Here is a 56896-nt window from a genome sequence, read left to right as displayed (position 1 = left end):
AGCGGTACTCACGACAGCATAAACTCCACCGCGTCCGCCGCGTGAATCGCGGCCGTATCAAACACCGGCAGCGGGCTGCTCTCTTCCGGCACCAGCAGGCCGATTTCGGTACAGCCGAAAATCACCCCTTCCGCCCCCTGCTCCGCCAGGAGCTCGATGACCTGAAGATAGTAGTCGCGTGAATGCTCGCTAAAGACGCCGAGGCACAGTTCATCAAAAATGATCTGGTTAATCCGCTCACGATCTTCAGCCTCCGGGATCAGCGTGTCGATAGCGAACTGCTGCTGCAGGCGCCCGCGATAAAAATCCTGCTCCATGGTATAGCGGGTCCCTAATAGCGCAACGCGGTTCTGCCCTTTCGCGGTAATCGCCCGTCCGGTCGCGTCGGCAATATGCAAAAACGGCACATCGCAGCGCGTTTCAATCGCCTGCGCGACTTTATGCATAGTGTTGGTACGCAGGACAATCCCCTCGGCGCCCGCCTGCTGCAGGCCGGCCGCCGCCTGGGCGAGGATCTCGCCCGCGCGCTGCCAGTCGCCGCTTGACTGGCAGGCTTCAATTTCGTGGAAATCCACGCTGTGCAGCAGCAGGCTGGCGGAGTGCAGGCCGCCGAGGCGCGCTTTAATACCTTCGTTAATCAGCCGGTAGTAAGGAATAGTCGATTCCCAGCTCATGCCGCCTAACAGACCAATCGTTTTCATCATCCCTCCTTGTGTGAGGTTTTCAGTAAAACAAAGTTGTGATCGACTTTCCACTTCTCCCGACGATCGTTTCCTTTTAGAAGATTATGCGATAGATTAAATGAAACATTGTTTCATTTAATTACAGGACCAGCGGATGTTTATTTTTCATAAAGAGACCACCCTTGAAGATCTGGGCAATGGCGTCACCCGCCGCATCCTTGCGCACGATGGCAAGATGATGGCGGTTGAAGTGAACTTCGAAGCGGGCGCTATCGGGCCGATGCATAATCACCCGCACGAGCAGCTCACCTATGTGCTCTCCGGCGAGTTTGAGTTCACCATCGGTGATGAAAAGCACGTGGTCAGCGCCGGCGATACGCTCTATAAGAAGCCGGAAATTATGCACGGCTGCGTCTGCCTCAAGCCGGGCACGCTTCTTGATACCTTTACTCCCGTTCGTCAGGATTTTCTGCAAAAGTAATCTCTCCTGCCCCAGGGCATGCCAGGCGTGCCCACCATTTTCTGAACTTTTCCGCTACTAATAATTGTCATAAAGTATGTCGTAGCATAATGATTAGCAGAGCAATTAATCCCGCCTGAATAGCCTCACTGCGCCTGCCGCTCATCCTTTTCTATGACCTGGCTTCCTGCAAAATGCGCGCGCCAGCACCTTTTTGAAACATCGTTTCGACTTTGATCACATTTCCGCGATCAACCGAATGACTCCGTAATAAATAGCAATAAAATAAAATTAAAACGGCGTTTTACAAAATCAGGACGCCGGGTAAGACAAAATCAAAAAACAGATGTTCTCCAGGGACGACAAGCGCGCAAAAGCGCTCAACACACGCACCGTTAACAAGGAATGATTTACCGCTGACATACCAGGAACGCATTAACTTTCCGGCGGCACGGGCCGCGGGAAAGGCAGTAACCCCGAATCCGTATTACAAACTCGTAAGCCAGGTAGGTATGTATGAATGAAAACAGAATGCTGGGATTGGCATGGATATCCCCCTATATCATAGGGTTGATAGTCTTTACCGCCTTTCCCTTTGTTTCATCTTTCTTCCTCAGTTTCACTGAGTACGATTTGATGAGTCCACCGGTGTTTAACGGCATCGAAAACTATCGCTACATGCTGACCGAAGATGGCCTCTTCTGGAAATCAATGGGCGTGACGTTTGCGTATGTCTTTTTAACCATCCCGTTAAAGCTGGCTTTCGCGCTGGGGATCGCTTTTGTCCTCAACTTTAAGCTGCGCGGCATCGGTTTTTTCCGTACCGCCTACTATATCCCGTCCATTCTCGGTAGCTCGGTGGCGATCGCCGTTCTGTGGCGCGCGCTGTTTGCTATCGACGGCCTGCTGAACAGCTTTATCGGCGTACTTGGCTTCGACCCGGTCAACTGGCTCGGCGAGCCCTCGCTGGCCCTGATGTCCGTCACCCTGCTGCGCGTCTGGCAGTTCGGTTCGGCGATGGTCATCTTCCTTGCGGCGCTGCAGAACGTTCCGCAATCACAATATGAAGCGGCGATGATCGATGGCGCGTCAAAATGGCAGATGTTTATGAAGGTCACGGTGCCGCTGATCACGCCGGTGATTTTCTTCAACTTCATCATGCAGACCACTCAGGCGTTCCAGGAGTTTACCGGCCCGTACGTCATCACCGGCGGCGGCCCAACCTACTCCACCTATCTGTTCTCGCTCTATATCTACGACACCGCCTTTAAGTACTTCGATATGGGCTACGGCGCGGCGCTGGCGTGGGTACTGTTCCTGGTGGTCGCGGTCTTTGCCGCCATTGCGTTTAAGTCTTCAAAATATTGGGTGTTCTACTCCGCCGATAAGGGAGGCAAAAATGGCTGATATCCAACAAATCTCTGAAGCAAGGGACATCGCCGAACGTGAAGTCGCGCGGACGCTGCGTCGTGAAAAAGTCAGCCGCTCAATTCGCTACGTGATCCTGCTGTTCGTCGGCCTGCTGATGCTCTACCCGCTGGTATGGATGTTCTCGGCGTCGTTCAAACCGAACCACGAGATCTTCACCACCCTGAGCCTGTGGCCTGCCCACGCGACATGGGATGGCTTTATCAACGGCTGGAAAACCGGCACCGAGTACAACTTCGGTCACTACATGCTGAACACCTTCAAGTATGTGATCCCGAAAGTGCTGCTGACCATTATCTCCTCCACCATCGTGGCCTACGGCTTTGCCCGCTTCGAGATCCCGTGGAAGAAATTCTGGTTCGCCACGCTGATCACCACCATGCTCCTGCCGAGCACCGTACTGCTGATCCCGCAGTACCTGATGTTCCGTGAAATGGGCATGCTGAACAGCTATCTGCCGCTGTATCTGCCGCTGGCCTTCGCCACTCAGGGGTTCTTCGTCTTCATGCTGATTCAGTTCCTGCGCGGCGTTCCGCGCGACATGGAAGAAGCGGCGCAGATTGACGGCTGCAACTCCATTCAGGTGCTGTGGTACGTGGTGGTGCCGATTCTGAAACCGGCGATTATCTCGGTGGCGCTGTTCCAGTTCATGTGGTCCATGAACGACTTTATCGGTCCGCTGATTTACGTCTACAGCGTGGATAAATACCCCATCGCGCTGGCGCTGAAAATGTCCATCGACGTCACGGAAGGCGCTCCGTGGAACGAAATTCTGGCAATGGCGAGCATCTCCATTCTGCCGTCCATCATCGTGTTCTTCCTGGCACAACGCTACTTCGTACAGGGCGTTACCAGCAGCGGAATTAAAGGTTAAGAGGGAAATATCATGGCTGAAGTTATTTTCAACAAACTGGAAAAGGTCTACTCCAACGGCTTCAAGGCGGTACATGGTATCGATCTGAAAATCGCGGACGGCGAGTTTATGGTTATCGTTGGGCCGTCCGGCTGCGCCAAATCCACTACCTTGCGCATGCTGGCCGGCCTGGAAACCATCAGCGGCGGCGAAGTGCGGATTGGCGAGAAAATTGTGAATAACCTCGCGCCAAAAGCGCGCGGTATCGCGATGGTCTTCCAGAACTACGCGCTCTATCCGCATATGACGGTGCGCGAAAACCTTGCCTTCGGCCTGAAGCTGAGCAAGCTGCCGAAAGACCAGATTGAGGCCCAGGTTAACGAAGCGGCGAAAATCCTTGAGCTGGAAGAGCTGCTGGATCGTCTGCCGCGCCAGCTCTCCGGCGGCCAGGCACAGCGCGTGGCGGTTGGCCGCGCGATTGTGAAGAAACCGGATGTGTTCCTGTTCGATGAACCGCTCTCTAACCTTGACGCCAAACTGCGCGCCTCGATGCGCATCCGTATTTCCGACCTGCATAAGCAGCTGAAGAAATCCGGTAAACCGGCGACCACCGTGTACGTTACCCACGATCAGACCGAGGCGATGACCATGGGCGACCGCATCTGCGTGATGAAGCTGGGCCATATCATGCAGGTGGATACCCCGGACAACCTCTATCACAAGCCGAAAAACATGTTTGTGGCCGGGTTTATCGGCGCGCCGGAGATGAATATTCGTCCCAGCAAGCTGGTTGAGCAAGCGGGTCGCCTGCATCTGACCGTTGGCGACGGGCTGCTGCCGCTAAACGACAGATTGCAGAGTAAGGTCGAGACCCATAAGAACCAGCAGGTGTTCTTTGGCGTCCGCCCGGAGTTCGTCTCCATCTCCGATGAACCGTTTGCTGAAGGCTCCTGCGCCGGTGAAATGGTGCGGGTGGAAAACATGGGCCATGAATTCTTCGTCTACCTGAAGGTTGCCGATTATGAACTGACCGCCCGCGTGCCGTCCGATGAAGCGAAGCCAATGATTGAGAAAGGGCTTCATCGCACGGTGCATTTCAAGTTCGATCTCAACAAGTGTCATATCTTTGACGCCAAAACTGAACAGAACATCTCTCTGTGAACCCTGGAGTATTAAAATGAAAAAAGTGCTTTTAAGCGCCGCAATCTCCGCAACTTTGGGCCTTACCGCGTTACCTTCCATGGCGAAGGATGTCGACCTGCGTATGTCATGGTGGGGCGGCAACGGCCGCCACCAGGTAACCCTGAAGGCGCTGGAAGAGTTTCATAAACAAAACCCGGATATTAATGTTAAAGCGGAATATACCGGCTGGGATGGCCATCTTTCGCGCCTGACCACGCAAATCGCCGGCGGCACGGAGCCGGACGTGATGCAAACTAACTGGAACTGGCTGCCGATCTTCTCGAAAAACGGCGAAGGCTTCTACGATCTGAATAAGATGAAGGACGTAATCGACCTGAGCCAGTTTGATGCCAAAGAGCTGCAAACCACCACGGTGGACGGCAAGCTTAACGGTATCCCTATTTCCGTCACCGCGCGCGTGTTCTACTTCAACGACGAGACCTGGAAAAAAGCCGGCGTCGAGTACCCGAAAACCTGGGACGAGCTGATGGCGGCGGGTAAAACCTTTGAGAGCAAGCTGGGTAAACAGTATTACCCGGTGGTGCTGGAGCACCAGGACACCCTGGCGCTGCTCAATTCATATATGATTCAGAAGTACAACCAGCCGGCTATCGACGAAAAAACCAAGAAATTCTCCTACAGCAAAGAGCAGTGGGTCGAATTCTTCCAGATGTATAAAAAGCTTATCGACAGCCACGTCATGCCGGACACCAAGTACTATGCCTCGTTCGGTAAGAGCAATATGTATGAAATGAAGCCGTGGATTCAGGGCGAGTGGGCGGGGACCTATATGTGGAACTCCACCATTAACAAATACTCCGACAACCTGAAGCCGCCGGCGAAGCTGGAGCTGGGCAGCTATCCGATGCTGCCGGGCGCTACCGACGCGGGTCTGTTCTTTAAACCTGCGCAGATGCTCTCCATTGGTAAATCCACCAAAAATCCGGAAGCGGCGGCGAAGGTGATCAACTTCCTGCTAAACAGCAAAGAAGGCGTTGAGACGCTGGGACTTGAGCGCGGCGTGCCGCTGAGCAAAGTCGCGGTGCAATACCTGACCGAAAACGGCGCGATCAAAGAGGACGATCCGGCGGTATCAGGTCTGCGCCTGGCGCAGTCCCTACCGGCCAAACTCTCGGTGTCGCCATACTTTGATGACCCGCAGATCGTCGCCCAGTTTGGCACCTCTCTGCAGTACATCGACTACGGGCAGAAAACCGTAGAAGAGACGGCAATTGACTTCCAGCGTCAGTCTGACCGTATCCTGCGCCGCGCGATGCGCTAACAACCCGTTATCGGTCCCTACCCCGCAGCTCCGGCTGCGGGGTATTTTTTTAGCAAGGAGTGAATGAATCATGAAAGGCAAAATCATCCCGCTGAGCTTTCTGCATACGCAGGACAGCGAAACCGGTCACCAGGTGATCCGGATGACGCCACCGCATGTTATCTGCCACCGCAACTACTTCTATCAAAAATGCTTTACCCGGGACGGCAGCAAGCTGATTTTCGGCGGCGCGTTTGAAGGCCACTGGAACTACTATTTACTCGATATCGCCGGCCAACAGGCCACCCAGCTCACCGACGGGCCGGGCGATAACACCTTTGGCGGTTTCCTTTCCGCCGACGACCGGTCGCTGTGGTACGTGAAAAACAACCAGCAGCTGCGCCGCGTGGATCTGGCCTCGCTGGAGGAGCAGGTGGTGTATCAGGTGGATGACCAATGGGTGGCCTACGGGACCTGGGTCGCCAATAGCGATTGCAGTCAGATGGTGGGTATCGAAATCAAAAAAAGCGACTGGCAGCCGCTGACCGACTGGGGCAAGTTCCGCGCATTCTACTTCACCGAGCCGGAGTGCCGGCTGATTAATATCGACCTGCGCAGCGGCGAACAGCGCGTGGTATTGCAGGAAAAACGCTGGCTCGGCCACCCGATTTACCGCCCGTTTGATGACGGCACCATCGCCTTCTGCCACGAAGGCCCGCGCGATGCTATCGATGCCCGAATGTGGCTTATCAACGCTGACGGTAGCCATATGCGCAAGGTTCGCCAGCACCGGTCGGGAGAGAGCTTTACCCACGAATTCTGGGTGCCGGATGGTTCCGCGCTTTACTATGTCGCGCATCAGGAAAACGATCCGCACCGCTATCTGTATCGCGCCGACCCGGCAACGCTGGAAAATCGCCAGCTGATGGCCATTCCTCCCTGCTCACATCTGATGAGCAATCACGATGGCACCCTGGTAGTCGGCGACGGCGCGCCGCACAGCACCGGCGATATACAGCTTAACGATCCGTTTATCTGGGTGTTTGATATTGCCGCCGATAAGCAGACTGCGGTGTGCCGCCACGACTCCACCTGGAAAGTGATTGAAGGCGAGCGCCAGGCGACGCATCCGCATCCGACATTTTCACCGGATAACCGCTGGGTGCTGTTTACCTCCGATAAAGAGGGTATGCCGGCGCTGTATCTGGCGGAGGTGTAGTGATTCGGCAACGTCCCGGCTCGCGCGGTGCTTAGCCGGGCTACATGTTCACAGCCGTCTGCGATCCAGTAGCCCGGGTAAGGCATTTACGCCGCGACCCGGGAAGACCGTCAGAAGAAATATTTAAACCGCACCCGCGCGCCGTAGCGTTCATCGGTATTGCCGCTTTTCGCTGCCGATGAATCGAGCCATGACGCATAGGCCCCGAGATAAATATTAAAGTTCGGCATATCCATAATATTCGGCAGATGCCATGAGGTATGAATGGTGTGAATGTCGTAGCGCCCCGGCGCCAGAATCGCGCAGTCGCTATCGCACTCCGCGTTGACGCCGGACATATTAAACTGGTCGATTTTGTTATGCGCATAGATATAGCCCAGCTCCACGCGATGCCATAACGCATTGATACCGGCGCTGAAATCCTTTTCGTCCGCCGCGTCCAGATACGCGGTGCTTAAGTTCACCACCGCCCCGTCCTCGGCATCGGTTTTCAGCGTGTTCCAGCTCATCGTCATGCCGTAGCCGGTGCGGCTGGACTGATCGACCCAACGTCCATTCTGATTCTCATAACCGTAAGCATTATTAACGAGGTTACTCTCCATCGCCGCCGCCACCGACCAGGCGCCGGATTGCCAGGCCGCGACCGGACGCACGTAAACCACATTTTTACGGTTATCCAGCGCGTTGCCGTGATAATTCTGGTCCACGAACAGCGAGCTGCCGTCCTCCACCAGCGTATTCACCTCAAAATACCAGTTATCGAGATTTTTACTCAGCAGGAAGTTGCCGCCGCTGCTGCTGCGTCCGCGCCCCTCTTTCATCATATAAATATAGCCGTAGCCGTCGCTATACAGATCGTTCGCCGTGTTGCCGGAATATTCAACAAACGTATCCTGATTAAGCGGGAACATATCGTAGGCTTCGAAGCGACCGATTTTAATTTTCCAGTCGTCCTGCTGACCGAAGAAAAAGGCTGCATCATCAAGATTCATTTTACCGTTCATATCCGCCAGCGGCTGCACGCTGAATCCGGCATATTTACCGTTAGCCCCTTTGCGTAATCCATCAAAGCCCAGAAGAATACGGCCGTTAATATCCCAGCGCTCTTTATCACCCGGCGCCCAGTTTTTATTGGCGCTGGTTTTCACCGACGTCAGGCTACCGGTGCGGCTGGCGCCGTCCATATTAAACTCAACGTCGCCATAGAATTTTAATTCACCATAATCATTAAGTTGTAAAGCGGGTTTAGCCGGTGCGGCGCTGGCTACCGTCGTCGCTTGTGCCTCCTGTTTTTTTAGCGCGCGGATTTCCGCCTCCGCGCTGGCCGCCCGCTGCTCTGTCGCCTTTAGCCGTTGTTCCATTTGCGCCAGCCGCTCCTCAAGGGATAACGGCGCCTGAGCATTAGCCAGAGGGGTAAATAAAGACGTCAGAACACACCCGACCCAGATTTTATTCATCGGAATAACCCTTTATTATTTAGTTAAATAGTATTTTTTATTTATGGGTAAAGCTCGACGACAGTGACAATAATAACCCGCCCATCGTCGAAGACGGGTTATTAACAACTATTCAGTAAAGCTTATTCCAGCTGCCAGGCGCCGGCTTCAGTTAAATACGCCGAACCGTTCCAGGCAAATAAAGCCAATTCGCGACGATCGGCATCCGGATATATACGACTGCTAAGACAGGCCTCGCCATCATTAACAAACACTTCGACGGAAGAGCTATCGAAGAATATCCTTAGCTTCAAATCGGCGCCTTCATTCAACGGGACGCTGCGGGTGCCGCACAGGCCATGCTGCGGATAGTGCCGCTCGAGCACCAGGCGCTGCATCTGCGCATCCACGTAAACGCGCAAACCTTCGCCGAAGCTGAGGCCATACTGCTCGGCGCTGCTGTTCAGGCCATCCCAGTGCAGGATCACCTCCATCGCTTCGCAGTTCTCCACCATCGTGGTCTGCTGGTTTTTCAGGGTCGTCACCGGCCACGGGAAGCTGGCGCCGCGCATGCTCTCGACCTCTTTCGCCGGACGCATCTGCAGTCGATTATCCGCGCTCAGGCTCAGTTCACGCGGCAGCGACAGCATGCCTGCCCAGCCGTCCTGCTGCTCCGGCAGCGGCGACTCCCACATATCCAGCCAGCCGATGACAATGCGGCGGCCGTCGGGAGTGAGGAAGCTTTGCGGGGCATAAAAGTCGTGGCCGTGATCCATTTCCACAAACTCGCCCTCACGCACAAACGCCTGCCCCGGCCGCCATTCACCGAGCAGATAGCCGCTCTGGAACAGGTTGCGGTTTTGATAGCCTTTAGCCGCCAGCCCCTGCGGAGAGAACATCAGAATATGCTTGCCGTTGAGGGCGAAGAAGTCCGGGCATTCCCACATGTAGCCCATCTCTTTTTCCGCCTCATCGAGGACGCCAGCATCCTGCCACTGGCGCAGATCGGCTGAACGATACAGCCGCACCTGGCCGGTGTCGCCATCGCGAGCGCCAACGATCATGTACCAGCTGTCCCCTTCTCGCCACACTTTCGGGTCGCGGAAATGGTGCATGCCCGGCGGAGTGTCGACCACGATCCCCTGGCGCTCGAAGTGAATGCCGTCGCGGCTGGTAGCCAGACATTGCACCTGATAAAGGTTGGCTTCATCGCTGGGATCGCCATGAAATTTATGCCCGGTATAAATCAATGCCAGCGTATCGCCATCCACCACCGCGGAGCCGGAGAAGCAGCCGTCTTTATCCTCCGGGCCTTCCGGGGCCAGCGCCACCGGCAGATGCTCCCAGTGCACCAGATCTTTACTGCGCGCGTGGCCCCAGTGCATCGGCCCCCATTTGGTGGAGTACGGATGGTGCTGGTAAAACGCGTGGTACCAGCCGTCAAACCAGACCAGGCCATTGGGATCGTTGATCCAGCCCGCACGGGCGGCCAGGTGATAGCGCGGATACCAGCGCAGGTTCAGCTGTTCATGTTTAGCCTGCAGTTCTTGCTCAGCCCGGGAAATTGAATACGTCATATTCATTACTCTTTTGATTCAGATAGCGGAAGTTTGCGGCATTAGCGGGTCCGAAGAGGACTTACTGGAGCGCAACAAGAAGATGGAGATAAAGGTGGTGCAGAACACCAGCAGTCCCATAATCAGATAGGACTGGGCGAAGCCGTATTTCTCATAGCTATAGCCAGCGAGCGGCGACAGAACCGTCGCGATAACCGAGCTGGTGCAGGCAAAGCCGACCAGATACAGCGTGGATGAAAGACGCTTGTCGAAGTTTAAGCTGTTGTATTTAAAGATAGATACCAGCAGTACCGGCAGTTCGACGGCGTGGAGCAGCTTGGTGATGGAGATCAGCAGCGGCCCCTCCACCAGCCCGGAAGCCACCATACGCATGGCCATCACCATTCCGGCGAAGATCAGGCCGTTTTTCGCGCCGACGCGGTTAACCAGCCACGGTGCGCAGAACATACCGGCGGCTTCCAGGAACACCTGGAACGAGTTCAGGTAGCCGTACATCGCGTTGCCTTCCTGCAGGGTCGGGAACTGGGAAGAGAAGTAGACCGGGAACTGCTGGTCATAAACGCCGTAGATACAGGTGCCGATGACGAAGAAGACCAGCGCCCAAAAGCGCGGCAGGGTCAGCAGACGCAGGGCGTCTTCCAGCGTGACTTTACCGCCGGATACCGCCTCCTGCATGGCATGCGGCGCGGAAGAGACCCGCAGTCGCGCCAGTAGGAAAAAAAAGACCAGTCCGGAGCAGCTGGCCACCGCGAAGTTTAAGTGCGGGTTAATGTTGAACAACAAACCGGCGAAGAAGGTCGCCACCGCCCAGCCCAGCGAGCCCCACATCCGCGCCTTGCCGAATTCAAACTGGCTCTGGCGCGCGACGCGCTCGGTGTAGGATTCCAGCACGCCGATACCGCCGTTAAAGGTCAGTCCGATATAAATCCCGCCGAAGATGCTGCCGAGTAAGACGTTAATTTTGAGGAGGTAGCCAAACGCCATATAGGCCGGGCCGGAGAGGATCAGCAGTACGGTGATGTACCAGAGCAAATTTTTACGCAGGCCGAGTTTGTCCTGAATAAAGCCGTAGCACACCTGGGCGAAAAGCGCGGAGACGGAAAGCACTGAGAAGATAATTCCCGTATCCCCCGGCTTAAGTCCCACTTCCTGATGTAGCCAGATAGAGAGCAGCGAACCTGAAGAGGACCAGGTCACGAAAAAGAAAAAGAGTAACGCACTGAGTAACGGATAGCTGTGAGAGTGATGCGCTTTCATCATGACATTCTCATGTTGGAGTAATGCTATTATGGTAACGTTAACAAAAAGCGAAACTCACTTCGTTTTGTTGCGATTCATGATGTTAATCACAAAAGTTAACGTTAACATAAAGGAGATGAGATCTCGATCAAATATTCACCTTCTTCGCTCGCGCTACGTGTACGATAGAATATTGTATGATCCTTTTACATCAGTAACTTAGTTGACCCCGCTGCTGGCGGCAAGGGTGGAGCACTTAATATGGCATCTCTGAAGGATGTAGCAAAGCTGGCGAATGTCTCGCTAATGACGGTCTCCCGGGCGCTTAATAGCCCGGAAAGGCTCAAGCCGGAGACCCTGGCTCGGGTCCAGGCGGCTATCGAAGAGACCAACTACGTCCCCGACCTGTCGGCGAAGAAAATCCGCGGCGCTCACGCGACGCCAAACACCATCGGTGTACTGGCGCTGGATACCGTCACCACGCCGTTTTCGGTGGAGATTACGCTCTCCATCGAAGAGACCGCGCGAGCGCACGGCTGGAACAGCTTCGTGGTCAACATGTTCTCTGACGATAGCCCGGACGCTATCGTCGACCTGCTGCTCTCCCATCGTCCGGACGGCATTATCTACACCACGATGGGTCTGCGTCAGGTACCGCTACCGGCCAAGCTGTTAACCCTCCCCTGCGTGCTGGCCAACTGCGAAAGCCTGCACGACCCGGTGGCCAGCTATATCCCAGACGACGAACAGGGTCAGTATACGGCGGTGCAGGCTCTACTGGCCGCGGGCTATCGCCGGCCGCTGTGCCTGCATCTGCCGGCGAATCATCTGGCGACCGTCCGCCGCCGTCAGGGGCTGGAACGCGCCTGCCGGGAAGCGGGTATTGACCCGGATACGCTCGCTCACTGCTATATGGCCTACGGCGATGAGCACTATCGCGATATTCCCGCTGTCGTGCTGGCCCATATTCAACAGCGCAAGCCGCAGTTCGACTCGGTGATTTGCGGCAACGACCGCATCGCGTTTATGGTCTATCAGACGCTGCTGGCGCGCGGGCTGCGTATTCCGCAGGATGTGGCGGTGGTGGGTTATGACAATATGGTGGGGATTGGCGATCTGTTTTTCCCGTCGCTCTCAACGGTGCAGCTACCGCACTATGATATCGGGCGCCTGAGCGCCCAGCACATTATTAACGGCGACAGCCATCGGGAGACGGTAAAAGTAGCCAGCCCGTGGCTGCCGCGCGAGTCGTTGTAATTAATTGCCGATATTGCGCAGCTTCTCGCCGGACATCAGCCTGCGTTCAATATGCTCCAGGGTGACGTTTTTGGTTTCCGGGATCAGCCAGAACGTCACGCCGATAAAGGCGACGTTCAGCGCGGTGTAAAGCCAGAAGGTTCCTGCTGCGCCGATCGCGTCCAGCAGCGTCAGGAAGGTCGCGCCGATAATCATGTTCGACACCCAGTTGGTGGTGGTTGAGCAGGTGATGCCGAAATCGCGGCACTTCAGCGGCTGAATTTCCGAACACAGGATCCACACCACCGGCGCGGCGCTCATCGCATAGCCGGCAATACACATCATGGTCATCCCCACCGACAGCCAGGAGAGACCGCTGGAGGCGGTGCCGTTATCAAACTGCATCAGACAGTAGCCCAGCACCAGCGTGCCGATGGCCATCACGCTAAAACCGATTTTCAGCGCCGGCTTACGTCCGGCCTTATCGACGGTAAAGACGGCGATAAAGGTAGCGAACATAAAGGTCAGGCCAACCACCAGGGTCGCGACCATCTGCTGTTCGGTGGTGGTGAAGCCCGCCATTTTAAAGATGCGCGGCGCGTAGTACATGATGATATTCATACCGGTAAACTGCTGCATCGCCTGCAACAGCATGCCGAGGAATACCGCCCGCCGCACGTTGCGGTTGACCTTAAACAGCGCCCAGCCGCCCTGCTTCAGCTTCAGGCTTTCGCGGATCTCGTTGAGCTCGTCACGGGCTTTTTCTGACGTGTCGCGCAGCATCCGCAGCACCTCTTCCGCTTCCACGTGACGCCCTTTTTCCGCCAGCCAGCGCGGGCTGTTCGGCAGGAAGATCACCAGAATAATCAGCACCACCGCCGGCAGCGCCAGTACGCCAAGCATCGCTCGCCAGTTGCCGCTGTAGCTGAACGCGGTGTCGGAGAGAAACGCCATCACGATACCCAGCGTCACCATCAGCTGATACATGCTGATCATCTTGCCGCGCACGTTTTCGCTCGCCATTTCCGACAGGTACAGCGGTGCGGTATAAGAGGCGATCCCCACGGCGACCCCGAGAACGATCCTTGCCACCAGCAGCATTTCGACGCTGGTCGCAAACGCGGAGCCCACGGAGCCGGCAACGAACAGCACCGCCCCCACCATCAGGCTGTATTTGCGCCCGAGGCGGAAAGAGAGCCAGCCGTTAAATAACGCGCCGATGGCGGCTCCCAGCATCATGCTGCTCACCACCCACTCCTGCAGGCGGCTGGATAAAACAAAATGATCGGTAATAAAGGGCAGCGCCCCGGCAATCACCCCGATATCGAGGCCAAACAGCAACCCTGCCACCGCGGCGGCAATGGAGACAAACTGATTCATGCGCCGGGTATCGCGCTGCGTACGCGGCATGGTTGTAGAGTCGTGACTGAGAGTGGTCATTTTTTTCCTGCCAGACGAAGTAAGACATACGATGAAACTACGGGATCGGCGGCGTAAGGTGTCAGGCAGGACACGCCAAAGATATGGATTAAGTTGCTACAGACAATGGTTTTGTGATGGACATTCAACTTTCAGAAGAGCAGAAAATAAACATTTCATCTTCAACAACCCCTGTTACATATAGATACTTACCTCAAAAACAAATAAACCATATGGACTATTTCAGTTTCATCATATGGACAATTGTTATTCAGATATAAAAAAACCCTGCCGAAGCAGGGTTCCATTTTGCGCTGATAACGCGGCAAATATTAGCGCGCCAGCCAGCCGCCATCCACCGCGACGGTGTAGCCATTGATGTAGTCAGAAGCGCTGGAGGCCAGGAAGACCACCGGCCCCATCAGGTCGCTCGGCAGACCCCAGCGTCCCGCCGGGATACGGTCGAGGATCTCGCTGCTGCGCTGTTCGTCGGCGCGCAGCTGCTGGGTATTGTTGGTCGCCATATAGCCCGGCGCCAGCGCGTTGACGTTGATGCCGTGCTTCGCCCACTCGTTCGCCAGCAGACGAGTCACGCCCATCACCGCGCTTTTTGACGCCGTGTAGGAAGGTACGCGGATCCCGCCCTGGAAAGAGAGCATCGAGGCAATATTGATAATCTTGCCGCCGGTCCCCTGGGCAATAAAGTGCTTCGCCGCCGCCTGAGACATAAAGAACACGCTCTTAATGTTCAGGTTCATCACGTCGTCCCAGTTTTTCTCGCTGAATTCGATCGCGTCTTCGCGACGGATCAGGCCGGCGTTGTTAACCAGGATGTCGATATGGCCGAACTCCGCCACCGCGCGCTCCAGCAGCTGCGGGATACCGTCAATCTGGCGCAGATCGGCGGTCAGGCTGAGGAAACGACGGCCCAGCGCCGTGACGCGCTCAATAGTTTCCGTCGGTTCAACAATATTGATACCCACGATATCGCAACCGGCTTCCGCCAGGCCCACCGCCATGCCCTGGCCCAGACCCGTATCACAGCCGCTCACCACGGCTACTTTGCCCTGCAGGGAGAATGCGTCGAGAATCATACTTGGTTCCTTAATCTTTCAGAGCCTGTGTAGGTACAGGCAAGGTTCTGATAGTCCAGCCTGCGGCTTGTGCAGACCCTTATGGTTTGAAGAACTCGCAGGGATTGCCCCTTCTAAAAATAAAACAGAGTTCCGTTTTACAGTGAGCACATCTTAGCCCCGGCTAAAGTCATTTTCAATTATTATTAAAACATCGTTTCAATTTTAAGACTGTTAAATGTTAAAAATGCAAAACAGATCACGAAGCGGTGATTGATAAACCGTGAAAATCCTATTTAATTCAATAAAATACAATGAGTTATTCAAACTTTAAAAAAAGACGGCGGATCGAAAAAAAACGGCAGGAAAACAAAGAGCGCGGGGATGCTGGCCGTACTGTCAGCAAAAAAAGGCGATCTATAGCAAGAAGTTGTTGCGAATTGCGTCCGCCATCACAAATAATGAAACGATGTTTTGATAAATTAACACCCATCTTTTAAATCTACTTCCACTGGCCGGTCAACGCAGGCGGGCGACATCTCAGGAAGGAAAAGGAGTACATCATGGCTAAAGGCATGCGGGTTAAACTGAATTATGACGTCAGCCGCGATCCGGACACCGGCGCGGAGATCACCCGCTTAACCCCACCGGAAGTAACCTGTCATCGTAACTATTTCTATCAGAAGTGTTTTTTTAACGATGGCAGCCACCTGCTGTTTGCCGGCGAATTCGACGGCAACTGGAACTACTATCTGCTGGACCTCGCAAAGGCCGAGGCGGTGCAGCTAACGGAAGGCGCCGGTGATAACACGTTTGGTGGTTTCCTTTCTCCGGATGATAAATCCCTTTATTACGTGAAGAACGACCGTACGCTGCTGGAGGTTAACCTCACCACGCTGCAAGAGCGTGAAGTGTATCGCGTCGCCGATGACTGGGTGGGCTACGGTACCTGGGTGGCCAACAGCGATTGCACCAAACTGGTTGGCATCGAGATTGCCAAAAGCGACTGGACGCCGCTCAACGACTGGCAGATCTTCCATGATTTCTTCCACAAAGGTCCCCACTGCCGCCTGCTGCGCGTCGACCTGCAAACCGGCGAAAGCAGCGTGATCCACGAAGAGAGGAAATGGCTGGGCCATCCGATTTATCGTCCGTTCGATGACCATACCGTCGCCTTCTGCCATGAAGGGCCGCATGACCTGGTCGATGCGCGGATGTGGATGGTAAATGAAGACGGTAGCAACGTGCGTAAAGTCAAAGCGCATGCGGAAGGCGAAAGCTGCACCCACGAATTCTGGGTACCGAACGGCTCCGCGCTGGTGTACGTCTCTTATCTGAAGGGCCAGCAGGGCCGGACGATCTACAGCTTCAACCCGGATACCGGCGTTAATGAAGCGGTGATGCAGATGCCGGCCTGTTCGCATCTGATGAGTAACTTTGACGGCACGATGCTGGTTGGCGATGGTTCCGGTACCCCGGTGGACGTCAAAGACACCAGCGGCTACACCATTGATAACGACCCGTATCTGTACGCTTTCGATGTCGCGAAGCAGGCCTATTTCCGCGTTGCGCGTCACGATACCTCGTGGGCAACCGTGGCCAATAGTCGCCAGGTTACCCACCCGCACCCGTCCTTTACGCCGGACGATAGCGCCATTTTGTTCAGCTCCGATAAAGACGGCAAACCTGCCGTGTATATCGCGAAGCTGCCGCCCCAGCCTGAGATGCTGAAGGCATAGCGTTAGCCACTGTTTGAGTTAGTGTTTCTGTAACTGGCCTTGCCCTCCTTTCGGAGGGCTTTTTTATGCCCGGCGTTTTCCCCGGATCGCGCTGCGCTTATCCGGGCTACATTCCGTGCCGATGGGGCGCATTGCGCCGCTCCGGGAAGAGGGATTCATACCAACGGAAAACCCCGGCTGACCGCTCCGGGGTAAACGATGAGGACATTTTTTAAGTTAGAACGAGTAGGCAACACCTACGCGGAAACGGGTCTGGCGGTCGCTGCGATCGTTGACGCCAACGTTGCCGAGCTCGCCATACGGCGCCCAGTTTTTATCCAGCTTGTAGGCAACCTTGAGATTGTACTCCTGCGAGTACGGTTTGTTGTCGTTGCGCTTAACCCCTTCGGTACTGCGCGCATAAACGTAGTTCAGCTCCGTACGCCAGTCGCCGAAGACGTAACCGGCCCACGCATCGCCGCGGTTAACTTTGTCATCATCTTTCCCTGCATTCGCCGGGTAGCGGGTATAGTCGTAACGATAGCGGGCTGCGACGTAGAAGCCATTATCGAAGCTGTACTGCACGCGCAGGTTTGGCTTGTAGATCGAGCGGCTATCGTTACTTTCAATATTGAACCCCGGCGTGACCGAGAAGTTTTTATTCGCCTTCCACTGCCAGGTAATGCTCTCTTCATGACCATTACCGACGAAATCTGAATAAGGCTGGCTGGTGTTATCGCCGCCCGACTTCCACTTCGCCTCAACGGAGAAGCCAAAGCCGTTAGCGAAACGATGGGAGACGGAGACGCGGTCGGCGTTGCTCTTATCCGATTTGCCGCCGTCAATGAATTCGTGACGTAAATCTACCGTGACGGCTGAAGCCGCGAAAGACATGCCACAGAGTGCAGCAAGGGCCAGAGATCTTGCGAACATAAATTACCCCTCATAATTAAAATATCGTTTCGTTTTTATAAAACCGTATTTTATTTTTTAGGCAATAATGTTTTAGTGATCGCGATCGTAAATATTTGTTTCAAAAAAGGTGGCACAGAAAGACGTGACAACGCTCAACAAAATAGCGCGTCAGAAAGGAATTTTTGACAGGGTAACGGCTGGCGGGAAGCAAAAAAAAGCCTCCACAGGGAGGCTCAGTTAACGCATATATCAGAAGGGGCTTATTCGCGTTCAACTGCCAGCGCCACGCCCTGGCCGCCGCCGATGCATAGCGTGGCCAGCCCTTTGCGGGCATCGCGTTTAATCATCTCGTGCACCAGGGAAACCAGAATGCGGCAGCCGGAAGCGCCAATCGGGTGGCCCAGCGCAATGGCGCCGCCGTTCACGTTCACCCGCCGCTCGTCCCATTCCAGTACCCTGCCCACCGAAATGGCCTGAGCGGCAAAGGCTTCGTTGGCTTCGATAAGATCGACTTCATCCAGCTTCCAGCCCGCGCGTTCAAGGCAGCGACGGGTGGCATGGACCGGCGCGATCCCCATCAGCGCCGGATCGACCCCCACGCTGGCAAAAGCGCGGATCCGCGCCAGAATCGGCAGCCCCAGCTCCTCGGCTTTAGCTTCGCTCATCATCATCACCGCCGCCGCGCCATCGTTAATGCTTGAGGCATTGCCGGCGGTGACCGAGCCCTGCTGGTCAAAGGTCGGCAGCAGACTGGCCAGCGCTTCTGCGCTGGGGTCGACGCGCGGCTGCTCATCGGTATCCACCAGGCGCGGAATACCGTTGAGTTCGCTGGTCACCGGCACGATTTCATCGCGAAAGCGTCCGGAATCAATCGCCCGCCGCGCTTTGTGCTGCGAGCTAAGCGCCCACGCATCCTGCAGTTCACGGCTGATGCCATACTCGCGCGCCAGGTTCTCCGCCGTCACGCCCATATGGTAGTCGTTAAACGCATCCCACAGGCCATCGTGGACAAGGCTGTCGATAAGCTGGCTATTGCCCAACTGGGCGCCGGTACGGCTGTCGGTCAGCACGTGCGGGGCGCGGCTCATATTCTCCTGCCCGCCGGCGATCACTACGTCCGCTTCGCCGCACTGAATCGCCTGGGTCGCCAGGTGCAGCGCCTTCAGTCCGGAACCGCAGACGTCGTTGATGGTAATAGCAGAAACGGTATTAGGCAGCCCGCCGCGGATCGCCGACTGACGCGCCGGATTCTGTCCGGTTCCTGCCGTCAGCACCTGGCCGAGGATCACCTCATCAATACTTTGCGGATCGACGCCGCTGCGCTCAACAAGCGCCTTCACCACCACGCTGCCCAGCTCCACCGCCGAATGACGCGACAGCGCGCCCTGAAAACAGCCGATTGGCGTTCGCAACGCGCCGACGATTACGACATCTTTCATCCTCTACCTCTGCTCCGCCTCTGCGCAAAGAAACAGCATCATAGTAGTGAATTGTTATCAAAAATTTTCGCAATTGTTTAAAAAAAGTGAGGGGAATCACAAAGATCGTCGGCGATGGCAAAAATGGCCCCTATTCGCGCCCGTGCCCCTGCAGATGCTGACGCAGCCAGCTTCCCGCTTCTCCCGGCGGCGCCTTTTTATTCCACAGCAAATCGGTGGAGATCATCCGCGGCCAGCCGGCAATATCCAGCGCCACCAGGCTTCCGCTCCCGGCGAACTCCTCCACCAGCGCGCTGGGCAAAATACACCATCCCAACCCCTGCGCCGCCATGCTGAACAGCAGCAGATAGTTAGGCGCCGACCATACCAGACCGCGCGCCGGTTCCGCCGTATTTTCCAGATAGGTGCTCAGGCGCAGCTCGCGCCAGCTGAACAGCTCGTCGCGGGTGACGCTGCCCTGGGCCGCCAGCGGGTGCCGGGGCGCCACGAAGATAGCCATTTCGGTTTGCATCGGCAGCCGGATACTGCCTATTTCTGTCGGATAGCTGTCCCTGGCCTCAATCAGCCCCACCTGCGCCCGCTCCTTTTGCAGCAGATCGATAACGTCGTCGTCTTCGCCAATCAGGCACTCAAATTCGGTGTGCGGAAAACGACGATCGAACTGCGCCAGCAGATCTTCCAGCACATCGGGATGCAGCGTATCGGAGAGCACAAAGGTCAGACGCGCTTCGGTGTTGCCAGACAGCGAAATGGCCAGCTCATCCAGCCTGTCGCTGGCCGCCAGAATCGCCTTCACGTAGCTCAACACCTGTTCGCCCTGCGGCGTGAGCGTCGGCTGTCTGGAGGTGCGATCGAACAACGTCACGCCAAGATCGGCTTCCAGGTTGGCGATTGCGGTGCTGATGGTGGACTGGCTTTTGCGCAGCCGCCGCGCCGCGGCAGAGAATGAACCGCAGGCCACGGATTCGACAAACGCGGTTAAAGCTTCGGGAGAATAGCGCATGAACTATCTACTTTATCGATGGATACTATCTTTTGTTTATCATATTTATCCATAAAATGCCGGGTAATTTCATATAAAGACCGGAGGCAACAAGCCATGCAACAAGTCAACGCCCAGCGCAAAACGCTGACGGAACGGGTAATCCACGCGATAAGCTTTGAAGGTCTGGCGACGCTGATCCTCGCCCCAACCGCCGCATGGCTCATGCAGCGTTCGGTCGTTGAAATGGGCGGGCTCAGTATCCTGCTCGCGACGCTGGCGATGGTCTGGAACATTATCTATAACGCCCTCTTCGACCGGCTGTGGCCGGTAACCCGGGTCGTCCGTACCCTGCGGGTCCGCGCGCTGCACGCGATCGGCTTCGAGTCAGGCTTTATTATTATCGGCGTCACGATGGTCGCGCTGGTGCTGGGCGTTTCGCTGATGCAGGCGTTTATGCTGGAAATCGGCTTTATGCTGTTCTTCCTGCCCTACACCATGGCCTTTAACTGGGTCTGGGATATGCTGCGCGAGCGGGTCATTAAGGTTCGCCAGCAGCGGATCGCCGCCCGCGAGTAATCTTTAGCAAAGCGCCCGGCCGGCAACGGGCGCTCCGCCGCTTCATTTCTGCGCCAGAAACTATCGCCACAGCTCATCCATAAATGTGATAAATTGCACTCCTTTTTGTTCGTTTTCTGGTTGATAAAGTCGCATAATGTCTAAAATTTGGTCTAAAGAAGAAACTCTCTGGAGTTTCGCCTTATATGGCACTGCTGTAGGCGCTGGCACGTTATTCTTGCCGATCCAACTGGGATCCGCGGGCGCTATCGTTCTGTTCATCACCGCGCTGGTCGCCTGGCCGTTAACCTACTGGCCGCATAAAGCGCTGAGCCAGTTTATTCTCTCCGCCAACATCGCCCCGGGCGCGGGGATCACCGGCGCCGTTAATCACTATTACGGTAAAAAGATCGGTAGCCTGATTACCGGCCTCTATTTCCTCGCCTTTTTCGTGGTGGTGCTGATCTACGCCGTCGCCATTACGAACTCGCTCGCGGAGCAGCTCTCCAGGCATGTGCCCATCACTTCTCAGGTCAGGGCGCTGCTCAGCCTGGGCGTGGTGCTGGTGCTGAATCTGATCTTTTTAATGGGCCGCCACGTCACGATTAAAGTCATGGGCTTTTTAGTCTTCCCGCTGATCGCCTGTTTCCTGTTCCTCTCCATCTATTTAATGGGGAGCTGGCAGCCGGCTTATCTGACCAGCCAGATGCAGCTGACCCCGCACACGTTCCACCAAATCTGGATCTCGATTCCCGTGATGGTTTTCGCTTTTAGCCATACGCCGATCATATCGACTTTTGCTATCGATCAGCAGGAGAAATACGGCGAGCAGGCCATGGGTAAATGCAAAAAAATCATGAAGGTGGCCTACACCCTCATCTGCGCCAGCGTGCTGTTTTTCGTCTTCAGCTGCCTGCTGTCGATACCGGCGGGCTATATTGAAACCGCCCGCCATCAAGGGGTCACGATTCTTTCCGCCCTGTCGATGATGCCGGGGTCGCCGGCGTGGCTGGCGATCACCGGGATTATTGTGGCGGTGGTGGCGATGTCGAAATCGTTCCTTGGCACCTATTTTGGCGTGATTGAAGGGGCCAGTGAAATCGTCAAAACGTCCCTCGCCCAGGCGGGGATTCGTAAAAGCCGCGCGTTTAACCGGGCGATGTCGATCCTGCTGGTTTCGACGCTGACCTTCGTGGTGTGCTTTATCAATCCCAACGCTATCTCAATGATTTACGCCGTCAGCGGCCCGCTTATCGCGATGATCCTGTTCATCATGCCAACCCTCTCCACGTATCTTATTCCGGCGCTGAAGCCCTACCGCTCGGTAGGTAGCTTTATTACCCTGGTTGTCGGTTTGCTCTGCGTGTCGGTGATGTTTTTTAGCTAATCCTCTTCGTGCGGCGAGTCTTTTCCTCGCCGCACGTTCTGCCAACATTCTCCCCCCACCAATCTCCCTGACGGACATACACTTATCCCTTGCACACCTAGAAAGCAGGGGTTTATATGTCCAGCGTAAAATTATCCGGTACTGCGACGTTAGGCGATCGTCAGGTTTATCGTCTGGGATACGGGGCGATGCAGCTTGCGGGGCCCGGCGTCTTCGGCCCGCCAAAAGATCCGCAAACCGCTATCCGCGTACTGCAGGAAGCGGTCGAGTCGGGCGTCAATCATATTGATACCTCCGATTTTTACGGTCCACACGTGACTAATCAGCTCATTCGCCAGGCGCTGCATCCCTATTCCGCCGATCTGTGCATCGTCACCAAAGTCAGCGCTCGCCGCGACGATAAAGGCAACTGGCTGCCCGCGATGTCGCCCGCGGAGCTCACTGCGGCGGTGGAAGACAATCTGCGCAATCTGGGCCTCGACGTGCTTGAGGTGGTGAACCTGCGCAGTATGCTCGGCACGCATGGCCCGGTTGAAGGTTCGCTGGAGGGGCCCTTAACCACCCTTCTGGAGCTGAAAGAACGCGGGTTGATTCGCCATATCGGGCTGAGTAACGTCACCGCCAGACAGGTGAGCGATGCGCAAAAACTGACGCCAATCGTCTGCGTTCAGAACCAATATAACGTGGCAAACCGTCAGGATGATCCGCTGATCGACGAGCTGGCGGCGCAAAATATCGCCTGGGTGCCCTTTTTCCCCCTCGGCGGTTTTACCCCGCTTCAGGCCCGGGAGCTTAACGAAGTCGCCGCTTCGCTTGACGCCACGCCGATGCAGGTGGCGCTGGCCTGGCTGCTCCAGCGCTCGCCGAATATCCTGCTCATTCCGGGTACCTCCTCGCTACAGCATCTGCACGAGAATCTTGCCGCCGCGCAATTAACGCTCCCACCAGAAGCGTTAGCCATTCTGGATAATCTCCAGCCCCACTCCTGATTTCAGGCTTCTGCGGATCGATATTCGCAGAAGCCTTCTCCTCAATATTTGCCTGGAATTACCTTAACGCCACTGGCACTATACATCCTACAAATTAGGCGTTATCCGCTTTATTCTCTTACGGATAACCCTATGCAAAGCATAGATTTAAACTTTCTCGACTGGCCTCCTAATTGGAGGCTTCTGTCGTTTTTGTCTCGCCAAAATTTTCGAACTCTTGATTACAGGAAAAACAATATCTCATTCAAAGTTTATACAAATCAATTTAGCTGCAAAGATAGCTAACAACATCAAATGCTCATAAAAACATCTGGTTAACACAATCAGAATGTTTGTATTGCTATATAAAAAATCGACCACACACAATAACAATTTACAAGGATTTCACATGACAGAGGGAACGATAAAGACGAGTAAGTATGAAATTATTGCTATTTTCAGGGAAGAGCTCCGAAAGCAGGCGGAGATAGAAGTTTTTGTTAATAACAAAAGCACTATTACCCAGCTAACGCGGGTAGATTTTGCCGAGTTTCATATCTCCACCACCAGCAAAATCCCCGCGGGGCATAAAGTTAAATTTATTCTGCATAGCGATTCAGGGAAAATCGAGTTTTGCTCTACGCTAAAGAAAAGCTATGCCGGCGGTGAAGGGAAATGCAGGAAGGTCGCATTTACCTTACCGGAATGTATCCAGGTGGTTCAACGCCGGCGCGATCCCCGATTCCGCCTGCGCCACGAGCACGAATTCTTCTGTCACGGCCGACACAAAAACGGAGAAAACTATCTATTCGAAATCAAAGACATTTCGGACGGCGGTTGCGCGCTGATGACCAGGAGCCCCAATCTGAAATTCCTCAGCCATAACGCCATCCTCAAGAACGCTATCCTCGCCCTCGCTGAATATGGCGAAATCACCGTAGATTTAGTTATAAAAAATGTTGTTATGGTGACTTTAGATGATAACGAGAAGTCAGATAGCTACTACCAGATTTCTTGTCAGTTTAAATTTCGCCATCTTGATAACAAGAAGCGAATAGAGAAAGTGCTGCTCGACTTGATTATGGAAGCCAAGAGAAAAAAGAGAGTCTGAACCATTGGACAGTATATTACTTTACACTGATGACAATATCATCGGGCAATCAATCCATGATTATATGATTGATCGCGCCAGGGATATCACCACCCTGAAATTTCAGGATATTGTGAAAGGGGTCGGCGCCTCCCCGGCAGCCACCGTTATTATCAATATCATCCACAAAGATATCTCTGCGGCCACAACGGTCGCATTACTGAACACTTTGCGCAAGCGCCTGACGCATTGCGCGCTGCTGGTGCTGATCGTCAAAAGCGAGCTGTCCAGCCTGTTCCGGGAGCTGCTTGATCTAGAAAACCTGTTGATTCTGACCGAAAAATCCTCGCTGGCAGATTACTCAGCTATCATCAGCAGGCCCTCAACCGCCGAAGGCTGCCAGGGGCTATGCACCCGCCGCAAGCTGACCGCCAGGGAACTTCAGGTGCTGGAGTTAATTATTGCCTGCAATAACAGTAAAAGGATTGCGGTGCTTCTCGACATTGATCATAAAACGGTCCACAGCCATAAGGTACATATTATGAAGAAACTCGGGATGAATAACTCGCGAATAATGAACAAAAGCATAGTCAATATGTATCAGTGCTAAAACCAAAAATATGTGGGTGACCAATCAAAACCCGATAATTTATTGGCGATAAGCCATTAATAATCATTCCCATCGGTAGAAAGGTCACCTATAATATTCTCCTCTCTTTACCTCTGACCTGATTTTTGACGAGAGATAATGAACGCAACTCTTTTTTCCAGGCATAATTTATCACGTAGCGATATATCCGTTCGTTATGTCTTTCAAAAAATGTTTTCCCCAAAAGGTACGCTCGTCGCCGTTGAGTGCCTGAGCCGCTTTGACCACCTCTCTATATCGCCGGAAAACTTCTTTCGCTACGCCAATACGGGACTACGCGAAAGCATTTTTATGGAACAGCTGGCGCTTATTGAAAAACATAAACAGTGGTTTAAGCAAAATGCTATCTCGGCGACGATTAATGTTGATGACCATATACTTAACGTATTGCAACGCCCGGAGATTAAAGCGCTCGTCGACCAAATCGGCTGCGTCCATTTTGAAGTGACCGAGAATTCCCATAATCTTTTGAATAATGCTCTCGCAACCTGGAATAACCCGCAAAGCACTACGCTCTGGCTCGATGATTTTGGCTCTGGCAACGCCGGTATTCACGCTATTCGCGACTATCATTTCGATTATGTCAAAATCGATAAAGACTTCTTCTGGCTTTTAATGCAAAAAGATTCCGGTCGTCCGTTAATGGATGCCCTCGTCACTTTCCTTTCCCGCAACCACCATAATGTGATTATTGAAGGTGTAGAAAGCGAAGCGCATAAGGCCTGGTTGCAGGGCATGGAATGGTTTGCTATTCAGGGGCACTACTGGAAGGAAGTGAGCATTGAACAATTGGTCCAGGAAGATATCACCGCATAAATAAATGCCGGATAACTCCGGCATCAAAAGTCATACTCGCGCAATACCCTCTCCCCTTCAATTATAAACGAGCTCCCATGTTGCCCAACTGGTCAACGGGCCGCTGGTTGCTTTTTCCGGCGCGGGGGTCACGTAGCCGATGTAATAGGTAAATACGCCGCCATCGACCGCTTTTTCGACCAGCGGCACCCGGTTTTGCAAGGGGTCGGCCGGGACGATTTTATTACTTTTATCGAGGGTATTATTATCATTGGTCGACAGCGCGAGGAAAATATGGCTGGCGCCGTCCGCCCGCGTATTCCTCAGGTAGCCGGCATTTTCATTGCCCACCGCATTGACCGTAAAGCCGTCAACCCAGCGGACGTTAACCAGGCGGATCTCGTCTTTATCCGCCGCGCCGCCGTCGTGACGCAGCTGGCAGTTCGAGAGTTCCAGCGTAAAGGGCTGCGGCTTCATAAATGCCCCGGCGCCGCGATCGTGTACTTCGGCCAGGCTGACCGGCGCCAGCCAGACGCTGCCGCTCCCCGTGTTGTTGCCGCCGTTCAGCGCCACGCTACAGGAGATATCCGTCACCCGTCCGGCAAAATCCACCCGCCCTCGATCGTAGTTGGTCTCAAAACCCGACGCCGGGGAGGCCATCAGCATCCCGCCGATCAGAGCCAGCTGAATGAGTCGTTTGCTATTTTTATATTGTGCTGAATCACGCATACCCGCCTCCCGAATTAATCGTACGTCAGGTTAAAGATCATGTGCGACTCTACCTCACCGGTACTGGTGGTCGGCGCATATTGATAGAAACGCGCATGCAGAGGCAGGGTGATGTATCGGGTTTCTTGCGTGCGCAGCGTACCGACGCTGTATTTCTTGTTGAATTCCAGCGGTACGCCCTCTTTCAGAACCTGGATACCAATTCCTTTCGCCAACGAGGAGCCGGATTTTTCGTTCAGCAGCGCGCCTCGGCTCACCGTGGTGCCGGTGGCCAGCGTGCCGGAGAAAGAGGTCTGGATATTGGCGTATCCCGACTCGCTTAACCCGCCGCTGCACTGCAGCTCAATATTAAAATCCTTCCCGCCCGCGGTGGTGCCGACGCCGTTGAGATCGCTGCGCTTGATGGTACCGACATCGACGTTCATATTTTTGCCGCTCAGGATGGTACATGAGGGCGATACCACGGTGATGGCGTTGGCGCTCAGGCGGGTTTCGAGGATCGGGTTATTGCCGTTCTCCCAGTCGTAAGAGGTGTACTTACCTGCCGCCAGGGTTCCGCTGCCGGTCACGCTCGCGGTTTTAATCACCTCCAGCGTAAAGCGGGAGCCTTCCAGCGAGTAATTCGTGGTCCGGCTGACGTAGCTGGAGAACGTGTCAGGGTAGATAATATTGACCGTCGCCCCGCCGCGGCTGAACCGCAGGCCGATCCCGGGCACGTTGGTGGAATAAATTTTATTTCCCAGATCGGTCGCCCCGGGGGCGACGATTTTGGCCACAAAGCGGTTAGTGCCGCTGCTGCAGCTATAGCTGGCCCCGCCCGGCGCCGACATGGTCCAGTCCCGGGACACGATCACCGATCCTACCGGCAGATCCGGCGGAACCACCACCCGGCCCACAACCATGTCGAGGCTAACCGTCGGCTGCGACAGGCGCGTACAGTACGCCCATGCCGACGTGGTCCCCATCGCCATTAAGCCAATAAAAAGCGTCAGTTTTTTCATTAGCGACATAGCGTTTCCTTTGTTTTTTCCTGACTTAATTCCACCGAGCACTGTCCGCCGCTCCACTTAACCGTGGCCTTCGGCGCGCTGGCGTCGCTGATAAACATCATGCTGCCCTGGCCCACCACGCCGATCTCTTTCCCGGAGGGGTTGTAAATCGTGGCGGCGAACGGTAGCGGCAGACCGTTTGCCTGACGCGCCTGCAGAGTGATGTTGTTCTGCAGCGTGGTATCGAAGGAGACCTTGACCACGCTCCCTTCCCACGGCACCACCTGCGCCACGGTACTGCCGAAGGCGACATCGTCGTTGCTACCTTTCGGGTCAATTTCAACGGAATTTATCCGGTAAGGCCGCAGATACGGCAGAATGGCGTAGCCGTTGCTGTCGATGCGGGTACCCGGCGAGCCGGGCAACATCGCGCCCGCGGCGTCTTTCGCTTCGATCAGCGCCATGGTGGTGCCGCTTTCCGGCGAGAATACGACGCCGTGCTGATGCGCGATCAGCGTCCCGCTGGCGCCTACGCCGCTCTGGCGATAGCCTTCGCCCTGGCTATAGCTGCCGTTCAGCGTGGTCCACGGGGTACGGTAGCTGCCGTTCAGCGCCACATCGTGCTGGCCGCCGGTAGAGGTCGTGGTCGACACGCCGTAGTTGAGGTTGTTTTCACTATCCAGCGAACCGTTGACGCCAATCTGCGAACTGGCGAAGCGTGAGTTATTAAACGCGGTATTCGACGTCAGGTTAGCCGTACGGTTTTCACCGAACCACAGCGGGTAGCTAAAGTTGAGCGACACGCGATCGTCGCGACGGTGGCCGGAGCTATCCGGGGTATAGACGCGCTGGGCGCTGACCGACCACGAGAGTCGACCGTACATGTTGTTGTAACTAAACTGGTACTGCTTCTCCGTTCCCGAACGGTTCCAGTAATCCGCCACCCGGCCGCTCAGATAAAAACCGCCCCAGCCGTCCGGCAGGTTCTGGTTGACGGTAAAGGTCATCCCGTTTTTCTGGCGCCACACGGTGTAGTTGCTGTTGTAGTTCTTCTCCTGATCGACGGCGTAGAGGGCGTCGTTCAGGTTGTAGTAGCCTTTGGTGGAGTAGCGATACGCCGCCAGCACGATGCTGGTCTGGGTTTCGGTAAACATGCGGTTAAAGGTGGCGCGATAGCTTTGACCGTGCTCGTCAAGGGTATCGCTCTTCAGCCGCGAGTGAGTCACGTCGAAGGAGAGCGCGCCGATGCCGGTATTCATCCCGGTCCCCAGCAGGAACGCCTGATAGTCATCAAATCCGGTGACGCCGGTATAGCCAGTAAACAGGTTATTTAAACCATGCTGCCAGGTTCCCTGGTAGAGCATCGGTTTATTACGCAGCGAACTATCGTCGACTTTACCGGCGGAGAGCGCGTAGCGGGTCATCCCCGGACGCAGCAGCTGCGCTACCGAGGCGTAAGGTACGCTGAATACCTCGACCGAACCATCGGCCTCTTTAACCGACACTTCAAGGTCGCTACCGTAGCCGGAAGGATAGACATCCTGCAGGGTAAACGGCCCCGGCGGCACCGTGGTCTGATAGATAATATTGCTGCCCTGGCGCACCGTCACCAGGGCGTTGCTTTGCGCCACGCCGCGAATTTCAGGGGCGTAGGAGCGCATTCCGTCGGGGAACATATTGTCATCGGTCGCCAGGTTAACCCCGCGCAGGCCGATGGTGTCAAAGAACTCGCCGTTGGTAAAAATCTGCCCGCCGCTGACTATCGAGTTCATCTGCGGAATCGGCCGCTGCAGATAGGTCTGGTTGCTGTTCCAGTGCGCTTTCCCCTGCTGCTGCTGCCAGTTCAGGTTACCGATATGCTTGAGCAGCCAGCCGTCCCACGACAGGCCCGCGTTAACGCCAAGATACGCGCTGCTGTTATCGGAACCGTTGGCCGAGGAGATATGGCTATTCCAGGCGTTGGCCATCCAGCCTAAATTCAGCGCCGCAACGCCTTTATCCCAGAACTGCGGGCTGACAAAGTTTTTCAGGCGCTGATCTTCGTAGATTTGCGGTACGGCAATATCCAGTCTCAGGGAGGACTGAATCAGCGTGTCTTTGACGTTATCTTCGTGACGCCACTCCTGCAGGCGTCCGCAGAAGCCCTCTTTTTCGCTGAGCTGCGGATTTAATTTTTCCGGCGAAATCCCATACTGCATCAGCATCGCTTTGGTATAGCAGACGCCCATTTTGCCGTCTTTACCGGCGGTGATTTTCAGGTCGTAGCGCCCTTTCCATTCGCCGTTGGTATAGACATCAAGGGAGTAGACGCCCTCGCTGATAGCGCTGGTCGAGAAGCGCGACAGGTCGACCTTTTCGCGACTGCCGACGATAAAACCATCGTTAAATTGATAGATCGTTCCCGGGTTTTCCTGTCCGCTGGAAAATGGCGGAAAGCAGCACAGCGCAACCGCGATAGCCGTGCTTAATCTTCCCGGGCAGATTGACCTCTGCTTCATGATCGTTTCCCTTATTTGACGGTAACTTTCACTGCGACATCTGCACCATAATCATTAATGTTGTTAACGGTCAGGGTCTCGCCTTTGCTCACCGCTGAAGAGAGGGCGATGGTCTGGCTGGACTGCGGGGCAAACATGACCGTTTTGCTGTTGAGCGCTTTGCCGCCGTTACGGGAGATACGGCTTACGGTGATATAAAAGGGCGTTGGGTTACTGACGGACAGGCTGCTGCCGTTAGCGGAGAGCGCCAGTTTTTCTGCCGCAGCGTCGCGATTGCCTAGCCCGGCAGGGCGATAAATAAACTTAAAGCGCGAACGAATCGCCAGCTGCAGAATATTTTGCCCTTCGTTTTTCTGGCTGGCCTCAACCGGCGGTATTTCCAGAAGGTTCAGCCACCACAGCGTCTCTTTATCTTTAGCCAGCCCTGCATTACTGCCGAGCTTAATACGCAGGGTTTGACCGCTTTTCGCATCAACGCGGGAAATAGGCGGCGTGATAATAAAGGGGGTAGTAATGGTATCCGGCGTCGCGTCGGCATTACCGTTATCCAGCCAGGCTTGCGCCAGCGCCGGACGGTCGGCGGTGTTAGAGAGCTGCACCGTTATTTCTTTTTCATTTCCTGGATAAATAAAGCGGGTACCGTTAACAATAATATTATTGGCATGGGCCGCAAAACTAAAAATGAAACAGAAAAAAAGGGCAATACGCTTCATGCTGACCTCAGAATAAAAAAATAAGCGGCAGCAGTGGCCGCTTTATTATTGTTGTATACCCTGAATAATTCGAATTGCAGAAAGGCGGCCAGAGAGTGACTGGGGTGAGCAAACGTCGCCAACGCCTGTGCCATTCGAAGTATGACGGGTATAGACCGCCCCGGCGCGAGGCGGCTTTATCTCTCAGTCGATATTACTGATAAGTAATTTCGTAAGTCGCGTAGCTGTTAACCACACCGGTGGTAACCGTGGTCGGGGTGCTGGTAGCGTAGCCGACGTAGTAAGTGAAGCGCGCGCCATCCTGAACGGCAGAGGCATCACCGGCCGCTTTAGGCTGGGTGCTGTCGCCCGGGATGATTTTGTTGGTCAGCGCGGTGGCGTTATCGGTGGAGAGAACCAGCTGGATATTCTGCGCGCCGGCGGCTTCGGTGTTAGCCAGGTAGCCCTGCTGTTTAGCGGTTGCGCCCGCCAGCAGGTTACCGCCGGTCCAGTTCACGCCCAGTTTGCTCACATCATCCTGTTTGGTGCCATCAGCCGCCTGGCAGTCAGAAACATCGATGGTGAAAGATTTCGGTTTCAGATAGGTATCCGCCGCGGCAGCTTTAACTTCCGTTAAAGTCACTGGTGACAGATAAACGTTCGCATCGCTGCCCTGGCCGTTTACGGAAACAGTACAAGATACGTCGGTAACTTTACCGAAGAAATTAACCTGACCGCCGCCTACATTGGTATCAGCAGCATTTGCCGCAGCCATACCAAAAAACGCAGTTGCCATTGCAGCAGAGAGAAGAACCTTTTTCATTGCCATTTCCTTGTCAGAGTGAATTAAGTATCAATGAGCAAACAGTTAATACGCACAAAAGTCAGAAGCGATTTGCGATGCTCACTTTTGCAACTGTTAATAGAAACTTCGACTGACCGGAAGCCGCAATATTTAAGGCGTCAGGAACGAACTCGATAAAAGAATTCGTCAAGGCTGTCGGCGTCAAAGAATGCTATTTTTCGCTGACAAATATACATATGTTCACGAGCTGTTAATCAATGTAACAGATAGCTCACAACTATTAATTACTGGGGATTGATAGCAAGAAACAAAGCTATTGTTATTTACACCGAAGGGGAAAAGACGATATGGAATATAACAATATACCCTAAATAATTCGAGTTGCTTAAAGGCGGCAAGGGAGTGACAAATTCGTCGGGAACGAATTTGACCAGCCGAAGGCTGGCCTCCGGTGAGAGGCAGGAGCCTCTCATTAGTCCCCGGGAGCATAGATAACTATGTGACTGGGGTGAGCGACAAATCTGCCAGGAGCAGATTTGAACGTCGCTTGCGACGGCCCGTGAGGGCGAGGCCCATGGATGGGCCGAGTAATCCGCAGCCAACACATAAGCAACTCGAAGTATGAAGGGTATAGTGGCATAAAAGGTTATTTCTCTACAGAAAGAACAATCCTAATCCGTCAGCAGTCTCCCTTTTTCGTCAGTTGAAAATGCAGATACAACGCGCGCCACCCTGCCGGCGTAATCGTCACTTCGCGAAATCCCGCGGTAGTGCTAAACCAGCCGTTCTCCAGACCGTGCTGCAGCAGCGCCGCGCCCGCCGCGCCCCCAAGATGAAAGCGTCGTTCGCTCCAGTCCAGACAGCCGCAGCTGGCTTTGCGCCGGGAGCCGCGCTTCACCACCACTCCCAGCCGGGCAAAGTGCGCTTCCCCGGCGGGCGTCAGCGCCGTTCCGTCAGGCGTTATCCACGCTTCACGCTGCAGAAAATCATACAGCGATACCGCCACTTCTCCGGCCAGATGATCGTAACAGGTGCGCGCCAGGCGCAAATTGACCGGCGTGCTGGTTGCGAGCGCTACCGCGCGCTTGCCGGCCATGGTCATCATATTCTCCAGCAAACCGGCGACATCGCTACCGGCGAGGCGGTAGTAGCGATGTCGGCCCTGGGCAAGGCAGATTAATAAACCGCTGTTGACCAGGCGGCTAAGATGCGCGCTGGCGGTCGAAGGGGAAATATCGGCGACGGCGGAAAGCTCGGTCGCCGTCCACGCCCGGCCGTCCATTAAGGCGCACAGTATCTTCAGGCGCGAGGCATCCGCCATCGCCGACGCCACTGCCGCCATCGCTTCGGCCAGGGACTCATCGTCTTCAATTAGCTCAACAGGTTTTAACATAGGGCCTCGCTTATTTTCCCTAACCACAAACAGCAGCCAGAGTACCGGGGATGGGCAGGTTAAGCACGGTATTCGCGCAGCACCTGAGCCACCCGAATGTGATAACAGGCGAAAATGCTCTCCCGCCCCTCTTTCTGCGCAGCCTGATGGCAAAGGTTGCGTTTCCACGCCTGCACCGCTTCCTCATCCCGCCACCAGGAGAGCGACAAAATTTTCCCCGGTGTGGTCAGGCTTTGGAAACGCTCAATGGCAATAAAACCGTCAATATTGTTCAGCAGCGGCTTCAGCTCCGCCGCCAGCGCTAAGTAACGTTCCTGACTCGCCGGAGTGACCTCGGCTTCAAAGAGTACGGCAATCATCCCATTGTCCTCACGCAATCTGTGTGAGGGTCACTGTATCTTTTCACCCTGGCTCAATGCTTCGTTGACGGGCGAAATATCGCCGCTTTATTTGCTCAAAAAACAGCCAATGCATTCACATTAAAAATAATTAATCACGCGAGGCGAGAAAACTGCGCGGCTGTTGAGATCGTTTTCCACGGCGAAAGAGACGCTGCAGAATAAATCATCTGTTTGTTTTTATTGGAAATAAAAAATTAAAATTTAGGCATTCATCATCATTCCGTCACAAAAGTGTGATCTAAATCGCACTTTTTGCAACGCGCGTTATAGTTAGCAGACTTATTATAAGTCCATCGAAAGCAACAACGCTTTCCACCATAAAAGTTAAAAGGACAAACACCATGAAAAACGTAAAATTACTTGCCGCTGCCGGTATGCTGTCTCTGGTCTCTTTCGCTAGCTTCGCTCAGCCTGTTAGCGTAACCGCTGATACGCTGGACAACGCCGAAGCCAAAATCGCCGCCATTGCTAAAGACCAGGGCCAGTCTTACCACATTACCGAAGCGTATACCGGTAACCAGGTTCATATGACCGCCGAGCTGTCTAAATAACCGAATGGTTGCAGAGGGAGCTGCCGGACAGGTCGCCTGACGGCGGCTGGTCTGGCTCCCGCCACATAATAAGCACACAGCAATGTCGAGCCCCTTGATGGGGCTTTTTTTGTTGCTGGCGAACAGTGCCCCCACAGCCTGGTTTGTGGGTTCACTGCCGTCTGCGGTGCCGTAGCCCGGACAGATGCGCAGCATCGCCTCCGGGAAATTCAGCCACTCTGCGCGCTGCTCCCGGGGGCGGCGCCTGACGCGCCTTGCCCGGGCTACAGGTTCATTGCCGTCTGCGGGCCGGTAGCCCGGACAGATGCGCAGCATCGCCTCCGGGAAATTCAGCCACTCTGCGCGCTGCTCCCGGGGGCGGCGCCTAACGCGCCTTGCCCGGGCTACAGGTTCACCGCCGTCTGCGGTCCGGTAGCCCGGACAGATGCGCAGCATCGCCTCCGGGATTTACCGACCTGCTACAGCTCTCTTATTCGATAACGCACGCTGAATCGACAGCACGCTGAACAGCACAATCACCAGCCCCACCAGCGCCAGCCCCTCGATCTTTTGCCCGAGGAAAACCCAGCCTAATAGCACCGCCGTCACCGGACTCAGCAGGCTCATCGCCGACACCGCCACCGGGGAAAGTCGGCTGATACCGCGAAACCACAGGCCGTATGCCAGCATAGCCCCGGCAACGCACAGCCACAGATAGCCCGCCGCCTGAGTCAGCGTCACCTGATGCAGCGGCGGATCGACCAGTAACGCAATTGGTGCCAGTACGATACCGCCAATCAGCAGCTGCCAGCCGGTCAGTGCGATAACCGGCAAAGCGATCGCCCAGCGACGCGACAGCCAGGTTCCCAGCGCCATGCTCATCGCCCCCAGAAACGCCGCGGCGATCCCCAGCGGTTCGAGCGTGGTTTGCGGCGACAGCAGCAGCATCGCCATTCCCGCGATCCCCATCAATGCCGAGAGCACCGCCAGCCAGGGCGATCGCTGACGATCGACGCACCAGGCTAACAGCATCACCAGCAGCGGCTGGATCGCCCCTATCACCGCCGCCAGGCCGCCCGGCAGCCGATAAGCGGCAATAAACAGCAGCGCCTGAAACGCGCCGATATTCAGGATCCCGGTAACGATCAGCTTCCACCACTCGGCGCGCAGCGGGAAACGGCGGCTCCAGATCAGCAGAGCGATCCCGGCCGGCAGCACCCGCAGCAGCGCGGCGATAAACGGCCGATCCGGCGGCAGAAACTGCGAGGTCACAATATAGGTGCTGCCCCAGATGGCGGGGGCCAGCGCGGTTAAAAACAGATCAACCATCAAATTGCGCGAAACAAAGGCCATGATTTTATCTTCACATCAAGGTAAATTGTGGCCTAAGTATGTATCGATATTTATCTTGATATCAAGACAAGTGAGCATTAATGGACAAATCACCGCAGACCGACGCCGTGGATCGCATTCTTGAACAGTGGAAACGGGAACGTCCCGATCTCGATTGCAGTCCGATGGGGCCGTTTGGCCGCCTGAAACGCTGCGCGCTGCTACTGGAGCCGCGCATTGAAGCGGCTTTTCTTCGTCATGATTTAGTGCGCTGGGAGTTTGATATGCTGGCGACGTTGCGGCGGGCGGGCGAACCGTTCGTGCTGTCGCCCACCCAGCTCTTTTCAACGTTAATGATCACCTCCGGCACCATGACCCATCGTCTGAAAGCGCTGGAAAAACGGGGGTTTATTCGCCGTCTGCCAAACCCGGACGATGCGCGCAGCATGCTGGTCGCGCTGACGCCAGAGGGGCGAGAGTTAATCGACAGGGCGGTGGAAAGTCACGTGGAGAATGAGCGGGAGCTGCTAAGTGGACTCTCAGCGGCGCAGCGCCATCAGCTTGATGAAGCGCTGACGATTTTTATGCGCCTGCTGGAAAAAGAGTAATACCCACCCGCTTTGAATAAGGCGCTTACCTTGTTGCCGGATGGCGGTTGATGAAGCACCACCGTTATTTCCCGGAGGCGATGCTGCGCATCTGTCCGGGCTACCGGCCCGCAGACGGCGGTGAACCCGTAGCCCCGGTAAGGCGTTAGCCGCGACCGGGGAGCAGAGCGCAGAGTAGCTGAATTTCCCGGAGGCGATGCTGCGCATCTGTCCGGGCTACCGGCCCGCGGACGGCGGTGAACCCGTAGCCCCGGTAAGGCGTTAGCCGCGACCGGGGAGCAGAGCGCAGAGTAGCTGAATTTCCCGGAGGCGATGCTTACGCATCTGTCCGGGTTACCGGCCCGCGGACGGCTGTTAACCTGTAGCCCGGGCAGGCGCTTTGCGCCGCCCCCGGGAGCTGATCGCAGAGTGGCATAATCACCCCTTACCGAGCGGAAACGGGCGATCCTGCACAACCGTTTTCATCACCAGCGTCGACCGCAGGTGCTGCACGCCGGGCATTGCCGAGAGTTTGTCATCATACAGTTTCTGGAACGCCGGGAGATCGCGGGTTACCACGTGCATCAGGTAGTCCGGATCGCCAAACAGGCGCTGCGCCAGCACGATTTGCGGTATCTCTTCCACAGCCTCCTCAAACGCGCTTACCGCTTTCTTATCGCCCTCTTTTAGCGTCGCGAAGACGATCGCCAAAAAGTTAAAGCCCATTTTGGCCGGATCCAGATTAGCCCGATAGCCGGTAATCACGCCTTCTTGCTCCAGCGTCCGCAGCCGTCGATGACAGGGCGAAAGGCTGAGATTCACCCGCTCGGCCAGCTCGGTTATCGACAGCCGTCCGTCAGCCTGTAGCTCAGCAAGAATTTTTCGATCGATGCTATCCATTTGGAAGATTTTCCCTCAGAAGAACGCCTTAAAGCATAACATTGAAAGCTCATTGCGCAATAAACTCGATATTCTTTCCCTCAAATAACCGCCGCTTAACGAGGGAAAATGATGAGAAATTGCCGTCAGCACGCAGAGGTGAGCCGTCCATGGAAATGAGCTTTATCGCCAGCTTTTGGCTGGTCTCCTTTCTGCTGATCATCACGCCGGGCGCTGACTGGGCCTATACCATCAGCGCGGGGATCAACGGACGGCGCGTGATACCCGCCGTCGCCGGACTCATGTCTGGCCACCTGCTGGCCACGCTGATCGTCATCGCCGGAATCGGCGTGTTAATCGCCAATCATCCGCTGGCGCTATCGACGCTCACGCTGCTGGGCGCGGGCTATCTGATGTGGCTGGGGATCGCTATTTTGCGCCATCCGCCGATGCCTGATACCCAGCAGCACAGCGCGGGCAGCTGGAATCGCTGGGCGATTAAGGGGCTATGCATTAGCGGCCTGAATCCAAAAGTCTTTCTTCTGTTTCTGGCCCTCCTGCCGCAGTTTACCGACCCCCAGGGAAGCTGGTCGGTTACGCAGCAAATGCTGATACTCAGCAGTTTACATCTGTTAACCTGCACACTGGTTTACCTGGTCGTTGGATACTGTTCACGCGCTATTTTAACAACCCGCCCTCATGTGGCGTATTTAATTAGTATGCTATCCGGCTCTATTATGATTCTGACCGCCTCCATCCTGATTTACGGAGAGTTGACTTAACCAAATAGCCAGAGTGTGAGAACAGATCTCACACTCAGTGTTATTCGTTGTTGTGCCGAAGCTAAAGCTTATATGTGAATATGCATATGCCAATCTTTGATTATGTACAGCTATTTGATACATGTAACATCTCTACTATCCTTCTCATCCATTACGTAGTTATACGTAATTCCCCCTCTCTCTTAAATGTTGAAATTGGTTTACTTCAGTCAGCTTTTTTAGTTTTGTTTAACATGTGTTGTAGTTTCTCTTTAGTAAAAAAGATATATTATCTTCGCACTGAGTTGGTTCCAGGAAAACCCTCACATCAAACAATTTAACTTATTGATTTTTCAACAATTAATAAATCAAAAAGCAAGCCAACGGCATTTTTGGGATTGAGACTCAAATACATGCCAGCATCATAAAAATGGATATAAACAAACAGCACACCATAACAAATGATACAATTCACCTCGCAAATTGAATACAACAAATAAATCATGAGAAGCATGTGAAGTAGCATAATAAAAGAATATCTATTGTACGTAACTCAAGCGGCTACAACTCTTTTATGCCACCAACTCTTACGCTTACTGGCTGGACGTCATTTTCTGCTCCGAGATATAAATCAGATTCATTATATTCTTATCCGAAATAATATTGATTTCACGCGCAGAAAAAAACCAATCTAAACATTCATGTTCAAGCAATAAAATGGAGTAATAATATATATCCTAAATAATTCGAATTACTGAACAAAGTGAATAAACGTTTTGAATAGCGCTTAGGCTGACCCCGACGGGGTGAAGCTGAAAGGCGAGTCCCCGGGAGTTACTGGAGTCAGTAACGGGGGTGAGCGAAAGCCCGTAAGGGCAAGGTCATCATGGATGACGACGAGTCACTCAGAAGCCAATGCGCAAGCAAGTGGAAGTATGACCGGTATACATTAGTTAAATGACTGTTAGCTGGATGCTAGCCCCATATCGCGTAATAAAAGGGACATTATGAAGAGCAATACAGGCAATACGAAAAGGAATTTCTTAACGCAAAACGAAATTGAGGCACTGTTAGCCGCAGCGAACACAGGAGCTCACGCCACACGTAACTACTGTTTGACGTTGCTGTGCTTTATTCACGGGCTACGCGCCAGTGAGATCTGCCGTCTGCGGGTCTCAGATATCGATCTTCAGTCAAAATGTATCTACGTCCACCGGCTGAAAAGAGGATTCTCGACCTCCCACCCATTAATTAATAAAGAAATTCAGGCATTAAAAAGCTGGCTGACTGTTCGGGAAACCTATCCGCAGGCAGACAGCGAATGGTTATTTTTGTCACGTAAAGGAAATCCTTTATCGCGGCAGCAGTTTTATCATGTTATCTCAGTCGCAGGTGGCAATGCCGGCCTGCCAATTGAAATCCATCCGCATATGCTTCGCCACTCATGTGGTTTTGCTCTGGCCAACATGGGCATTGATACCCGTCTGATTCAGGACTATCTCGGACATCGAAATATTCGCCATACCGTCTGGTATACCGCCAGCAATGCCGGTCGTTTCTATGGTATCTGGGATAGCGCCCGCGATAAAAAAAGGCGAGTTATTTTATAACCCTTCTCTTCGACGCCGATTACGGCGTCGAAATCCTTCCGTACGCAGCGAATACATCTTTAGCGCCAACACATACCCACTCGTTACTATTAAAATCAAAACAGTCACACACATAACTACATTGCAAAATAATTATGACTTTCCGCACTGATTTGCTGTAATGCAAAATATTTAAGTAAGATATTTCTCAAACCCATCAGATTTAATTATTTTTCCTTTAATTTTAATAACCTGATAGCAGGGGGACTGCGCGTCTCTTGTGATATCAAATAAAAATCGATAAACATTATGGGTGACAAATTTGTCAGCTTGAACTTATCACAGCTTCAGTAACCCGTATTTATATACCCTAAATAAATCGCGTTGCAGGACAACACGGTTAACCGTTTTGCACAGCGCTTGCGCTGGCCGCGTAAGGAGGAGGCCGAGTATTGCCAACGCACAAGCAACTGGAAGTATGACGGGTATATGCGCAGATAATTTTCGGCTTTATTGCGGTGCGTCTGACGCATGCTGATGATTTGTCCCGCGACATCCGCCCACATGCATATATCAGGAGTGATACATTATGAATCGACGTCGTTTTCTTACAGCTAAAGAAGTTCAGGCAATGATGTTAGCTGTACGTCATGGCCCTACCGGCGAACGCGATTATTGCCTTATCTTGCTAGCGTTTCGCCATGGTATGCGCATCAGTGAACTTCTTGATTTGCATTATCGGGATTTTGATCTCAATGAAGGACGCATCAATATCCGTCGGCTGAAGAACGGCTTCTCCACGGTGCATCCCTTGCGTTTTGATGAACGTGACGCGCTTGAATGCTGGAGCCAGATTCGCGCCAGTTGGTATAGGGCAGATAAAAGCGATGCGGTGTTCATCTCGCGCCGCGGCACCCGACTTTCCCGTCAACAGGCTTACCGCATCATTAAAAGCGCAGGTATCGCTGCCGGCACCGCTACGCCTACCCATCCGCATATGTTACGCCATGCCTGTGGTTACGAACTGGCAGAGAGAGGAGCGGATACCCGCCTGATACAGGATTATCTCGGTCATCGTAACATTCGCCACACAGTACGATATACCGCCAGTAACGCTGCTCGATTCGCTGGATTATGGGAGAGAAAAAACTTATTAGCTGAAAATTTATACAATCAATAATTTGTGGCTAATTTATTGATTTTTTTCTTTTTTTTGAAAAACGAATGGGTCAATTAGGACCAAACTGTCCGTATGATAAAAAAGTTTTGAAACATTCTGCAACTCAAATATGTTCTTTTTTGGCAAAATAAATATAACCACCTGATTTATAAATAAATTACCCTCCACCATTTATGGTATTCCTCCTCCTGTTTCAGCATATTCACTTTTCCATCGACTCTCATCATCAGCTTGTTTGTTTTCCTTCCCCACCTCACCACATACGATAAAGAACCAAGAAAACAACAAAAAACAGATTAAAAACCCGCTTAAAAAAATGAAAAGCGATAAAACAAGACATTTATTTCAATGAGTCAAAATGGTCCTAACTGTTACATCAGTCAGGTAAAAACTTTGAAGAACCGGCAGTCGGACCATCGGCTAAAAATGGAGTGCCTGGGAGGCATAACGACTGCCAACAACGGTTCGTAATATTGATAATGTTTAAAGGAAAACAACATGAAAATCAAAACACTGGCTATCGTTGCTCTGTCAGCTCTTTCCCTGAGTTCCACCGCTGCTCTGGCTGCCACCACCACCGTAAACGGCGGCACCGTGCATTTTAAAGGGGAAGTGGTCAACGCAGCCTGTGCGGTAGATGCCGGTTCTCTCGATCAAACCGTTATGTTAGGTCAGGTACGTTCAGCAAAACTGGCTACCGCTGGCAGCACCAGCTCTTCCGTTGGATTCAATATCCAGCTGGATGATTGCGACACCACCGTTGCAACAAAAGCGTCTGTTGCTTTCTCTGGCACAGCGGTTAATAGCACCAACACAACCGTGCTGGCCCTGCAGAACTCCGCAGCGGGTAGCGCAACTAACGTTGGCGTACAGATCCTCGACAGCACAGGCGCCCCGCTGGCACTGGATGGCGCGACCTTCAGCAAAGCCTCTACCCTGAACGACGGCACTAACGTCATTCCGTTCCAGGCTCGCTACTACGCAACTGGTGCAGCTACTGCCGGTATCGCGAACGCTGACGCAACCTTCAAAGTACAGTACGAATAATCCATTTGTTTGCAGGGAAGCAATTCGGGCCAGGGATGGCCCGTTTTTCACTAAACAACTGGAGCGATCACGATGCATAAAATGAGATCAGGTTTGTTCATTTTTCTGCTACCGACACTCGCCCTGGCGGGTAATCGATGGAACGTCACTTTACCTGGTGGAAATATGCGTTTTCAGGGCGAAATTATCGCTGAATCCTGCCGGGTGGAAGCCGGGGATCGGCAGATGGTTGTCACTATGGGGCAGATTGCCAGTAACCGATTTCATGCAACCGGCGAGGATGCCATCTCAGTACCTTTCGATATTCATCTGCAGGAGTGTAATACCGCCGTTAGCCAGCATGTTGGCGTGGCGTTCACCGGCGTCGCGGACGGTAAGAATCCGGACGTACTCTCGGTTGGCGAGGGTCCGGGTATTGCTACGGGTATAGGTATCGCCCTCTTTGACAAAGATAACAGTCTTATACCGCTTAACCAGCCTCCCAGAAGATGGATGCAAATTTATACCGGCCCTACCACTCTCCATTTCGTAGCGAAGTATCGGGCCACAGGAAAACAGGTCACTGGGGGCGTCGCAAATGCGCAGGCCTCGTTCTCTTTAACCTATCAATAATTAGCCAGCCGGCCTACCGATAAGGGAAATAACGGTGAATACACAAGGAAGATATGTGAAAAATACGCTGAAAATGACACGTAGCCTGCTGGCTGGCGCGATGATGACCGTCCTGGCAGGCTTTACCTTCTCCGCTGAAGCAGGTGTGGCTCTGGGGGCAACACGAGTTGTTTATCCGTCCGACCTCAAGCAGGTCCAGTTAGCCGTTACTAATAATGACGAGAAAAGCGCCTATTTGATTCAATCGTGGATAGAGAATAATGATGGCGGCAAAGACGGTCGTTTTGTCATTACTCCACCACTATTTTCGATGCAGGGGAAAAAAGAAAATACTCTGCGAATTATCGATGCCACTAACAACCAATTACCGCAGGATCGGGAAACGCTGTTCTGGATTAACGTTAAAGCTATTCCTTCAATGGATAAATCAAAGCTTAATGATAATACCCTACAGCTGGCGATTATCAGCCGTATCAAGCTCTATTATCGCCCGGCAAACCTGGCCCTATCGCCAGATCAGGCTGCCGAAAAATTAATATTTCGTCGTAATGGAAATATGCTCACGCTGAGCAATCCGACGCCCTACTACCAGACGGTCACCGAGCTCAACGCCGGAAAACACGTGCTGGAAAATGCGCTGGTTCCGCCTTTGGGAGAAACTTCCGTCAAATTACCGTCAGATGCTGGTAGCGAAATTACCTATCGGACGATTAATGATTATGGCGCACTGACCCCGAAAATGAAGGGCAAAACACAATAACTTAAGGCGATAGTGAACGCTACCGCTTGAAATAAAAAGAACTGACAGCCGGTAATTTTTGACCGGAGGGACTATGTCATATTTGAAATATGGACTTTATTATTTAGGCTCACAGTGCATTCGACGCAACCACCTGCGCCCAACACGCATCCTGGCCAGGATTCCCCTTTTTGTTTTACTCACCTCACAGACTTTTTCTGCGCAGGCTGAGTTTTATTTCAATCCGCGGTTCCTGTCAGACGATCCTACAGCCGTAGCGGATCTGTCCGGTTTTGAAAATGGACAAGAGATACCGCCGGGAACCTACCGTGTGGATATCTATCTCAATGACGGTTACATGACCACCCGTGACGTCACCTTCAATGCCGGAGATAAAGACAAAGGATTACTGCCCTGCCTTACCCGCGGGCAGCTGGCCAGCATGGGCGTCAGCACCGCTTCAGTTGCAGGACTAAAAGAGCTGCCCGCGGATAGCTGCGTCCCATTAATTGAGATGATAGAAGATATCACTATCCGTTTCGATGTGGCTCAACAACGCCTTTACCTCACCATTCCTCAAGCATTTATGGGCAACCGCGCCCGCGGTAGCATTCCCCCAGAGCTGTGGGATGATGGCATCAATGCGCTGCTGCTGAACTACAACTTCACCGGCAACAACGTTCACAACAATGTCGGCGGCAGCAGCAACTACGCGTACCTGAACCTGCAGAGCGGGCTGAATCTCGGCGCCTGGCGCCTGCGCGACAATACCACCTGGAGCTACAGCAGCGGTGCCGCAAACAACGAAAATCAATGGCAGCACATTAATACCTGGCTGGAGAGGGATATCACGCCGTTACGCTCGCGTCTGACCCTCGGCGACAGCTACACCAACGGCGACGTCTTTGACGGCATCAACTTCCGCGGCGCGCAGCTAGCTTCCGACGACAATATGCTGCCGGACAGCCAGAAGGGTTTCGCCCCGGTCATTCACGGGATTGCCCGCGGCACGGCTCAGGTATCGGTCAAACAGAACGGCTATGAAATCTACCAGAGCACGGTGCCGCCCGGCCCGTTTACCATCAACGATCTCTACGCCGCAGGCAACGGCGGCGACCTGCAGGTGACCATCAAAGAGGCCGACGGCAGCAGCCAGGTCTTCTCTGTCCCTTACTCGTCCGTTCCGGTGCTCCAGCGCGAGGGCCATACCCGCTATGCCGCTACCGCCGGCGAGTACCGCAGCGGCAGCAATCAGCAGGAAGAGCCGAAATTTTTCCAGGGTACCCTGCTGCACGGCCTCCCGGCGGGCTGGACGCTGTACGGCGGCACCCAGCTGGCTAACCGCTACAATGCCTTTAACCTCGGCGTGGGGAAAAACATGGGCAAGCTGGGGGCGCTGTCGCTGGATGTCACCCAGGCCAACGCCACCCTGCCCGATGACAGCGATCGTCAGGGGCAGTCGGTGCGCTTCCTCTATAACAAGTCGCTGACGGATACCGGCACCAACATTCAGCTGGTGGGCTACCGCTACTCCACCCGCGGCTACTTCAGCTTCGCCGATACCACCTACAGCCGGATGAGCGGCTACAACGTCGCGACCCAGGACGGGGTGATTGAAGTGAAGCCTAAATTCACCGACTACTACAACCTCGCTTACAACAAGCGCGGCAAAGTACAGGCCAGCATCACCCAACAGCTGGGGCGTACTACGACCCTCTACCTGAACGGCAGCCACCAGACCTACTGGGGCACCGGCAAGGCCGATCAGCAGCTCCAGGCAGGACTCAACGCCGCCGTCAACGATATCAACTGGACGCTCAGCTACAGCCTGACCAAAAACGCCTGGCAGCAGGGGCGCGACCAGATGCTGGCGGTCAACGTCAATATTCCATTCAGCCACTGGCTGCGTTCCGACAGCAAATCGGCCTGGCGCCACGCCAGCGCCAGCGCCAGCATGTCCAACGATCTGAACGGCAGAACCACCAGCCTTGCCGGGCTGTACGGCACGCTGCTGGAGGGCAACAACCTGAGCTACAGCATGCAGACCGGCTACGCCGGCGGCGGTGAGGGTAACAGCGGCGGTACCGGCTACGCGGCGCTGAACTACCGCGGCGGCTACGGCAACGCCAACGTCGGCTACAGCCGCAGCGACGGCATCAAACAGCTGTACTACGGCCTGAGCGGCGGCGTGCTGGCCCACGCCGACGGCGTCACCCTGAGCCAGCCGATGAACGACACGGTGGTGCTGATCAAAGCCCCCGGCGCAGACAACGTCAAAGTGGAAAACCAGACCGGGGTTCAGACCGACTGGCGCGGCTACGCCGTGCTGCCCTACGCCACCGAATACCGGGAAAACCGGGTGGCGCTGGACACCAACAGCCTGGCCGATAACGTCGATCTGGACGATGCGGTGGCCAGCGTGGTGCCGACCCACGGCGCGATTGTCCGCGCGGAGTTTAAGGCCCACGTCGGGCTCAAGCTGCTGATGTCGCTCATCTACAACGGTAAGCCGGTTCCCTTCGGCGCACTGGTCACCCCGGTTGGTCGCCAGGGCAGCAGCATCGTCGCCGATAACGGCCAGGTCTACCTAAGCGGGATGCCCCTGGAGGGCAAAGTCCTGGCGAAATGGGGTGAAGGTCCGAACGCCAGCTGCGAGGCTGACTACAGCCTGCCGCCGGAAAGTAAGAACCAGGCATTGAGCCAGCTGTCGGCAGTCTGCCGCTAAGGAAGTCATGATGATGAAAACACCTTTTTATCTCCTCGGAGCCCTTCTGTCGCTGGTGGTTGCCAACGCCTGCGCGGCGGACAGCACCATCACCATCAGCGGCTACGTTCGGGATAACGCCTGCGCCGTGGCGGGTGAGTCGAAAGATTTTACCGTCGACCTGATGGATAACGCCGCGAAGCAGTTTCATGCGGTTGGGGCGACCACGCCGCTGGTGCCGTTTCGTATCGTGCTGTCGCCCTGCGGCAGCGCGGTCACCGCGGTGAAGGTCGGCTTTGTTGGCGTTGCCGACAGCATCAATACCGACCTGCTACAGCTCGACGGCGGCGCCTCAGCGGCGGCGGGGATGGGCGTGCAGATCCTTGGCACGCAGCAGACGGCGCTGCCGCTCAATGCCGCATCGTCAGCGATCCCCTGGACCACGCTGACCCCCGGGCAGACCAACACGCTGAACTTTTACGCCCGGCTGATGGCCACCCGAGTGCCGGTCACCGCCGGACACGTTAATACAACCGCAACATTCACGCTTGAATTTCAGTAACCGGAGGCTTTGATGAAATGGATTCATACCAGGTGGCTTCTGGCAATAATGCTGGCCGCATCTTCCCCGGCGCTACAGGCCGCCGACCTCACCATTACCGTTTCCGGCAAGGTGGTGGCTAAACCGTGCACGGTTTCAACGACCAATGCCAGCGTCGAGCTGGGGGAACTCAATACCTTCAGTCTGAAATCAGCAGGGTCCGCGTCGTCCTGGCAAAGCACCGCTCTTAATTTAAGCAACTGCCCCGCCGGCACGTCGCGGGTCACCGCCAGCTTCAGCGGTACGGCGGATGCCACCGGCTATTACAAAAACCAGGGTACCGCCGGCAATATCCAGCTTGAGCTGCAGGATGAGGGTGGAAACACGCTGAATACCGGCGCCACAAAAACGGTACAGGTAGATACGGCGACGCAATCAACCCGCTTTCCTCTGAAGGTCAGGGCCTTGACCGTCAACGGCGGTGCGACGCAAGGAACTATTCAGGCGGTGATTAGCGTCACCTATACCTACGCCTGAGCCAGGAGAATGTGTTAATGAAAAAAGTTATCGTTTTGTTTACTTCCCTGCTTCTGATGGGCTGGTCGCTGGATGCCGCGGCATTCTCCTGTCAAGTTCCCGATACCGGGCAAACAATGGACTCCGGCTCGGCGAATGTTTACGTCAATCTGATGCCTTCTATTGGCGTGGGGCAAAACCTGGTTGTCGATTTATCCTCTTCAATAATTTGTAGAAATGACGACTTTAGCAACCAACTTATTGACTACATTAATCTCACCAACGGTACTGCATTCGGTGGGGCATTGGCAGCGTTTACCGGTAGCATTTATTGGAATACAAATAGTTACCCACTACCGCTGAACAGTAGTTCATCAATATATATCGTTACCGACAATAATTATCGTGGGTTACCGTTGCGTATGTACCTTACGGCAACCGGCGCAGCGGGCGGCGTCGTGATTAATGCTGGCGAACTCATAGCGAGACTTAATATGCATAAAGTTGCCAGCGACGGAAACCCCAAGGATTTTACCTGGAATATCTACGCTAATAATAATGTCGTCGTCCCCACTGGCGGTTGCGACGTGTCAACACGACATGTCAGCGTCACGCTTCCAGACTATCCGGGCACCATGGCCGTTCCCGTCACGATTTACTGCGCACAAAATCAAAATATCGCCTATTACCTGACGGGGACAACGGCGGACAGGAGCAATTCCATTTTCCGCAACACTGCTTCCGTCTCGCCAGCGCAGGGCATTGGCGTACAGATAACGCGCAATGGTACCGTGGTCCCTGCCAACCGTAACGTCTCGCTGGGTAAAGTAAGTACCTCACCGGTGAACCTGGGTCTGACCGCTACCTACGCGCGAACCAGCGACCCGATTACCGCCGGCAACGTGCAATCGATTATTGGGGTAACATTTGTCTATGAGTAATCTCTTGCCATAACGCGCCGACTGCCGATGGCTTATAACCTTTACCTGCCATATGGCTGGTAAAGGGTTAGCTTATAATAGAAGGCGCTACAATACGCGGCCGTCAGCTCTCGACTCAAATTGTTGCGCCAGCATGCTGGCGCATTTATTCAGGCGCGAATATCGTCGTACTCGCGAGTATTATCAAATTCATGTTTAGCAAACGGGCACAGCGGAATAATTTTGCGCTGCTCGCCGCGCATTTTTTCCACTACTTTCGCCACCAGTTTTTTTCCCACCCCCTGACCTTTCAGGCTGGGGTCGACGTCGGTGTGTTCAATAATGCTGAGGTGCTCGCCCGTGGGTACAAAAACAATTTCCGCCACCTGCTTCCCGTCGGCGTCATTGACGTAAAACTTGTTATGACCTTCCAGTATTTCCATCATTTCCTCGCTTATTTTTGGCGATACTTTAGTGCGCCGCTCGGGCAGGTATCAATAACCTTAACCACCGTGGCCACGTCCACTTCATCCGGGACGATCCACGGTTTGCGTTTCAGGTTGAAAAGCTTCGCGCTACCGCGCACGCAGTTACCCGAGTGCTGACAGATATCGGTGTTAAAGTAGACATCGATTTTCTCGCCGGTATAGGCGCGATAGCCCGCTTCCAGTAGTTCTTTATCCATGACATTGCCTCAGTTCTGACTATTTTTTTAGCTTTGGCTCTAAGCATAGCCCTGCCAACAACCGCTGACTATCGGCGACGGGCGAAATTTATATTCCAGCGGCCTCACGCCATTAATGCAGAATGAATGATTTTCTATGCACTCGTTATCCAAAGAAAATGTTCTGTTTATCGATGAAATACAGACGCTTCGGTTATATCTATCTTTTATTTCCCCGGTAGGGAGATTACACTCATTTCACCTTAACCCGAGCACTCAGGTATTCAGTCTTGAATCGCATTGTAAAGCTGCCGCGCCCTACGCTCTTATTCTTGCTATTTACGCTCTCCGGCTGCTCATTATCCCCGGCGATTCCGGTATTAGGCGCCGCATTCCCGGGCTGGTTTTTCTGCTTAACAGGCGCCGCGCTGTTACTTATTCCCTGCCATATCCTGATTGTGCGTAAAGGATGGCAGTCGCGATTTTCTCCGCTGGTCTTCAGCTATCTGGCGTTGATGTTCCTGTTCGCCACGATTCTGTGGTTCCTGCTCTTCGTAAACTAGATACCTATGACCTCATCCCGCTCAAGCGTTATCCGCAAAAAATGGCCCCTGCTGGCGCTCGTTCTCGCCGCTATCGTGGCGCTGATTCTGGTTATCTGGCAGCTGCAAACCTCGCCGGAAACCAACGATGCCTATGTGTATGCCGACACCATCGACGTGGTGCCGGAAGTGAGCGGGCGGATCGTCGAAATGCCGATTCGCGACAATCAGCGGGTAAAAAAAGGCGACCTGCTGTTCCGCATCGACCCGCGCCCCTACCAGGCGATGCTCGACGATGCAAAAGCCCGCCTGACCACGCTTGATGCGCAGATCGTGCTGACCCAGCGCACGATTAAAGCGCAGGAATATAACGCGCAGTCGGTCAGCGCCGCCGTTGAACGGGCTAAGGCGCTGGTTAAACAAACCACCTCTTCACGCATTCGCCTTGAGCCGCTGGTACCGCAAGGGTTTGCCTCCCAGGAGGATCTTGATCAGGCGCGAACGGCAGAAAAAGCGGCGCGCGCCGAGCTGGAAGCCACCCTGCTGCAGGCCAAACAGGCTTCCGCCGCCGTGACCGGCGTCGATGCCATGGTGGCGCAGCGGGCGGGCATCCTCGCGCAAATTGCGCTGGCCGAGCTGCACCTCGAATTTACCGAAGTCCGCGCGCCGTTTAACGGCGTGGTGGTGGCGCTGAAAACCACGATCGGCCAGTACGCCTCGGCCCTGAAGCCGGTCTTTACCCTGCTTGATGACGACCACTGGTACGTGGTGGCGAACTTCCGCGAAACCGATTTAAAAAACGTGCGGCCCGGCGTTCCGGCCAGAATCACCGTGATGACCAACCACAGTCGCGCCTTCGAGGGCGTGGTCGACTCGGTCGGCACCGGCGTTCTGCCCGACGGCGGCAGCGTGATTGAAGGCCTGCCGGTGATCCAGAAGAGTATCAACTGGGTCCACGTCTCCCAGCGCTTCCCGGTCAAAATCGCCGTTAAAGACCCCGACCCGAACCTGTTTCGTATGGGCGCCTCCGCCAGCGCCGTTCTGCAGCCGCAATAAGGAGACGGCATGCAGAGCTTGTGGCCCTTTCTGACCCGGGAACTCCGCGATGCGCCGGGGCGGGCGAACTACACCCTGCGCCTGACGCTCAGCTGCGCGGTGCTGATTGTGCTGTTTATGACGCTGCATATTCCCTTCCTCGCCGTCGCGCTGATCGTGGTGTTTTACGTCAGCCAGCCGAACGTCCTGATGATCAAACTGGTGAGCGTGGTTTTCGTGGTGACCGTCAGCGTCGCGCTGGGCGGCGTGCTGCTGATTATCAAATGGACCTATGACTATCCGCTGATCCGCCTGGTCGCCTCGGTGATCCTGTTCTTCTGCGCCATTTACCTGATGCGGGTGCTCGGCAAACTCGGGCTGGCGTTTTTCGTGGTGGCGCTGGCGGTCATCTACGCCCAGACCTTCCCGTCGATGACCAGCCAGAGCGAAGTTCTGGTGCGCCTGCTGCTGTGGCTATGGGTGGCGATCAACACCGCGATTCTGGTGACCCTGCTGGTCAACGCCTGTTTCCAGCAGGCCTTTCCCGGCTATCAGTTCAAAGCCCGGCTGGTGGTGATGCTCCGCCAGACGGCGCGGCGCCTGAGCCAGCCGGACGATGGCACGCCGCCGCCCACCGTTACCGAGATTGCCGGGCAGTTTAACCAACTGCGGTCCCTGTATCAGCAGGCCGCGCGCGCCACGCCGGAGATTGCCGCCAGCCCGCAGGCCTGGCAGTCGCTGATGGCCGCCGCGCTGAGCTGCTCTCATTTGACGGCGCTGCTCCAGCCGGGCGACGACCATCCCGATGCGCGTCGGCGGATAGCCAGCCAGCTTAACGCGCTGGCGGATAATCTGCCCGCGGCGGCGGAGGTCCAGCCGCTGATTGTCCCGCGCGACGGCGCCAACAGCGCCATTTTGCAGGAGATCGCCGAGGTTCTGGCGCGGCTGGCGCGCGGCGAAACCATCCCGCTGCCGCAGGGCGAAGTGGAAAAAGCGCCGCTGCTTTTGCCGGACGCGTGGTCCAATCCGGCCTATCTGCACTTTGCCCTGAAAACGCTGCTGGCGACGCTGCTGTGCTACGTTTTTTACACCGCCGCCGACTGGCAGGGCATCCACACCATCATGCTGAGCTGCGTGATCGTCGCCCAGCCGGGCCTGGGCGCCACCATGCAGAAAACGTGGCTACGCATCGGCGGCGCGCTGCTGGCCACGCTGATTGCGCTGCTTCTGATCGTCTTTGTGCAGCCCTGGACCGATTCGCTGAGCGGCCTGCTGGCGATGACCCTACCGGTCTTCGCGCTGGCGGCGTGGATTGCGGCGGGGTCGGAGCGCATCGCCTACGCCGGCATTCAGATAGGCTTTACCTTCGCGCTGGCGTTCCTGAGCTGGTTTGGTCCGCTCAGCAATCTTACCGAGCTGCGCGACCGGGTTATCGGCATCCTGCTCGGCGTGCTGGTTTCCTCCATTGTTCATCTCTATTTATGGCCCGATAGCGAAGCGCCGCAGCTGAAAGCGCGTCTGGCCCAGCTGTATCGCCAGCTGGCGCAAACCCTCGCCGCCCGCGACGATGAGGTTCAGCAGGTACCGCTGTTTGCCGCGCTGACCGAGAGCGAAACCTTAATCAACCGGGTGGCCGCCGAGCCGCTGGGAACCTATGCGCACCCGTGGCCGGAAGCCAAAAGCTGGCCGGCGCGGGCAACCTTTCGTCAGGCAGAGGAGATCCTGCGCCTCAGCGAAGGCTATCGCCTCTACGCCGCGCCGGAAGATACCTTTTTAGCCCGCTGCGCCCGGCGGCTTGAAGCCTACGCCAGCGATATCGATGCGCAGCAAAATACCGTTGAGCGCGTTCAGGCGCAGCAGCCGGATCCGGCGAATCCGTTCGGCGCGCCGCTGGTCAATGCGCTGGCCGCGCTGCCCACGTGGCCGCTTGCGTCTTCCGTTATTCCGCGACAGGCAACCCGATCATGACGAAAACCACTCCTCTTTCGCGCGTCTGGCGCTCCCTGGCGCTTGCCTTCGCCCTCACGCAATTAGCCGGCTGCGCGTTAATTCAGGACGATCCTGGCCAGGTACCGCTGGTCAACCCGCAGCAGGCCGAGCTGGCGCAGGTGATCCACCTGGCGAACAGCGGCTGGCCGACGGCGCGGTGGTGGGAAGGCTATCAGGATCCCCAGCTCAATATGCTGGTTAATCGCGCGCTGCAGAACTCCCCCACCATGCAGGCGGCGCGGCTGCGTATTTCGCAATCGCAGTCCACGGTTGAGCTGGCGCAGTCGGCAATGGGCGTGCAGGCCACCGCCGTGGCGGCGCAAAACCGCCTGCGGGTGACCAATAAACAGTTTACCTGGCCCTACTCCTTCTCCCTGCCGGTGGATAAAAACGGCCCCTGGTACACGCTGAACACGGTCGGCGTCGGAGCGACGCTGAATATCGATTTATGGGGCGCCGACCGCGCCCGCGTCGCCGCCGCGATTGGCGAAAAGAACGCCCGCCAGGCGGAGACCGCCGGTATCGAGCTGGATCTCGCCAGCAGCGTGGCTCAGCTCTATTTCGCGATGCAGGCAACTTTTCAGAAAATCGAATTCCTCAACCAGCTGGAGGCTATCGCCCGCCTCTCGGTGCAGGCGCACGAGCATCGTACCGCGCGCGGCGTCGAGGATAGCGTCGACGTCGCCAATGCCCAGGCGGAGCTGCTGGCGGCGCAGCAGCAGGTGATTACGGCGCAGGGGACGCTGACGCAGTACCGGGAAACCCTGCGGGCGCTGATCGGCGCCGATGCGCATAGCATGCCGGAGATTCACCCCGTGGCGCTGCCGACGCTGCAGGAAACGCTCCCGGACTCGCTCTCGTTTGAGCTGCTGGCCCGCCGCCCGGACCTGCAGGCGCTGCGCGGCTACGTTAGCGCTTCCATGAGCCAGGTGGACGCGGCAAAAGCGGCCTTTTACCCGCACTTTGATATCAAGGCCTTCTGGGGCTACAACGCGCTGAGCGTCGGCGATCTGTTTAAGTCCTCATTCCAGCAGATCAATATACTGCCGGGGCTCTATTTACCGCTGTTTGACGGCGGGCGCTTAAACGCCAACCTGAAATCGACGCGTACGGCGAGCAATATTTTGATTAAGCAGTACAACCAGGCGGTGCTGGACGCGGTGCGCGACGTGGCGATTAGCTCGAGCCAGCTGAACGATTTGAATCAGCAGGCCGACCTGCAGCAGCAAAAAGTGACGGCGGCGATGGTGACCACCCGCAGCGCCAGTGCGCACCATCAGCGCGGGCTGGTCAGCTACTATGCGGCTCAGGAGGCGCGTCGCCCGGCCATCGCGCAGCAGCTTTTGCTGCTGGATATCCAGGCCCAGCGGCTCAGTACCGATATCACCTTGATTAAAGCGCTGGGCGGCGATTATCGCGGCCCGGCGCTGAGCGAGAACGCACCATCGCGCTAGCTTAACAGGCGCCATTCGCGCGCCTGGTTTACCGCCTGGATGCGCCCCTTCACCTGCAGCTTTTCATACAGCTGCTTAAGGTGCCATTTGACGGTTTCCGCCGAAATGCCCAGCTCGCGCGCCACGCCCTTGTTGGAATGGCCGTTGGCAATTAAACGCAGGGTCTGCTGCTCCCGTTCAGTCAGGCGCAGCGCGGGCGGCTGCGGACGCGCCGTATCAATCACGATACCGGCGGCGGCGAAGCGGGACAACAAAGCGACGATATCGGCGGTCAGCGCATCATCCGCCGCGCCGCGCTTGTGCATCTCCGCCAGCAGCGCAGCCATCTCTTCCCTCCCCTCCAGCAGGCTGCGCCACAGCCCCTGACGCAGCGCGCGCGCAAGCGCCGGTCGGCAGACAGCCATCGCCTGCTCCCGCTCGCCGGCACGCCAGAGGGCAAGCGCCTGTTTGAGCCGCAAACGCACGGCGAACAGCCACTCGCCGCTGGTTTCCCGCACGCCGGCCAGCGTATCCAACAGCCGGGCGGCGGCCTGCGGTTCGCCGGCGGCGATAAGGAGACGGCTCTGGCTGAGCGCGATATATCCGCCGGCAGCCTCCGTCTGGCTAAGGGTCTGCAGGCGAAGCAGCAGCGCGTCGGCGGCCAGTTTGTCGCCCGCGTGAAGGGCAACGGCAATCCACTCCGCCAGCAGCGGAGCCTGTGCCCGCAGCCAGCCGCGCTGGGCCGCCAGCCCTTCGGCGTGTAGTAATAGTGATTCGGCTTCCGCCAGTCTCCCCATTTCACGGGCCTGACGGGCCAGGATGATATAGCCGCGGCTAAGGCCGTCGGGCGGACAGAAGCTGTCGATGGTCTCCAGACGCGGAACCAGCAGGCTTTGCGCCTGCTCGCCCTTCCCCTGCTCCCAGGCGATCTCGGCGAGAATGGGCGCCAGGGTAGCGCCGCTGCTGGCGTTCTCGCCGGTATGCTGCTCCGCATAGCGCAGCGCTCCCGCGGCCTGGCGTTCCGCTTCGGCGAGATTCCCCTGGCGCAAATAGCTCTGCGCCATAACAAAGGCCCGGTAGACCGTCACGAACAGGTTGCGGTTAGCAACGCTGACGCCGGATACCCGCTGCTGCACCTCCAGCGCCTGCTGCGGCCGGGAGTCCGCAAGATGGCAGTAGCTGAGGATGTTGCACACCAGGCCATCAACCCAGATATCGCCGCAGGGTACCTCGCGCAGCAGCGGTTCGACAATAGCGATACTGCGGGCAATATTGTCGGCAAAGGCTTCGCAGATCGCGCGAACGACCCGCAGCTTCACCCACGAGCTGTGGGCCAGCTCCCCGCCATGCGCCGCCGATTGCGTCTCAATGGCGTCCAGCAGCTGGCGAGCGTCGCTAAACCGGAAGCGGTGGGCTAACGCCCAGGCCAGATTAAGCTGAAGCTCGATGCGCGACGGATCGAGATTGGCTGGCAGGTAGCGTATCCACTGCACCAGGGTATCGATATCCCCCTCCTCCGCCAGAGACTGCGCGCCCGCTTCCGCATCCCTGGCCGCCGATTTTCCGGCGGCCAGCGCATGGCGTATCGCCTCGGCCCACAGCTGCTGCGCGGCGAACCAGGCGCTGGCGCGATCGTGCAGCTGGCGAATATCAATATCCCCGCCGTGGCGCAGGCGATGCAGCAGCGCGTCGCGCATCAGCGGGTGATAGCGAAACCAGCGGCCGCTGTCGTCCAGCGCGGAAAGAAACAGATTGTGCTGCGCTATCCACCTCAGCATCTCGCCGCCGTTATGGCGGCCGCAGACGGCATCGCACAGATCCGGATGCAGGCGATTAAGCACGGAGGTATGCAGCAGGAAGTCGAATACTTCGGGCGGCAGCGGCGCGAAAATCACTTCATCCAGATAGCGGGAGATTGACCGCGAGCCGGCGCCGAAGCCCATCGCCGTAGACGCGTCCGGGGAGAGCGCGGCCATTTTCATTCCCGCGACCCACCCTTGTGTGAGCGCGATAAGCCGGGGGATCGCCTGCGGATCCAGCCCCGACGCGCCAGCGAAATAAGCGCGGGCTTCGCTGGGGTTAAAGCGCAGCTCCGGATCATAGACCTCCAGCAGCTGGTCCTGCATATGCAGACGGCTCAGGGCTAAAGGCGGCTGACTACGGCTACCGATGAGCAGATGCAGCGCCGGCGGCGCATGGTGCAGCAGCCAGCTCATTCCCTGATGAATCGCCGGGTCGCTGATGCACTGATAGTCGTCGAGGATCAGGTACAGCGGGTGCGGGCACTGATTAAGCTGATTAACGAGCTCAGCAAAGAACAGGGGGAGCTCGGCCGGAAGCTCACCTTGTAACAGATGCAGAAACGACGGGCTCCACCCCTGCCACAGCGGCCGCAGCGCCTCCTGTAGATAGCGCATAAACAGCAGCGGCGCGTTGTCGTCCTCTTCAAGGCTCAGCCAGGCCAGCGCATCCCCTTGTCGAAGGCGGTGCCGGTACCACTGCGCCAGCAGGGTGGTTTTGCCAAACCCGGCGGGCGCGCGCAGCAGGGTTAAACGGCGGGAGACGGCGCCGTCGAGGCGCTGCAGCAGGCGCTCCCGCGACAGCAGGCTTTCCGGCGTACGGGGCGGCGTAAAGCGCGTGGAAATAAGCGGCAGCGTCCCGGTGAAACGTAAAGGTTCCTGATGAACAAACGCTGTCAGTGAATCATCCGCCGAGGGTAAAAAAGCCATACCGCGATTACTCCTTAAATCCAGTCCGTACGCTCATTATCCCCCCATCAGGGGGGTAGGCCACGCTTATTGCGCCCGATAGAGTAGTGCCATTCGCCGCAGCGGCTACGACGACATCGGCCGCGGGCCTCCCTGGTTTATTAATCAGTACAAGGTGAGTACAGACATGGCTATCGAAAATAAAGTTGCGCTGGTGACCGGCGCCGGTCAGGGCATTGGTCGCGGTATCGCGTTGCGTCTGGCTAAAGACGGCGCGTCGGTGATGCTGGTCGACGTGAACCCGGAAGGGATTGCCGCCGTCGCCGCCGAAGTGGAAGCGCTGGGGCGTAAAGCGGCCACCTTCGTCGCTAACATCGCCGACCGCGCGCAGGTATACGCCGCCATTGATGAAGCGGAAAAACAGCTGGGCGGCTTTGATATTATCGTGAACAACGCCGGGATCGCCCAGGTTCAGGCGCTGGCCGATGTGACGCCTGAAGAAGTGGACCGCATCATGCGCATCAACGTTCAGGGTACCCTGTGGGGCATTCAGGCGGCGGCGAAAAAATTCATCGATCGTCAGCAGAAAGGGAAAATCATCAACGCCTGCTCTATCGCCGGTCATGATGGTTTCGCGCTGCTGGGCGTCTATTCCGCCACCAAATTTGCCGTACGCGCCCTGACGCAGGCAGCGGCGAAAGAGTACGCCAGCCGCGGCATCACGGTAAACGCCTACTGTCCGGGGATTGTGGGAACCGGAATGTGGACCGAGATCGATAAGCGCTTCGCCGACATTACCGGTGCGCCGGTGGGCGAAACCTATAAAAAATACGTGGAAGGCATCGCCCTTGGTCGCGCCGAAACGCCGGACGATGTGGCAAGCCTGGTCTCTTATCTGGCAGGCCCGGACTCCGATTATGTTACCGGTCAGTCGATTCTGATCGATGGCGGTATTGTTTACCGTTAAGGGATAAACCCGGCGCAGAACGCGCCGGGTTTTTGCGGGATTACGCGTGAGCCGCGGGCTCCTGCGGCTTGTCGCTGCGGGTGTTTTCCAGCATCCGGCGAACCGGAACAATCAGCAGGCACAGCACCGCGGCGCAGATCAGCAGCGCAATGGAGCAGCGTGCGAACAGGTCAGGCAGCATATCCAACTGATCGGCCTTAACGTGCCCGCCAATCAGGCCCGCCGCCAGGTTACCCAGGGCGCTGGCGCAGAACCACAGCCCCATCATCTGGCCGCGCATTCTTTCCGGCGCCAGCAGGGTCATGGTCGCCAGGCCAATCGGGCTAAGGCACAGCTCCCCCAGCGTCAGCATCAGAATACTGCCCACCAGCCACATCGGCGAAACGCCCGCGCCGTTGTTGCTCAGGACGTTTTGCGCCGCCAGCATCATCAGGCCAAAGCCCGCCGCCGCGCATAAAATACCGATAACAAACTTAGTGATGCTGCTCGGACGGACGTTTTTGCGCGCCAGCGCAGGCCATGCCCAGCTGAATACCGGCGCCAGCAA

Annotated in this window: 54 protein-coding genes (2 of these 54 running past the window's edge); 32 read left to right on the top strand and 22 right to left on the bottom strand. The window is 55.6% G+C overall.

The window, feature by feature from the left end:
- On the top strand, nucleotides 1-22 hold the end of the coding sequence (locus CDA56_RS24715) for a LysR family transcriptional regulator (RefSeq protein ID WP_025107408.1). The gene continues 905 nt to the left of window position 1, outside the view; the window shows 22 of its 927 coding nt (coding positions 906-927); its start codon lies off the left edge, out of view; its stop codon occupies nucleotides 20-22.
- Here CDA56_RS24715 and CDA56_RS24710 read toward each other — a convergent pair.
- On the bottom strand, nucleotides 9-701 hold the full coding sequence (locus CDA56_RS24710; protein ID WP_104011455.1) for an aspartate/glutamate racemase: 693 nt from the start codon (nucleotides 699-701) through the stop codon (nucleotides 9-11). The two genes, CDA56_RS24715 and CDA56_RS24710, sit on opposite strands and share 14 nt — an antisense overlap.
- Before the next feature lie 136 nt (nucleotides 702-837).
- Between CDA56_RS24710 and CDA56_RS24705 the strand changes: the two genes are divergently transcribed.
- The 6 genes from CDA56_RS24705 to CDA56_RS24680 all read left to right on the top strand — a co-directional run bounded on the left by CDA56_RS24705 (nucleotide 838) and on the right by CDA56_RS24680 (nucleotide 7086).
- Nucleotides 838-1164 carry a cupin domain-containing protein gene (locus CDA56_RS24705; RefSeq protein ID WP_004853896.1) on the top strand — a complete coding sequence of 109 codons (327 nt, stop codon included), beginning with the start codon at nucleotides 838-840 and terminating at the stop codon, nucleotides 1162-1164.
- Nucleotides 1165-1659: 495 nt separating this feature from the next.
- Nucleotides 1660-2550 (top strand): carbohydrate ABC transporter permease, encoded by an 891-nt coding sequence (locus tag CDA56_RS24700; RefSeq protein WP_014226679.1) that lies wholly within the window; start codon nucleotides 1660-1662, stop codon nucleotides 2548-2550.
- Nucleotides 2543-3445, top strand: coding sequence for a carbohydrate ABC transporter permease (locus CDA56_RS24695; protein ID WP_014226680.1), 903 nt, complete (start codon nucleotides 2543-2545; stop codon nucleotides 3443-3445). The genes CDA56_RS24700 and CDA56_RS24695 overlap by 8 nt, the downstream gene beginning before the upstream one ends.
- Nucleotides 3446-3457: 12 nt before the next feature.
- The gene (locus CDA56_RS24690; protein ID WP_014226681.1) at nucleotides 3458-4585 is read left to right on the top strand and encodes an ABC transporter ATP-binding protein; all 1128 of its coding nucleotides are present in this window, start codon (nucleotides 3458-3460) and stop codon (nucleotides 4583-4585) included.
- A 16-nt stretch (nucleotides 4586-4601) separates the two neighbouring features.
- Nucleotides 4602-5888, top strand: a complete 1287-nt coding sequence (locus CDA56_RS24685; protein ID WP_004105307.1) for an ABC transporter substrate-binding protein — start codon at nucleotides 4602-4604, stop codon at nucleotides 5886-5888.
- A gap of 70 nt (nucleotides 5889-5958) precedes the next feature.
- Complete coding sequence (locus CDA56_RS24680) at nucleotides 5959-7086, top strand: oligogalacturonate lyase family protein (protein WP_102803909.1); 1128 nt, start codon at nucleotides 5959-5961, stop codon at nucleotides 7084-7086.
- A 110-nt stretch (nucleotides 7087-7196) separates the two neighbouring features.
- Here CDA56_RS24680 and CDA56_RS24675 read toward each other — a convergent pair whose 3' ends face one another.
- From CDA56_RS24675 to CDA56_RS24665, 3 genes are all read right to left on the bottom strand, one after another.
- Entirely contained in the window at nucleotides 7197-8543 is a 1347-nt protein-coding gene (locus tag CDA56_RS24675) for a carbohydrate porin (RefSeq protein ID WP_049078707.1), read from the bottom strand.
- A gap of 122 nt (nucleotides 8544-8665) precedes the next feature.
- Nucleotides 8666-10099: a glycoside hydrolase family 32 protein gene (locus CDA56_RS24670; RefSeq protein ID WP_064358569.1), complete on the bottom strand. Its 1434-nt coding sequence runs from the start codon at nucleotides 10097-10099 to the stop codon at nucleotides 8666-8668.
- Between the two features lie 18 nt (nucleotides 10100-10117).
- On the bottom strand, nucleotides 10118-11359 hold the full coding sequence (locus CDA56_RS24665) for an MFS transporter (RefSeq protein ID WP_014226685.1): 1242 nt from the start codon (nucleotides 11357-11359) through the stop codon (nucleotides 10118-10120).
- 240 nt (nucleotides 11360-11599) lie between these two features.
- Here CDA56_RS24665 and CDA56_RS24660 point away from each other — a divergent pair, with 240 nt between their 5' ends.
- On the top strand, nucleotides 11600-12595 hold the full coding sequence (locus tag CDA56_RS24660; protein WP_064378370.1) for a LacI family DNA-binding transcriptional regulator: 996 nt from the start codon (nucleotides 11600-11602) through the stop codon (nucleotides 12593-12595).
- Here the strand turns inward: CDA56_RS24660 and araE are convergent, their stop codons facing one another.
- The gene (araE, locus tag CDA56_RS24655; protein ID WP_014226687.1) at nucleotides 12596-14014 is read right to left on the bottom strand and encodes an arabinose-proton symporter AraE; all 1419 of its coding nucleotides are present in this window, start codon (nucleotides 14012-14014) and stop codon (nucleotides 12596-12598) included.
- A gap of 311 nt (nucleotides 14015-14325) precedes the next feature.
- Complete coding sequence (kduD, locus tag CDA56_RS24650; protein ID WP_004124661.1) at nucleotides 14326-15087, bottom strand: 2-dehydro-3-deoxy-D-gluconate 5-dehydrogenase KduD; 762 nt, start codon at nucleotides 15085-15087, stop codon at nucleotides 14326-14328.
- A 542-nt stretch (nucleotides 15088-15629) separates the two neighbouring features.
- On the opposite strand from kduD, the gene CDA56_RS24645 reads away from it, so the two are divergent.
- Complete coding sequence (locus CDA56_RS24645; RefSeq protein ID WP_014226688.1) at nucleotides 15630-16805, top strand: oligogalacturonate lyase family protein; 1176 nt, start codon at nucleotides 15630-15632, stop codon at nucleotides 16803-16805.
- Between the two features lie 216 nt (nucleotides 16806-17021).
- Here CDA56_RS24645 and CDA56_RS24640 read toward each other — a convergent pair whose 3' ends face one another.
- The 3 genes from CDA56_RS24640 to CDA56_RS24630 form a co-directional block, all read right to left on the bottom strand.
- Nucleotides 17022-17717 (bottom strand): porin, encoded by a 696-nt coding sequence (locus CDA56_RS24640; protein WP_032720124.1) that lies wholly within the window; start codon nucleotides 17715-17717, stop codon nucleotides 17022-17024.
- Nucleotides 17718-17959: 242 nt separating this feature from the next.
- Nucleotides 17960-19138, bottom strand: a complete 1179-nt coding sequence (locus tag CDA56_RS24635) for an acetyl-CoA C-acetyltransferase (RefSeq protein WP_009651683.1) — start codon at nucleotides 19136-19138, stop codon at nucleotides 17960-17962.
- A 130-nt stretch (nucleotides 19139-19268) separates the two neighbouring features.
- Entirely contained in the window at nucleotides 19269-20141 is an 873-nt protein-coding gene (locus CDA56_RS24630) for a LysR family transcriptional regulator (protein ID WP_014226691.1), read from the bottom strand.
- Between the two features lie 96 nt (nucleotides 20142-20237).
- Here CDA56_RS24630 and CDA56_RS24625 point away from each other — a divergent pair, with 96 nt between their 5' ends.
- From CDA56_RS24625 to mrkJ, 6 genes are all read left to right on the top strand, one after another.
- Nucleotides 20238-20699 carry a multidrug/biocide efflux PACE transporter gene (locus CDA56_RS24625; protein WP_025107400.1) on the top strand — a complete coding sequence of 154 codons (462 nt, stop codon included), beginning with the start codon at nucleotides 20238-20240 and terminating at the stop codon, nucleotides 20697-20699.
- A gap of 136 nt (nucleotides 20700-20835) precedes the next feature.
- Nucleotides 20836-22065 carry an amino acid permease gene (locus CDA56_RS24620; protein ID WP_014226692.1) on the top strand — a complete coding sequence of 410 codons (1230 nt, stop codon included), beginning with the start codon at nucleotides 20836-20838 and terminating at the stop codon, nucleotides 22063-22065.
- Between the two features lie 116 nt (nucleotides 22066-22181).
- The gene (locus CDA56_RS24615; RefSeq protein WP_025107399.1) at nucleotides 22182-23054 is read left to right on the top strand and encodes an aldo/keto reductase family oxidoreductase; all 873 of its coding nucleotides are present in this window, start codon (nucleotides 22182-22184) and stop codon (nucleotides 23052-23054) included.
- A gap of 388 nt (nucleotides 23055-23442) precedes the next feature.
- Nucleotides 23443-24144 (top strand): flagellar brake protein, encoded by a 702-nt coding sequence (locus CDA56_RS24610; protein WP_014226694.1) that lies wholly within the window; start codon nucleotides 23443-23445, stop codon nucleotides 24142-24144.
- A gap of 4 nt (nucleotides 24145-24148) precedes the next feature.
- Nucleotides 24149-24733 (top strand): helix-turn-helix transcriptional regulator, encoded by a 585-nt coding sequence (locus CDA56_RS24605; protein ID WP_025107398.1) that lies wholly within the window; start codon nucleotides 24149-24151, stop codon nucleotides 24731-24733.
- Nucleotides 24734-24871: 138 nt separating this feature from the next.
- Entirely contained in the window at nucleotides 24872-25588 is a 717-nt protein-coding gene (gene mrkJ, locus CDA56_RS24600; protein ID WP_032694725.1) for a cyclic-di-GMP phosphodiesterase MrkJ, read from the top strand.
- A gap of 57 nt (nucleotides 25589-25645) precedes the next feature.
- On the opposite strand, the gene CDA56_RS24595 is transcribed toward mrkJ, so the two are convergent.
- The 7 genes from CDA56_RS24595 to CDA56_RS24560 all read right to left on the bottom strand — a co-directional run bounded on the left by CDA56_RS24595 (nucleotide 25646) and on the right by CDA56_RS24560 (nucleotide 33032).
- On the bottom strand, nucleotides 25646-26296 hold the full coding sequence (locus CDA56_RS24595; protein WP_103813900.1) for a fimbrial protein: 651 nt from the start codon (nucleotides 26294-26296) through the stop codon (nucleotides 25646-25648).
- A gap of 14 nt (nucleotides 26297-26310) precedes the next feature.
- Entirely contained in the window at nucleotides 26311-27306 is a 996-nt protein-coding gene (locus CDA56_RS24590; RefSeq protein WP_004124708.1) for a fimbrial protein, read from the bottom strand.
- Nucleotides 27297-29783: a fimbria/pilus outer membrane usher protein gene (locus CDA56_RS24585; protein ID WP_103813902.1), complete on the bottom strand. Its 2487-nt coding sequence runs from the start codon at nucleotides 29781-29783 to the stop codon at nucleotides 27297-27299. The genes CDA56_RS24590 and CDA56_RS24585 overlap by 10 nt, the downstream gene beginning before the upstream one ends.
- An 11-nt stretch (nucleotides 29784-29794) precedes the next feature.
- Nucleotides 29795-30496, bottom strand: a complete 702-nt coding sequence (locus CDA56_RS24580) for a fimbrial biogenesis chaperone (protein ID WP_000820820.1) — start codon at nucleotides 30494-30496, stop codon at nucleotides 29795-29797.
- Between the two features lie 193 nt (nucleotides 30497-30689).
- Nucleotides 30690-31298 carry a type 3 fimbria major subunit MrkA gene (mrkA, locus tag CDA56_RS24575; RefSeq protein WP_001493056.1) on the bottom strand — a complete coding sequence of 203 codons (609 nt, stop codon included), beginning with the start codon at nucleotides 31296-31298 and terminating at the stop codon, nucleotides 30690-30692.
- Nucleotides 31299-31959: 661 nt separating this feature from the next.
- Nucleotides 31960-32673: an ArsR/SmtB family transcription factor gene (locus CDA56_RS24565; RefSeq protein ID WP_102803904.1), complete on the bottom strand. Its 714-nt coding sequence runs from the start codon at nucleotides 32671-32673 to the stop codon at nucleotides 31960-31962.
- A gap of 59 nt (nucleotides 32674-32732) precedes the next feature.
- Complete coding sequence (locus tag CDA56_RS24560; RefSeq protein ID WP_014226700.1) at nucleotides 32733-33032, bottom strand: antibiotic biosynthesis monooxygenase family protein; 300 nt, start codon at nucleotides 33030-33032, stop codon at nucleotides 32733-32735.
- A 383-nt stretch (nucleotides 33033-33415) separates the two neighbouring features.
- Between CDA56_RS24560 and CDA56_RS24555 the strand changes: the two genes are divergently transcribed.
- Nucleotides 33416-33625 (top strand): YdgH/BhsA/McbA-like domain containing protein, encoded by a 210-nt coding sequence (locus tag CDA56_RS24555; RefSeq protein WP_014226701.1) that lies wholly within the window; start codon nucleotides 33416-33418, stop codon nucleotides 33623-33625.
- Between the two features lie 447 nt (nucleotides 33626-34072).
- Here CDA56_RS24555 and CDA56_RS24550 read toward each other — a convergent pair whose 3' ends face one another.
- The gene (locus tag CDA56_RS24550; RefSeq protein WP_064374738.1) at nucleotides 34073-34957 is read right to left on the bottom strand and encodes an EamA family transporter; all 885 of its coding nucleotides are present in this window, start codon (nucleotides 34955-34957) and stop codon (nucleotides 34073-34075) included.
- 80 nt (nucleotides 34958-35037) lie between these two features.
- On the opposite strand from CDA56_RS24550, the gene CDA56_RS24545 reads away from it, so the two are divergent.
- A complete protein-coding gene (locus CDA56_RS24545) occupies nucleotides 35038-35544 on the top strand; it encodes a MarR family winged helix-turn-helix transcriptional regulator (RefSeq protein ID WP_047722953.1) in 507 nt (168 codons plus the stop codon).
- A 417-nt stretch (nucleotides 35545-35961) separates the two neighbouring features.
- On the opposite strand, the gene CDA56_RS24540 is transcribed toward CDA56_RS24545, so the two are convergent.
- Nucleotides 35962-36423: an Lrp/AsnC family transcriptional regulator gene (locus CDA56_RS24540; RefSeq protein ID WP_014226704.1), complete on the bottom strand. Its 462-nt coding sequence runs from the start codon at nucleotides 36421-36423 to the stop codon at nucleotides 35962-35964.
- 149 nt (nucleotides 36424-36572) lie between these two features.
- Here CDA56_RS24540 and CDA56_RS24535 point away from each other — a divergent pair, with 149 nt between their 5' ends.
- From CDA56_RS24535 to CDA56_RS24490, 10 genes are all read left to right on the top strand, one after another.
- The gene (locus CDA56_RS24535; protein WP_025106051.1) at nucleotides 36573-37184 is read left to right on the top strand and encodes a LysE family translocator; all 612 of its coding nucleotides are present in this window, start codon (nucleotides 36573-36575) and stop codon (nucleotides 37182-37184) included.
- Nucleotides 37185-38170: 986 nt separating this feature from the next.
- Nucleotides 38171-38773, top strand: coding sequence for a tyrosine-type DNA invertase (locus CDA56_RS24530; RefSeq protein WP_025106050.1), 603 nt, complete (start codon nucleotides 38171-38173; stop codon nucleotides 38771-38773).
- A gap of 568 nt (nucleotides 38774-39341) precedes the next feature.
- Entirely contained in the window at nucleotides 39342-39932 is a 591-nt protein-coding gene (locus tag CDA56_RS24525; protein ID WP_025106049.1) for a tyrosine-type DNA invertase, read from the top strand.
- 498 nt (nucleotides 39933-40430) lie between these two features.
- Complete coding sequence (fimA, locus tag CDA56_RS24520; RefSeq protein WP_103813904.1) at nucleotides 40431-40979, top strand: type 1 fimbrial major subunit FimA; 549 nt, start codon at nucleotides 40431-40433, stop codon at nucleotides 40977-40979.
- A 72-nt stretch (nucleotides 40980-41051) separates the two neighbouring features.
- Nucleotides 41052-41591, top strand: coding sequence for a type 1 fimbrial minor subunit FimI (fimI, locus tag CDA56_RS24515; RefSeq protein ID WP_133163259.1), 540 nt, complete (start codon nucleotides 41052-41054; stop codon nucleotides 41589-41591).
- A gap of 73 nt (nucleotides 41592-41664) precedes the next feature.
- Nucleotides 41665-42351, top strand: coding sequence for a fimbria/pilus periplasmic chaperone (locus CDA56_RS24510; RefSeq protein ID WP_049078408.1), 687 nt, complete (start codon nucleotides 41665-41667; stop codon nucleotides 42349-42351).
- A gap of 73 nt (nucleotides 42352-42424) precedes the next feature.
- Nucleotides 42425-45055 (top strand): fimbrial biogenesis usher protein, encoded by a 2631-nt coding sequence (locus CDA56_RS24505; RefSeq protein WP_103813906.1) that lies wholly within the window; start codon nucleotides 42425-42427, stop codon nucleotides 45053-45055.
- A gap of 13 nt (nucleotides 45056-45068) precedes the next feature.
- Nucleotides 45069-45596, top strand: coding sequence for a type 1 fimbrial adaptor subunit FimF (gene fimF, locus CDA56_RS24500; RefSeq protein ID WP_165795093.1), 528 nt, complete (start codon nucleotides 45069-45071; stop codon nucleotides 45594-45596).
- A 12-nt stretch (nucleotides 45597-45608) separates the two neighbouring features.
- Nucleotides 45609-46112 (top strand): type 1 fimbrial minor subunit FimG, encoded by a 504-nt coding sequence (gene fimG / locus CDA56_RS24495; protein WP_103813910.1) that lies wholly within the window; start codon nucleotides 45609-45611, stop codon nucleotides 46110-46112.
- 17 nt (nucleotides 46113-46129) lie between these two features.
- Nucleotides 46130-47032 carry a fimbrial protein gene (locus CDA56_RS24490; RefSeq protein ID WP_103813912.1) on the top strand — a complete coding sequence of 301 codons (903 nt, stop codon included), beginning with the start codon at nucleotides 46130-46132 and terminating at the stop codon, nucleotides 47030-47032.
- A 149-nt stretch (nucleotides 47033-47181) separates the two neighbouring features.
- On the opposite strand, the gene CDA56_RS24485 is transcribed toward CDA56_RS24490, so the two are convergent.
- Both CDA56_RS24485 and yjdI read right to left on the bottom strand, forming a co-directional pair.
- Nucleotides 47182-47454, bottom strand: a complete 273-nt coding sequence (locus CDA56_RS24485) for a GNAT family N-acetyltransferase (protein WP_014226706.1) — start codon at nucleotides 47452-47454, stop codon at nucleotides 47182-47184.
- A gap of 11 nt (nucleotides 47455-47465) precedes the next feature.
- Nucleotides 47466-47696, bottom strand: coding sequence for a 4Fe-4S mono-cluster protein YjdI (gene yjdI, locus CDA56_RS24480; protein WP_004134525.1), 231 nt, complete (start codon nucleotides 47694-47696; stop codon nucleotides 47466-47468).
- Nucleotides 47697-47965: 269 nt separating this feature from the next.
- Between yjdI and CDA56_RS24475 the strand changes: the two genes are divergently transcribed.
- Genes CDA56_RS24475 through CDA56_RS24460 form a run of 4 tightly spaced genes read left to right on the top strand, consistent with a single transcriptional unit; the run spans nucleotide 47966 to nucleotide 52695 of the window.
- Nucleotides 47966-48238: a YtcA family lipoprotein gene (locus tag CDA56_RS24475; RefSeq protein WP_014226707.1), complete on the top strand. Its 273-nt coding sequence runs from the start codon at nucleotides 47966-47968 to the stop codon at nucleotides 48236-48238.
- Between the two features lie 6 nt (nucleotides 48239-48244).
- Entirely contained in the window at nucleotides 48245-49273 is a 1029-nt protein-coding gene (gene mdtN, locus CDA56_RS24470; protein WP_046876712.1) for a multidrug transporter subunit MdtN, read from the top strand.
- 9 nt (nucleotides 49274-49282) lie between these two features.
- Nucleotides 49283-51220: an FUSC family protein gene (locus CDA56_RS24465; RefSeq protein ID WP_103813914.1), complete on the top strand. Its 1938-nt coding sequence runs from the start codon at nucleotides 49283-49285 to the stop codon at nucleotides 51218-51220.
- On the top strand, nucleotides 51217-52695 hold the full coding sequence (locus CDA56_RS24460; RefSeq protein WP_103813916.1) for an MdtP family multidrug efflux transporter outer membrane subunit: 1479 nt from the start codon (nucleotides 51217-51219) through the stop codon (nucleotides 52693-52695). Before CDA56_RS24465 ends, CDA56_RS24460 begins: the two co-directional genes overlap by 4 nt.
- On the opposite strand, the gene CDA56_RS24455 is transcribed toward CDA56_RS24460, so the two are convergent.
- Nucleotides 52692-55403 carry a winged helix-turn-helix domain-containing protein gene (locus tag CDA56_RS24455; RefSeq protein WP_103813918.1) on the bottom strand — a complete coding sequence of 904 codons (2712 nt, stop codon included), beginning with the start codon at nucleotides 55401-55403 and terminating at the stop codon, nucleotides 52692-52694. The genes CDA56_RS24460 and CDA56_RS24455 overlap by 4 nt on opposite strands.
- A 166-nt stretch (nucleotides 55404-55569) precedes the next feature.
- On the opposite strand from CDA56_RS24455, the gene CDA56_RS24450 reads away from it, so the two are divergent.
- Nucleotides 55570-56349 carry an acetoin reductase gene (locus tag CDA56_RS24450; RefSeq protein WP_032751132.1) on the top strand — a complete coding sequence of 260 codons (780 nt, stop codon included), beginning with the start codon at nucleotides 55570-55572 and terminating at the stop codon, nucleotides 56347-56349.
- Between the two features lie 40 nt (nucleotides 56350-56389).
- Here the strand turns inward: CDA56_RS24450 and CDA56_RS24445 are convergent, their stop codons facing one another.
- Nucleotides 56390-56896 carry the 3' end of a peptide MFS transporter gene (locus CDA56_RS24445; protein ID WP_103813920.1) on the bottom strand. The gene runs 1047 nt beyond the window's last position, so the window shows 507 of its 1554 coding nt (coding positions 1048-1554); its start codon lies off the right edge, out of view; the stop codon is at nucleotides 56390-56392.

The organism is Klebsiella michiganensis, assembly GCF_002925905.1.
In the GTDB taxonomy this organism is placed as follows: domain Bacteria; phylum Pseudomonadota; class Gammaproteobacteria; order Enterobacterales; family Enterobacteriaceae; genus Klebsiella; species Klebsiella michiganensis.
Note: the sequence above shows the minus strand (reverse complement) of the source record. Positions and strands in the feature narration are given on the sequence as shown.

Bases quoted from the DNA above. Each gene is read 5' to 3' on its own strand.
- CDA56_RS24550 (WP_064374738.1), bottom strand. From the start codon at position 34,957: ATGGCCTTTGTTTCGCGCAATTTGATGGTTGATCTGTTTTTAACCGCG.
- fimI (WP_133163259.1), top strand. From the start codon at position 41,052: ATGCATAAAATGAGATCAGGTTTGTTCATTTTTCTGCTACCGACACTC.
- CDA56_RS24595 (WP_103813900.1), bottom strand. From the start codon at position 26,296: ATGCGTGATTCAGCACAATATAAAAATAGCAAACGACTCATTCAGCTG.
- CDA56_RS24710 (WP_104011455.1), bottom strand. From the start codon at position 701: ATGAAAACGATTGGTCTGTTAGGCGGCATGAGCTGGGAATCGACTATT.
- CDA56_RS24615 (WP_025107399.1), top strand. From the start codon at position 22,182: ATGTCCAGCGTAAAATTATCCGGTACTGCGACGTTAGGCGATCGTCAG.
- CDA56_RS24610 (WP_014226694.1), top strand. From the start codon at position 23,443: ATGACAGAGGGAACGATAAAGACGAGTAAGTATGAAATTATTGCTATT.
- kduD (WP_004124661.1), bottom strand. From the start codon at position 15,087: ATGATTCTCGACGCATTCTCCCTGCAGGGCAAAGTAGCCGTGGTGAGC.
- CDA56_RS24525 (WP_025106049.1), top strand. From the start codon at position 39,342: ATGAATCGACGTCGTTTTCTTACAGCTAAAGAAGTTCAGGCAATGATG.
- CDA56_RS24695 (WP_014226680.1), top strand. From the start codon at position 2,543: ATGGCTGATATCCAACAAATCTCTGAAGCAAGGGACATCGCCGAACGT.
- yjdI (WP_004134525.1), bottom strand. From the start codon at position 47,696: ATGGATAAAGAACTACTGGAAGCGGGCTATCGCGCCTATACCGGCGAG.
- CDA56_RS24635 (WP_009651683.1), bottom strand. From the start codon at position 19,138: ATGAAAGATGTCGTAATCGTCGGCGCGTTGCGAACGCCAATCGGCTGT.
- CDA56_RS24590 (WP_004124708.1), bottom strand. From the start codon at position 27,306: ATGTCGCTAATGAAAAAACTGACGCTTTTTATTGGCTTAATGGCGATG.
- CDA56_RS24455 (WP_103813918.1), bottom strand. From the start codon at position 55,403: ATGGCTTTTTTACCCTCGGCGGATGATTCACTGACAGCGTTTGTTCAT.
- CDA56_RS24585 (WP_103813902.1), bottom strand. From the start codon at position 29,783: ATGAAGCAGAGGTCAATCTGCCCGGGAAGATTAAGCACGGCTATCGCG.
- CDA56_RS24490 (WP_103813912.1), top strand. From the start codon at position 46,130: ATGAAAAAAGTTATCGTTTTGTTTACTTCCCTGCTTCTGATGGGCTGG.
- CDA56_RS24700 (WP_014226679.1), top strand. From the start codon at position 1,660: ATGAATGAAAACAGAATGCTGGGATTGGCATGGATATCCCCCTATATC.
- CDA56_RS24620 (WP_014226692.1), top strand. From the start codon at position 20,836: ATGTCTAAAATTTGGTCTAAAGAAGAAACTCTCTGGAGTTTCGCCTTA.
- CDA56_RS24540 (WP_014226704.1), bottom strand. From the start codon at position 36,423: ATGGATAGCATCGATCGAAAAATTCTTGCTGAGCTACAGGCTGACGGA.
- mrkJ (WP_032694725.1), top strand. From the start codon at position 24,872: ATGAACGCAACTCTTTTTTCCAGGCATAATTTATCACGTAGCGATATA.
- CDA56_RS24690 (WP_014226681.1), top strand. From the start codon at position 3,458: ATGGCTGAAGTTATTTTCAACAAACTGGAAAAGGTCTACTCCAACGGC.
- CDA56_RS24670 (WP_064358569.1), bottom strand. From the start codon at position 10,099: ATGACGTATTCAATTTCCCGGGCTGAGCAAGAACTGCAGGCTAAACAT.
- CDA56_RS24460 (WP_103813916.1), top strand. From the start codon at position 51,217: ATGACGAAAACCACTCCTCTTTCGCGCGTCTGGCGCTCCCTGGCGCTT.
- CDA56_RS24580 (WP_000820820.1), bottom strand. From the start codon at position 30,496: ATGAAGCGTATTGCCCTTTTTTTCTGTTTCATTTTTAGTTTTGCGGCC.
- CDA56_RS24565 (WP_102803904.1), bottom strand. From the start codon at position 32,673: ATGTTAAAACCTGTTGAGCTAATTGAAGACGATGAGTCCCTGGCCGAA.
- CDA56_RS24630 (WP_014226691.1), bottom strand. From the start codon at position 20,141: ATGCGCTATTCTCCCGAAGCTTTAACCGCGTTTGTCGAATCCGTGGCC.
- CDA56_RS24545 (WP_047722953.1), top strand. From the start codon at position 35,038: ATGGACAAATCACCGCAGACCGACGCCGTGGATCGCATTCTTGAACAG.
- mrkA (WP_001493056.1), bottom strand. From the start codon at position 31,298: ATGAAAAAGGTTCTTCTCTCTGCTGCAATGGCAACTGCGTTTTTTGGT.
- CDA56_RS24530 (WP_025106050.1), top strand. From the start codon at position 38,171: ATGAAGAGCAATACAGGCAATACGAAAAGGAATTTCTTAACGCAAAAC.
- fimF (WP_165795093.1), top strand. From the start codon at position 45,069: ATGAAAACACCTTTTTATCTCCTCGGAGCCCTTCTGTCGCTGGTGGTT.
- CDA56_RS24705 (WP_004853896.1), top strand. From the start codon at position 838: ATGTTTATTTTTCATAAAGAGACCACCCTTGAAGATCTGGGCAATGGC.
- CDA56_RS24555 (WP_014226701.1), top strand. From the start codon at position 33,416: ATGAAAAACGTAAAATTACTTGCCGCTGCCGGTATGCTGTCTCTGGTC.
- CDA56_RS24685 (WP_004105307.1), top strand. From the start codon at position 4,602: ATGAAAAAAGTGCTTTTAAGCGCCGCAATCTCCGCAACTTTGGGCCTT.
- CDA56_RS24660 (WP_064378370.1), top strand. From the start codon at position 11,600: ATGGCATCTCTGAAGGATGTAGCAAAGCTGGCGAATGTCTCGCTAATG.
- CDA56_RS24680 (WP_102803909.1), top strand. From the start codon at position 5,959: ATGAAAGGCAAAATCATCCCGCTGAGCTTTCTGCATACGCAGGACAGC.
- CDA56_RS24465 (WP_103813914.1), top strand. From the start codon at position 49,283: ATGCAGAGCTTGTGGCCCTTTCTGACCCGGGAACTCCGCGATGCGCCG.
- CDA56_RS24535 (WP_025106051.1), top strand. From the start codon at position 36,573: ATGGAAATGAGCTTTATCGCCAGCTTTTGGCTGGTCTCCTTTCTGCTG.
- CDA56_RS24485 (WP_014226706.1), bottom strand. From the start codon at position 47,454: ATGGAAATACTGGAAGGTCATAACAAGTTTTACGTCAATGACGCCGAC.
- fimA (WP_103813904.1), top strand. From the start codon at position 40,431: ATGAAAATCAAAACACTGGCTATCGTTGCTCTGTCAGCTCTTTCCCTG.
- CDA56_RS24505 (WP_103813906.1), top strand. From the start codon at position 42,425: ATGTCATATTTGAAATATGGACTTTATTATTTAGGCTCACAGTGCATT.
- CDA56_RS24675 (WP_049078707.1), bottom strand. From the start codon at position 8,543: ATGAATAAAATCTGGGTCGGGTGTGTTCTGACGTCTTTATTTACCCCT.
- CDA56_RS24645 (WP_014226688.1), top strand. From the start codon at position 15,630: ATGGCTAAAGGCATGCGGGTTAAACTGAATTATGACGTCAGCCGCGAT.
- CDA56_RS24625 (WP_025107400.1), top strand. From the start codon at position 20,238: ATGCAACAAGTCAACGCCCAGCGCAAAACGCTGACGGAACGGGTAATC.
- mdtN (WP_046876712.1), top strand. From the start codon at position 48,245: ATGACCTCATCCCGCTCAAGCGTTATCCGCAAAAAATGGCCCCTGCTG.
- fimG (WP_103813910.1), top strand. From the start codon at position 45,609: ATGAAATGGATTCATACCAGGTGGCTTCTGGCAATAATGCTGGCCGCA.
- CDA56_RS24510 (WP_049078408.1), top strand. From the start codon at position 41,665: ATGACACGTAGCCTGCTGGCTGGCGCGATGATGACCGTCCTGGCAGGC.
- CDA56_RS24640 (WP_032720124.1), bottom strand. From the start codon at position 17,717: ATGTTCGCAAGATCTCTGGCCCTTGCTGCACTCTGTGGCATGTCTTTC.
- CDA56_RS24450 (WP_032751132.1), top strand. From the start codon at position 55,570: ATGGCTATCGAAAATAAAGTTGCGCTGGTGACCGGCGCCGGTCAGGGC.
- araE (WP_014226687.1), bottom strand. From the start codon at position 14,014: ATGACCACTCTCAGTCACGACTCTACAACCATGCCGCGTACGCAGCGC.
- CDA56_RS24665 (WP_014226685.1), bottom strand. From the start codon at position 11,359: ATGATGAAAGCGCATCACTCTCACAGCTATCCGTTACTCAGTGCGTTA.
- CDA56_RS24560 (WP_014226700.1), bottom strand. From the start codon at position 33,032: ATGATTGCCGTACTCTTTGAAGCCGAGGTCACTCCGGCGAGTCAGGAA.